A 50,472-nucleotide genomic window follows, 5' to 3' on the forward strand; every position below is an offset into this window, starting at 1 on the left:
CAGCGTCAGGTCATCGGCGAAGTGCCGGTCGCCGGTGGCGTCGGGCACGTACTTCACACAGACAACGATCCTCAAGCTCACGCCGGCTCTCCTACCTGGGTGTGGTTCGTATCGACGACAATATGGCACTCAGTACCCTCTGTAAAGGAACCCAGTGCCAGAGAAGGCTCTCCGGTGCTACGTTCCCCGCATGACTGACGCACGCAGACCAGCGAAGAGGGCCCCCATGCGGGAGGTGCTCGCCGAGGCGGCCTTCCAGCTCTTCCTGGAGCGGGGCTTCGAGCAGACCACGGTGGACGACATCGTGGCGCGGGCCGGGGTCGGGCGCCGGTCGTTCTTCCGGTACTTCCCCTCCAAGGAGGACGCGGTCTTCCCGGATCACGAGCGCTGCCTCGCCGACATGACCGCGTTTCTTGCGGCGGTCGGTGACGCGGAGCCGGTGGACGCGGTGTGCGACGCGGCCCGGCTCGTGCTGCGCATGTACTCCGCCAACCCCGAATTCTCCGTCCAGCGCTACCGGCTCACCCGGGAGGTGCCCGGGCTGCGCACCTACGAACTGTCCGTCGTACGCCGTTACGAGCAGACGCTGGCCGGCTATCTCCGTGACCGGTACGGCGAGTCGGGGGACGGTGCGCTGCGGGCCGAGGTGATCGCTGCATCCGTGGTCGCCGCGCACAACAACGGGTTGCGGACCTGGCTGCGTTCGGGTGGTGAGGGGGACGCGGAGGCCGCGGTGGATCACGCCCTCGGGCTGGTGCGCCAGGTGTGGGGGAGTGCGGTGGCGGGGGGTGCGTCCCAGGCCTCGGCCGTCGGTGACGTGGTCGTGGTGGTTGCCGCGAAGGGGGCCCCGATGTGGCGCGTCGTGCAGCAGATCGAGTCGGCCATCGGCCAGGGCTGACACCTGAGCCGATCTCATGGTGGCACTGAGTGTCTTTACCTTTCGGCACTCAGTGCCCTATGGTGCGGACGCGCCGACGCGCAGGTGCGGCGCATCCGAGCCGAGCGCAGGGGGTCGAAACGTGTCCCAGTCATCAAGTGGCACCGTGCAGACGGTGCATGAGGAATCCGGCCTGTACTACCACCGGTGCCGCTGGTGCGGCACGGCCTCCTTCCGGAGGCTGCTGTGTCCGGTGTGCGCATCAAGTGATCTGAAGCCCGAATGCAGCGCCGGTCTGGGCGTCGTGGTGAGGTCCGGCGTCGTGCATCGCTATACGGACGCGGCGCGCAACGAGTCCCTCGTCCGGCTCCCCGAGGGCTTTGTGTTCCGTTGCCGTGTCGTGGGTGCCGCACCGCACCAGGTGACGGTCGGTGCGCGGGTGCGCCCGGTTGCCGGTGATGATCCGGATGCGGGCGAGGTGGTTTTCGAGCTCTGCGATCCGCCCAGGCGCGACGACTGGTTCTGAACATCCGCACCGAAGGCATTGATTCAGGCTGGATGTCCTGAATCAACGCCTTTCGGTCGGCCGTTATCCGATCGTCAATAAAAATCGTCCGCTATGTGGGAACCCCTCTTGCCTTGCGGACTGTATGCGAAATACGGTCTGCGATATTCCTTGATCACCCCTGGCGGGAGGTAGGCCCTCGTGCGCCGAAAAGCGGTTGCCCTGGTGGCAGTTGCATTGGTGTCCCTCACCTCGGGCTGCGCATCGCTGCAGTCCTCGGCGACCGAGGTCGGCGGTGTGCGGAAAACCGATGAACGGTCCGTACGCGACGGCGGGACACTCACCGTTGCTCTCAACTCCGACCCGGACAAACTCGACCCCACGCTTGCCCAGACCCTCGTGGGCCGGACGGTCTTCGCGGGCATGTGCGAGAAGCTCTACGACATCGACGAGGACGGCGTCGTCGTGCCGCAGCTGGCCGCCGCGCTGCCCGTCACCTCGGCCGACGGCCGCACCGTCACCGTGCAGGTGCGTCACGACCTGAAGTTCAGCGACGGCACCCGGCTCGACGCCTCGGCCGTCGTCACCTCACTGCTGCGCCACCGCGATCTGCCCGGCTCCGCGCGCGGCACCGAGCTCGCCCCGGTCAAATCCATCGAGGCCACCGGCCCGTACACCGTACGGATGGAGCTCAAGCAGCCCTATGTTCCGCTCACCGGTGTGCTCGCCGACCGGGCCGGGATGGTGATGTCGCCGACCGCGCTCAAGAAGTACGGGAAGAACTTCACCAACCACCCGTCCTGCGTGGGGCCGTTCCGGTTCGTCGAGCGGGTCGGCGGCGACCGGATCGTGCTGAAGAAGGACCCCAACTACTACGACGCGGACAAGGTCCACCTCGACGGGGTCGTCTACAAGCCCATCCCCGACGGCAACGTCCGGCTCGCCAACCTGCGCTCCGGGGACCTCCAGGTCGGCGACCAGATGGGCCCCATCGACGTGCAGAGCGCGCTGACCGAGCCGGGGCTCCAGCTCTTCAACTCGCCTTCGCTCGGCTACCAGGGCATCGGCCTCAACGTCGGCAATGTGAAGGGGCTCGGTCAGAAGCCGGGGAAGCTCGACACCCCGATCGCCCGCGACGTACGGGTCCGCGAAGCCTTCGAGCTGGCCATCGACCGCGACACCCTCAACAAGGTCGTCTTCCAGGGCATGTACGAGCCGGCCTGCGGCCCGATATCCCCGCAGTCCGCCATCGCCCCCGGCGTCAAGCCGGAGGACTGCCCCAAGCGTGACGTGGCCAAGGCGAAGAAGCTGCTGAAGGAGGCCGGGGTGAAGACCCCGGTGAAGATCGAGCTGAAGACCTCCACCACCCCCGAGCAGGGGCGCGTCGGACAGGTCCTCCAGGCCATGGTCAAGGAGGCAGGCTTCGACCTCTCGCTGCGGCCGACCGAGTACGCCACGATGCTGTCGGAGACCGACGCGGGACATTACGACGTCTTCACCAGCGGCTGGTCCGGGCGGCTCGACCCCGACGGCAACGTCTCCAACTTCCTGAAGACCGCGGGCGCCATGAACGCCTACGGCCTCGGCGACCCGGAGATCGACCGGCTGATCGACGAGGGCCGCACCGTCGCCGACCCGGCCCGCCGCACCGAGATCTACAACGAGCTCACCCGGCGCGTCCAGGACGCCCACACCATGATCTACCTCTACCGGCAGAAGAACTATGTCGTCGCCACCAAGTCCGTCGCGGGCATCCGTGTCTACGGCGACGGACTGATCCGGGTCAAGACTGCGGGGTACACCCGATGACGAAGTACCTGCTGACGCGTCTGCGTCAGTCCCTCATCACGCTCTTCCTGGTCTCCATCGTGGTCTTCGCCGGTATCCGGGCCCTGCCCGGCGACCCGGCACTCGCCCTCGCCGGAGAGGAGCGCAGCCCCGAGGCGCTTGCCGCGATCCGTGAGGCGTACGGCCTCAATGACAACATCGTCGTGCAGTACGGACGGTTCATCGGCCATGCCCTCACCGGCGACCTCGGCACCTCCTCCCGTACCGGGCTCCCGGTCGCCGACGCCATCGGCCAGGCGCTGCCCGTGACGCTGGAACTGGCCGCGCTCTCCCTGCTGCTCGCCGTCGTACTCGGCATCGGCGCCGGAGTCGTCGCGGCCGTGCGGCGCGGCAAGCCCGAGGAGTGGCTCGCCAATGTCATCGCGCTGATCGGGCTCTCCATCCCGACGTTCTGGCTCGGCATCGTGCTGGTCCTCGGATTCGCCATCGCCATCCCGGTGTTCGCCGCCTCCGGTTACGTACCCTTCGGCACCGACCCGATCGACAATCTGCGCCGCATGGTGCTGCCCGCGATCGTCCTCGGCTCCGGACTCGCCGCCGTGGTGATGCGTCAGACCCGCGCCGCGATGCTCGACTCGCTCTCCGCCGACTACGTCCGTACCGCCCGCGCCAAGGGGCTGTCCAGGCGGGCCGTCGTCGGCGGGCACGCACTGCGCAACTCGCTCGTCACCGTCGTGACCGTGCTCGGTCTCCAGCTCGGCCATCTGATCTCCGGCGCCGTCGTCACCGAGCAGATCTTCGTCCTGCCCGGCTTCGGCAAGCTCACCATCGACGCCGTCTTCACCCGCGACTACGCGACGCTCCAGGCCGTGGTGCTCTGCACCTCCGCCGCCTACATCCTCATCAACCTGCTGGTCGACGTGGTCTATTCGGTCATCGACCCGCGCATCCGGCTCGGAGGTGCCCGGTGACCACAGCGACCCAGACGCTCCCCACCACACCGAAGGCACCCGCCAGGAAGCGGGCCGGCCACGGCAGGCTGCGCGCCCTGCGCAAGAACCGGCTCGCCCTCACCGGCGGCATCATCGCCGCCGTCTTCATCCTCACCGCTCTCCTCGCCCCGCTGATCGCCCCGTACGACCCCGCCCAGCCCGACTTCGGGAACGTACTGGCCGAACCCGGCTGGTCCCACTGGCTCGGCACCGACGACCTCGGCCGCGACCAGCTCTCCCGCATCGTGTACGGAGCACGGGCCTCCATGCAGGTCGGCCTGATCGCCGTCGTGCTGGCCTTCGTCATCGGCGTACCGCTGGGGCTGCTCGCCGGGTACTACGGCAGGTTCACCGACAGTGCCGTCTCCCGGCTCACCGACACCATGCTCGCGTTCCCGTTCCTGGTGCTCGCCGTCGGCCTGGCCGCGATCCTCGGCCCTTCGCTCACCAACGCCACCATCGCCATCGGCATCTCGCAGATTCCCGCCGTCATCCGCATCACCCGGGCCGAGACCCTGCGGCTCAAGCACGTCGACTACGTCGGCGCGGCCATCGCCAACGGCGGCGGCGACGGCACCGTGCTCTTCCGGCACATCCTGCCCAACGCCACCTCGGCACTCATCGTGCAGGCGACAGTCGGCATCCCCGCCGCGATCATCGGCGAGGCGCTGCTCAGCTTCCTCGGGCTCGGCGTCCAGCCGCCCGCCCCGTCGCTCGGTGTGATGCTCTCCGGCGCTCAGTCCTTCCTGGCGCCCGCCCCCTGGCTCGCCGTCTTCCCCGGCCTGGCGATCGTCGCGGCGACGCTGGCCTTCAACCTGCTCGGCAACGGACTGCGTGACGTCCTCGACCCCCGCGGAGGCACCCGATGACCCGAGCCGTACTCGAAACCGCGCCCGGGGCCGTACGCGAACCCGTGCTCAGCGTCCGCGATCTGTCGGTCTCCTTCCGCTCCGACACCCGGACCGTGCACGCCGTCGACGGTGTCTCCTACGACCTCTTCCCCGGCGAAGTCCTCGCCGTGGTGGGGGAGTCGGGGTGCGGCAAGTCCGTCACCTCGATGGCGGTGATGGGCCTGCTCCCGCCCACCGCGCAGATCGGCGGCTCCATCAGGCTCGGCGGCCGGGAACTGGCCGGCGCGTCCGAGAAGGAGCTGCAGAAGGTCCGCGGCAAGGACATCGCGATGATCTTCCAGGAGCCGATGACCTCGCTGAACCCGGTCCTCACCATCGGCCGGCAGATCGGCGAAGTGCTCCGCAGGCACCAGGGGCTGAACAAGAAGGAGGCCAGGGCGCGCGCCGTGGAACTCCTCGACCTGGTCGGCATCCCCGCCCCGCAGCGCCGCATCGACGAATACCCGCACCAGCTCTCCGGCGGTATGCGCCAGCGCGTGATGATCGCCATCGCCGTCGCCTGCGACCCCTCCGTACTCATCGCGGACGAGCCGACCACCGCACTCGACGTCACTGTGCAGGCCGGCATCCTGGAGGTTCTCCAGTCGCTGCGCGAACGCCTGGGTACGGCGATCGTCCTGGTCACCCACGACCTCGGCGTCGTGGCGGACGCCGCCGACCGGGTGCTGGTGATGTACGCCGGACGCCCGGTCGAACAGGCCCCGGTCCACGACCTGTTCGACTCCGCCCGGCACCCGTACACCCGGGGTCTGCTCGGCGCCGTGCTGCGGCCCGGCGGCGAGGGCAAGCGGCGGCTGCCGGAGATCCCCGGCCTGGTGCCGAGCCTCGACAGCCAGCCGGACGCCTGCACCTTCGCACCCCGGTGCAGCCGCGCCGACGACACCTGTACGGGCGGACGGCCCGGCTTCAGGCCCATCGACCCGAAGGCGGGCGCGGATGCCTCCCACCGGGCGGCCTGCTGGCACCCGTACGCCGCGGACGAGGCGTCCGACGCCGCCGGCCCGGCAACGACCGAGGCGCCTGCCGATGACACCGCGCGACCCGACCAGGAGGCCGGACAGTGACCGCACCGCAGACCGTCCCCGCACCGCGCGAGAGCGATGAAGGTGCCCCGCACCAGCAGCCACCGGTGCTCGAAATCACCGCCATGGAGCGGCACTTCGCCGCATCCGGCGGCGCCACCGTCCGCGCCGTCGACGGCGTCTCGATCACCATCGGACGCGGCGAGGTCGTCGGCCTCGTCGGCGAGTCCGGCAGTGGCAAGTCGACCGTCGGCCGCTGCGTCGTACGCCTCGACGAACCCACCGGCGGCACCGTTCACATCAACGGCACCGACGTCACCCACCTCTCCCGCCGCGCCCTGCGCCCCCTGCGCAAGGACTTCCACCTGGTCTTCCAGGACCCGTCGTCCTCGCTCGACCCCCGCATGACCATCGGCCAGATCATCGCCGAACCCATCAAGCTGCACCGCCAGGCCCGCGGCGAAGCCGTGCGCGCACGGGTCGAGCAGCTCCTCGCCCAGGTCGGGCTGCGCCCCGAGCATGCCGACCGGCACCCGCACGAGCTCTCCGGCGGACAGCGCCAGCGCATCTCCATCGCCCGGGCGCTCTCCTGCGACCCCGACCTCGTCGTCGCCGACGAACCGACGTCGGCGCTGGACGTCTCCGTGCAGGCATCCGTACTCAACCTGCTCGCCGACCTCCAGCGCGACCGAGGCTTCGGCTGCCTGTTCATCACCCACGACCTGGCCGCCGTCGAGTTCCTCGCCGACCGGATCGCCGTGATGTACCTCGGGCAGATCGTCGAACAGGCCCCGACCGCCGAACTGTTCGCCTCCCCGAAGCACCCCTACACCCAGGCCCTGCTCTCCGCCGCGCCGGTCCCCGACCCGGTCGAACAGCGCTCCCGCGAACGCATCGTGCTCCACGGCGAACTCCCCAGCCCGCTCGACCCCCCGGCCGGCTGCCGCTTCCACACCCGCTGCCCGCTCGCCACCGACCGGTGCCGCACCGAGGTCCCGGCCCTGCGCGAGCTGCCCGGCGGCCGGCAGGTCTCCTGTCACCTCGTCAAGGACGACGGCACCGCCCCGGACGCGGCCGCCTGACTCCCCGTACATTCGATCCGAACCGAACTCCAGAACCTCGCACGTCGCAGCAAGGAGCCGCATCCGTGTTCACCACCCGGCCGACCCTCCAGGGCACCTTCGGCATGGTGTCCTCCACCCACTGGCTCGCCTCGCAGTCCGCGATGGCCGTCCTGGAGGACGGCGGCAACGCCTACGATGCGGCCGTCGCGGCCGGATTCGTCCTGCATGTCGTCGAACCGCACCTCAACGGCCCGGCCGGTGAAGTACCGATGATCCTGGCGCCGAAGGACGGCGAGATAAAGGTGCTGTGCGGCCAGGGCCCGGCCCCCGCCGGTGCCACCGTCGCCCACTACCGCTCCCTCGGACTCGACCTGGTCCCCGGCACCGGACCGCTCGCCGCGGCCGTGCCGGGCGCCTTCGACGCCTGGATGCTGCTGCTGCGCGACCACGGCACCAAGACCGTCGCCGAGGTGCTGCGGTACGCGATCGGGTACGCCGAGGACGGGCACGCACCCGTCGAGCGGATCGGCCAGACCGTCGAGACCGTCCGCGAACTCTTCGAGACCGAGTGGCAGTCCTCCGCCGACGTCTACCTGCCCGGCGGCAGGTCGCCGAAGCCGGGCGAGCTCTTCTGCAACCCCGCACTCGCAGCCACCTGGCGCCGGCTGATCGCCGAGGCGCAGGAGACCGGCGGCGAGGACCGCACCGCCCAGATCGACGCCGCACGGAAGATCTGGAGCGAGGGCTTCATCGCCGAGGCCCTGGTCCGCCAGGCCGCCCGCCCCACCATGGACACCAGCGGCTCCCGCCACACCGGCACCCTCACCGCCGCCGACCTGGCCGGCTGGTCCGCGTCCTACGAGGCGCCCGCCACGTACGACTGGAACGGCTGGACGCTCGCCAAGGCGGCCGGCTGGAGCCAGGGCCCCGCCTTCCTCCAGCAGCTCGCCCTGCTCCCGGCCGAGCTGCCGCAGTACGGCTCCGCCGACTACGTCCACCTGCTCATCGAGGGCTGCAAGCTCGCCATGGCCGACCGCGAGGCCTGGTACGGCGACGCCGCCGACGTACCTCTGGACACCCTGCTCTCGGAGCCGTACAACGCCGAGCGCCGCGCCCTCATCACCGACGAGGCCTCGCGCGAGCTGCGCCCCGGCAGCCCGGACGGCCGCACCCCCGTCCTCAGCGAGCACGCCCACGCCGTCGCCTCCGGCGAGGCCGGCTTCGACGCCATGGGCATCCCGGCGGCGGGCGTCGGCGAGCCGACCGTGGCGAAGAACGGCGCCGGCGTCGGCGAGCCGGCCGTCGACAAGGACGGCACGACCCGCGGCGACACCTGCCATGTCGACGTGGTCGACCGCTGGGGCAACATGGTCTCCGCCACGCCCAGCGGCGGCTGGCTGCAGTCCAACCCGGTCGTGCCGGAGCTCGGCTTCCCGCTCGGCACCCGGCTCCAGATGGCCTGGCTCGACGAGGGCCTGCCGAACTCCCTCACGCCCGGCCGCCGCCCCCGCACCACCCTCACCCCGTCCCTCGCCCTGCGCGACGGCGTCCCGGTCATGGCGTTCGGTACGCCGGGCGGTGACCAGCAGGACCAGTGGCAGGTCCACTTCTTCCTGGCGGTCGCCCTGCGCGCCGAGGTCCGTGGCGGCCTCGACCTCCAGGGCGCCATCGACGCCCCGAACTGGCACAACGACAGCTTCCCCGGCTCCTTCTTCCCGCGCGGGATGCGCCCCGGCAGCGTCACCGTCGAGGAGGGCATGGACCCGGAGGTCGTCGAGGAGCTGCGCCGTCGCGGCCACGACGTCACCGTCGGCGACCCGTGGTCCGAGGGCCGGATGTGCGCCGTGGCCCGCGACCCGGAGACCGGAGTGCTGTCCGCGGCCGCGAACCCGCGCGGCATGCAGGGGTACGCCGTCGGACGCTGACCGGCCACCTCCCCGTCATGAACCGGTCGTCGGCTCCCCGGGGGACCGTGCTTAGCTGGGGTCATGATCGATGAATTCCTTGCCGGGGACCTGACCGAGGTCGAGGCGGCGGTCCGCGCAGCGGCCGCCGCCGAGATCATGCCGCGCTACCGGCAGCTCGCCGCGCACGAGATCGTCGAGAAGAGCGGCCCGCACGACCTCGTCACCACCGCCGACCGCCTCGCCGAGGAACACCTCACCGCGTCCCTGACCACGCTCCTGCCCGGCTCGGTGGTCGTCGGCGAGGAGGCGGTCCACGCCGAACCGAAGGTGTACGACGCGCTGGGCGGCGACGCACCGGTGTGGATCGTCGACCCGGTCGACGGCACCCGCCAGTTCGTCCGCGGCGAACCGGGCTTCTGCACCCTGGTCGCCCTCGCCCACCGCGGCGAACTCCTCGCCTCCTGGACGTACGCCGCGGCCCTGGACGAGATGGCGATCGCCGTCCGCGGCCGCGGTGCCATGCTCAACGGCAAGCCGGTACACGCCGGCTCGCCCGCGCCCGGCGCCGTTCTGCGGGTGGCGATGTCGCACCCCGACTACACGACCGACGCCCAGAAGCGCGCCCTCCTCGGCCTGCGCACCGAGGGCATCGAGGCCCGCCCCTGCGGTTCCGCGGGCCTCGAATACCTCGCCGTCGCCCGCGGCGACCAGGACGCGGTCGCCTTCAACTGGGAGTACGCCTGGGACCACGCGGCAGGTCTGCTCCTGGTCACCGAGGCGGGCGGCGCCCAGGCCACGCTCTCCGGCGCCCCGTTCCGCATCACCGGCGGCAACGCCCTGCCGTTCACGGCGGCCCGCGACGAGGCGACCGCCGAACGCATCCTTCAGGCGCTGCGCGGCGAAGCCTGATCGGGCGAGCGGTTCGCGGGTCAGGGCCGCCGGGCGGCGGCGGGCCTGTGGGCCGTACGCTCTCCGTCATGGGAATGACCGCCGACGAACGCCTGGGCGCGGACATCAAGCGCGCAGAGCAGGCCCTCATGACGGCCAAGAGCGCCGCGCTGAAGGGCACGGGGCTCACCGTCGCCCAGTACGCGGCGCTGTACGCCCTTGCCGACAACCCCGGTATCTCGGGCGCCGCGTTGGCGCGAGCCTGCCTGGTCACCCCACAGGCGATGGCGGCGGTGCTGAAGCACCTCGAAGAACGCGGTCTGGTGGCCCGGTCGGCACACCAATGGCATCAGAAGATGCTGGAGACCCGGCTCACCGAAGCCGGCCGGGAAACGCTCCGGCTCGCCGACGAGCAGGCGGTACGGATCGAGCGCCGCCTCGCCGACGAGTTCACCCCGCAGGAACGGGACGCCCTGCAGGCCCTGCTCGCGCGCTGCGTCACGGCCATTCAGCGGGACTGACGGGCCGGGGCGCGGTCACGCCGCGCCGTTGCCGTGCCTGACCAGGCAGAAGGGATGCCCCGCCGGGTCCGCGTAGATCCGCCATGAGCGCTCCGTCCCGGCTCCGTCGTCGAGGACCGTCGCTCCCGCCGCCACGGCCTGTGTCTGCGCCGCGTCCAGGTCCGGGACGCCGAAGTCCAGATGGAACTGCTGGGGGTGAGCCGGATCAGGCCAGAGCGGCGGCCGGTGATCCGCCACCCGCTGGAAGGCGAGGACCGGCCCGGCTTCCGTGTGGAGCGTCGCCCAGCCGTCGCCGAGCGCCCATCGCCCATCCGGCCGGTCGACCTCACCGCCGAGCAGGCAGTGGTAGAACCCGGCGAGGCGTGCGGGATCGGCACAGTCGAGTACCACGCACTGCAGTTCGGCGATCACGAGCGGCTCCCGGTTTCTCCGGCGCCCGTCGTAAGCACCGATCGGACGTCCCGCACCAACTCCGCAGCCCTCTTCACCGCCGCCGCGTCCAGCCCCCGCAGCGCCTCGCCGACCCGTTCGGCGAAGTCCGCGGGGGTGTCCGGCAGCGCGGCCGCAGCGGCCAGCGCACCCTTCTCGTTCAGACACCAGGTGCGGTGGTGGGCGTGGAGCGACTGGGTGAGGATGCCGAACGCTCGCGACAGGCACAGGGCAACATGGAGCGGATCCCCGGCAGGGGCCGACTTGCGGGCGGCCGCCACCGAGAATTCCGCCTCCCACGCGGCTTCGACGAGCGCGGTGCGCAGCGGCTCCGGATAGGTCCGGGTCTCCTGCTGAAGCGCTGTCAATTCGCCCTGGGGATCGGCGAGTACGTGCCCGAGTGCGACCTCCCCCGGATAGGCGGGGGACCAGAAACCGAGCGGATGCCCCGGCTGCACGCCCACTTCGAAGCGGCCTTCGAGGCAGTCGGACCAGACCGCTTCCACCCGGTCCAGATCGCGCAGGATCCAGTCCACCGGGGCGCCGTCCACCCGCAGCCACGCCCCGCCGTCGACCCAGGGCCCCCAGCCGCCGGGACCCGCGACCTCCGCCGGGGAGCCCTGTACCTCGGACGCCAACGCGGTCAGTGCGGCCAGGTCGGGAGTGCCGCGGTAGTACACGCCCAGATCCCAGTCGGAGTCCGGGCGATGCGTGCCGCGGGCACGGCTGCCGCCCAGGGCGACGGCGCGGATGCCGGGCAGCGCGGCGAGCCGGGAGGCCATGTCCGTGATACGGACGGGCGTGACAGAGCAGGGATGAGGCACGGGCGCGGCGTGAGAGTTCGATGTGTTCATCGAGCGGCGACCCTACCCGCGACCGAGTTGTCGGCGCCTCGGAATATCCTGGGTGTCCTGGCCGCCGGCTGACGAAGGAGTCCGAAGGTGCCGTCGATGCTTGATGCTGTCGTCGTGGGGGCGGGCCCCAACGGACTGACCGCCGCAGCCGAACTGGCCCGCCGCGGCTTCGCCGTGGAGGTCTTCGAGGCGGCCGAGACCGTCGGGGGCGGTGCCCGTACCGAAGAGCTCACCCTCCCCGGCTTCCGCCACGACCCCTGTTCCGCCGTCCATCCGCTGGGCATCGGCTCGCCCGCGTTCGCCGCGATGCCGCTGGCCCGGCACGGCCTGGAGTGGCTCCAGCCCGAGCTGGCGCTCGCCCACCCGTTCCCGGACGGGTCGGCCGCCGTGCTCACCGGGTCGGTGGGGGAGAGCGCCATGTCGCTGGGCGCCCAGGACGCGGGGGCCTACCGCAGGCTCGTCGCCCCGTTCCTCGGACACTGGGACACCCTCGCCGAGGACTTTCTGCGCACCCCGTGGGACGGGCTGCCCCGTGACCCGTACCGCTGGGTGCGATTCGGTCTCGACGCGCTCCAGCCCGCGACGCTGCTCTCCCGCCGCTTCCACGGTGCGAAGGCACGTGGTCTGTTCGCCGGGCTCGGCGCCCATGCCATAGCGCCCGTCAGCGGCTTGGCCACCGGCGGGGTCGCCCTGCTCTTCGCCCTCGCCGCGCACGAGAAGGGCTGGCCGGTGCCGCGCGGCGGATCGCAGGCCATCTCCGACGCCCTTGCCTCGTATCTGCGTGAACAGGGCGGCACGATCCGTACCGGCACGGAGGTCAAGCGCCTCGACGAGCTCCCGCCCGCCCGCGCCTACATCTTCGACACCTCGCCGACCGCTCTCGCCCGCATCGCGGGGCTGGGCCACGCCTACAGCGGATATCGGTACGGGGCATCCTGCTTCAAGATCGATTACGCGCTGTCGGGCCCCGTCCCCTGGACCGCGAAGGAGGCCCGCCGCGCCGGAACGGTCCACGTCGGCCCCACGGCCGGCGAGATCGACGCCGCGCTGCGCGCCGCGGTGGCGGGCCGCGACCCGAGCGTGCCGTTCCTGATCACCGCGCAGCCCAGCCTGGTCGATCCGTCCCGAGCGCCCGAGGGCCGGCATGTCTTCTGGGTGTACGGACATGTCCCGGCGGGCTGGGAGGGCGACGCCACCGACGTCATCGAGCGGCAGCTTGAGCGCTTCGCTCCCGGCTTTCGAGACCTGGTGCTCGCCCGAGCGGTCGCGGGGCCGCCCCAACTCGCGGCGCGCAACGCCAATTACATCGGCGGCGACATCGCGTGCGGCGCGTTCTCCGGCCTCCAGACGGTGATACGGCCCAAGCTCGCACGGGTGCCGTATGCGACGGCGCATCCGGCGGTGTTCATGTGCTCCTCGGCCACTCCGCCCGGGCCGGGTGTGCACGGCATGTCCGGGCACCACGCGGCGAAGGCCGTCTGGCGGCGGCTGCGGGCGGCCTGAGCACATCAAGGCGGTCCGGGGCGCCGGGGAACGATTTCGATCCGGGCCGCCTCCGGAGCGCCAAGGGCCGTCCGGCCAACGGGGACACGGCATCATGGCCGCATGCGCACACCCGAGGCCGTCACCGTCACCCTGGTACTCGGTGACATCACCCAGCAGTCCGCCGATGTCATCGTCAACGCGGCGAACTCCTCCCTGCTCGGCGGCGGTGGAGTCGACGGAGCGATCCACCGGCGCGGCGGCCCGGAGATCCTCGCCGCGTGCCGGGAGCTGCGCGCCTCGCAGTACGGAAAGGGCCTGCGCACCGGCCAGGCCGTTGCCACGACTGCCGGAAAGCTCGACGCCCGATGGGTGGTTCACACCGTGGGCCCGGTCTGGAGCGTTGATCCATCCTGAGTCCCCAGGCCGTGGGCCCATGACTAGCCAAAACGGTGATCATGGGCCCTGTTGCCGTTCTATGGAAATGCCCTCAGGGGCGGGGTTCCGGGGAGAGCCCCGCGGCCTGGCCATGCGCACCGACAAGCTCGCCATCGCCGCTCTGATGCAAGGTGTCGATCGCCATGCAACGTTCAGGCATCACGGTGCGGTACTCGAACAGCACGAAGGAACGGAGGCTCCCCACTTGGCGCTGCTACGAAGGAATTAGGCAATCTTGTGGATGCTGTCTGATATCAGTAGGGCAGGCGCACCGCGTTTGCGCGGTGGATGCAGGGAGGGGAACAGCATGTCGCTGGGGTGGAAGATCACGACGGTGGCCGTCGCAGTGGCGATCATCTTGTCGACACCTTTGATCTGGCTGCTCGATGGCCCCGATGAGGGCCAGTTGGTTGGAGCTTCAGTGCAGGCCGCCACTGGCGTTGCTGGATTGGTGTGGGCGTTGTACCAGGGAGCAACTGGAGGTACGGGGCCCCAGGATGCTTCTGTCCATACAGGCTCGGCCGAGGGTACTGACGGCGGCAGCGCCCACACTGGTGTGCGGCGCCCGGGTGGGGTAGGAAGCGGCACAGCCTCGGCGGAACGGACTGGAAACGCGAAGGCACACGGTTCCGGCAGTACCGCAGGCAAGGGCATCGACTACAGCTGAAGTCGCTTGCAGGGAAGAGGGGAGCAGTCGTCGATGAAGTGGCCCCGCAGGCATCGCCTGGGCAAGTCCCGGGCCAGGGCCAGTGGTACGGACGACGGCTCGAGATCGGTGAACGTCACCGAGACCGGTGACGCGAGGGCTCAGAGCGGTGGAACGGCAACCACTGGCTTCCATGGGCTGATGCCGAAGGCCGTCGGTCTGCTGGCTACCGAGTTCGCAGAGATCCGGCACACCGGTGACGCCTCGGCTGCTGCTGGAAGCATCTCCAACACCGGGCACTTGGCGATCGGCACGCTGAACATCACGGGCTCGGGATCTCGTGGGCCGGTGACCTGGCCCGTGCGGGTTGGGGCGCCACCCGAATCTGCCTCTGCCTTTCAGCCCCGAACTGACGTGCGCGAGCGGATCGACTGCGCCCTGCAGAGCCACAGCACCGTGGTGCTGTCCGGGGGCGGTGGAGCGGGTAAGTCGCAGATGGGGGCTGCTTATGCTCGTGAGGCGCTGACCGAGGGCATCGACTTCGTGCTCTGGGCAGGTTCCGCGGACCCTGAGCAGGTCACGGCCGCGTATGCCAAGGCCGCGCACCGCATCCAGGTTCCCGGCGCCCAAGGTCAAGACGTCGAGTCCGATGCGCGAGCTCTCCTGGACTGGCTTGCCACCACAACTCGGTCCTGGTTCCTGGCACTTGACGATATCGGCGACCCTCATGCCGTGGCTCCGTGGTGGCCACCATCCTCATCTACGGGTACTGGACGGGCACTCGCCACGACGCGGCGCCGGGACGCTGTGCTGTCAGGCGGCAATCGATCTGTCGTCCATGTCGATACCTTCACCCAGGCTGAGGCGCTGGCCTATCTTCAGGACCGCCTTGCCGCTGAAGGTGCCGCTCCCTTGATAGATGACTATGTGGTCCCGGTTATGGAGGCGCTGGGGCGACTTCCTCTGGCGCTATCCCATGCTGCCGCCTATGTCATCAACGAGGCTATGTCTGTCCTGCACGGAATACCTGCGCCGACTGACCGACGAGGAATCTCGGCTGGACCTGTTGCTGCCACGTCAGGCGGACACCGAGGGATACGGCCGCCCAGTAGCCGCTGCCTTGTTGCTTTCACTCAACGCTGCCAACTCATCCAACCCCGTCGGTCTTGCCATCCCGGCAATCTGCCTGGCTGCCCTCCTCGACCCTGCTGGCCATCCCAGATCGCTATGGGGTACTACGGCCTTCGCTACGTACTTGACCGAACACCACGCAGAGTCTGCCGAACCCCGCCCGACGGTGACTGTGGATGACGTGCAGGCGGTGCTGAGACAACTCCATAGGTACGGACTGCTCACCGACGAGTCCTACGGTGACCCTCGCCTCGTGCGGATGCACGCACTGACCGCCCGAGCCGCGCGGGAGACCATTCCGGACCTAGAGCTGGCGGGGGTCGTGAAAGCTGCTGCATACGCAGTGCTTGAGGTCTGGCCGGAGGAAGATCACAACGACCCCGATCTGAGTGCTTCCCTGCGGGCCAACGTTGAAGCCATGTCTGCCTGTGTCGGCGGCCAGCGTTGGTCAACCATCGTCCACCCACTGCTTTTCAGGTACGGCGACAGCCTTCTCCAAGCTGGCCTGTATCCGGCAGCTCTCAGCTACTGGCGTCGACTTTCCGTCAACTATCAGCGGCTCTTGGGGAGGTGTGACCCCACAACCCTCGCGGTCCGCGACAAGGAAGCAACCTCCCATTGGCGCACAGGGGACATAAGTGAAGCGATCTCCATTCAGGAGAATGTCGCCAAGCAGTACAAGCGATCTACGGGAGCGAAGGATCGGAACAGCCTGAATGCGCTCGTAAACCTTGCTATCTACTACCGAAACGCTGGACGTGGCGGCGACGCAATAACTCTGTTGAACCGCGTAATTGGGTGGGACAAGAGTCTGGGGTCTGGTAATCCCGACATGCTCACGCTTGCCAACAATCTAGGGGCCGCTTACGGCAATGAAGGGTTCTTCGGCGAAGCCATCAATCTGCTGGAGGCAGTTGTTGCCCAGTCTGCGGAGGTCCTGGGTGGAAAGCACCCGGCTACGCTTCTTGCTCGCAGTAATCTCGGGGTCAACTACTGGCGTGCCTCGCGTATTGAGGATGCGATCCAGCTCTTGGAGCCGACCGTCGCTGATTTTGTGGCAGTTCTTGGGGCTGACCACCCGGAAGCTCTTATTGCCTGCAGCAACCTGGGAATGGCCTACCATTTCGTAGGAAACTTGGATCAATCCATCAGATGTGAAGAGAGGATCGCTGACAGTCGGGAGCGGATGCTTGGCGCCCACCACCCAGATACCCTTCAAGCCCAGGAACTTCTCGCCAGGTCGTATGGAGCCGCAGGCCGAATTGACGACGCGATCAGGCTGCAGAAGCACGTCGTTGGCGCACACGCTGGGTCACAGACGGCCGATCCGTCAAACCACCTACGTAGCAGCGGGAACCTGGCAGTCATCTATCGCCAGGTGGGCCGCACCAGTGAGGCAATAGAAATTCAAGAGATGATCGTCGCTGGCGCCGAAGAAACCTTCGGGCGAGGCCAGGCGCTGTCACTTGCTGCCCGCGGGAACCTCGCTACCTCCTACTGGCAGGCTGGCAGGGTAGACGAAGCGATCGAATTGGAAGAGCAAGTGGCGCATGAATGTGAGCAGTTCCTGGGTGCTGGTGATCCTCAAACGATAAATGCCTACGGGAACTTGGCTGTCTCCTATATGCAGGAAGATCGTGTCGTTGAAGCTGAAGAAACCGTCCGGCGCTTCACGAGGGTCGTTACGGGTTCCTCCACGAGCTGGACAAGGACCATGACCGCGTGCCCGCCGCGGGCCTCCGTCTCCTGGACCAGGTTCTGGGGCGGACCCGTCCGCCCCAGCCGGTACGGTCATCAACACCCCCAGCGTGCTCACCCCACACGACTAGGTTCACTGTCATGGAAGCCGAAACGGCTGGGTTCGCTGTCAAACGACTCGATTGGATGGCAAGGGACACCCAAGATCTGTGCCAGAACCGAGAAGGGACAGCAGATGTTCACCGCTTTGGGAGGCAGTTCCGAGGGCCGCGGCGTTCGAATTGTTCTCGGGATGCGGCAGCGCCGGTTGCCGGTGCTCAGTGGCGGTACGCGGATGTCGCGATCTCGACGAAGGATCGGATCAGCGGGTTGGTGTCACCTTCGTTCCACACCGCGACCACTCGGCTCGGCGCCATGTCGATCAGCGGTACCACGGCCAGCTCTGCGGGAAGGTCGTGTCCGAGCGGGGCCAGGCCGACCGTGCCGTTCCACAGCACGGCCTGCAGGCATTCCTGGACGGCGCGCACCACTGGGCCCTCGCGCGGCCTGCCGCCGTTCCAGTACGACTGCCAGATGGGGTCGGTGCCCTGCGGGAACTGGAACCAGCGGCGGTCGCTCAGCTCGGCCAGCCGCAGCCGGTCGCGGCGGGCCAGCGGATCGTCGGCGCGCAGGACCACGCCGACCGGATCGGTTCGCAGCGCACGCACCGTCAGGGCAGTCTCGTCGAACGGCGCCCGGGTCAGGGCGATGTCGACCAGCCCGGCGCGCAGCCCGCACGTCGGGTCGGTCAGGTCGGTGTCGCGGATGCGGATGTCGATGCCGGGGTGGCTTCGGCGGTAGGCGGCGGCCAGCCTGGACACTCCCGGGTCGGTGCCATCGCCCAGGATGCCGACAGTGATGGTCGCGACGCCGGCCGCCGCGCTCACGCGTACACGGACGCGGTCGGCGTGGTCGAGTAGGGCCCGCGCCTCGTCGAGCAGCACCGTGCCCACCGAAGTGAGCGTGACGCCGGTGGGCGAGCGGGCGAAGAGCAGGGCCCCGACATCGGCCTCCAACTGCTTGATCGCCCGGCTCAGCGGCGGCTGACTCATGTGCAGTCGGGTGGCGGCCCGGCCGAAGTGGAGTTCCTCGGCGACCGCCACGAAGTAGCGCAAGGTCCGTAGCTCCACGCTGCAACGATACCCACGGGGTATCGGCGCTGCGGGATGGGTCTTGGACACTGGCGGGGTCCCGGCGGTGCACTTGTGAGTATGACCGAAGAAGCGAAGACCAGCGAGCCGCAGGCCGACCCCGCCGTATCGGTGGTGGGTCCCGGCGACGGCGAGACGATCGTTCTGGGCACCACGCGCATGCGCGTTCTGGAGGACGGCAGCCACACTGGGCACCGCCTCGCGATCGCCGAGTCCGTCCTCGCCCCGCACACCCAGGGACCGCCGCAGCACCGCCACGCCCAACACGACGAGGGCTTCTACATCCTCTCCGGCACCGTGCGGTTCACCGTCGGGGACGAGGACTGCGACGCCACCACGGGCACGCTCGTGATGGTTCCGCCCGGTACCCCTCACACCTTCGCCAACCCGACCGACCAGCCCGCCGTCATGCTCAGCACATTCACCCCCGACCTGTACGTGCAGTACTTCCGAGACCTCCAGGAGGTGCTCGCCGGCGGCCGGCCGCTGACGCGACAGGCCAACATCGACGCGATGAGCCGCTACGCGACCGAGCCCGCCACCGACCTCGCCTGAAGTCGACGGATGGAACGGCCCGGCCGCGCTCCTTTCGACCGCGGGGCCGTGCCACTCCCGTCTTTCGGCGGGTCCGACCCCTCGGACGACGGACCAGGCCTTCTCCAGGGCTCTTCTGGCCATCGACGCAATCGAGGGCCCCGTGAACCGGTGGCCCATGAACGGGAACCATGAACATCGCCTATTGGATCGTCGCGGGACTGCTCGCCCTCTTCTACTTCTACGCAGGCACGCTGAAGGTGATCCGCAGCCGCGATCAACTCCGACCGATGATGGCCTGGGTCGACCGCATACCCTTGCCCGCCCTCAGGGCGCTGGGGACGGTCGAAATACTCGGCGCGACCGGCCTGGTCCTGCCACCGCTGACCGGCATCGCGCCCTCGCTGGCGCCGGCCGCAGCCATCGGCTTCGTCCTCCTGCAGACCGGTGCGACCGCCGTCCACCTGACCGGCGAAGACCGTCGGATCGCACTCAACGTCGGGCTCACCGCCACCGCGGCCATGACCATCTGGCTGGCCACCAGGCTGTGATCGAGTACAGTCCTCGACCGGAGGATGCGAATCCGGGGCCGGCCGCCCCACGGCCGCTGTCATTTCTCATGAAGCCCGACTCGCGGCGCCGCAGCGCGATGGCGAGCATGTCGCCGTCGACGGCGGGTGGCCGACCTCACCCGCCGCCTGAACCTCCACCCGGCAGACCTGCTCGCCGGTGCGGACGAACTCTTCGAGCTTCCCCGTCAGCGGGAAGTCCCGCCCCGCCGACGGCCCGGCGCCGCCCGCGACGCGCTGACCCTGATCACCGCACTCGCGCACGCCGAAAGCCCCCTGACGGCCGACGGCATCGCGCTCGCCCTGTCCTGGTCCGGCCCCCGCCTCGACATCGCACTCGACCACGCGCACACCCACCCCGACACCGGCGGCGCTCTCGTCCTGCGGCACGTTCCGCCCGACGGGTACACGGCCACCGCGCGCCTCGATGTCCTGCGCCCCGATCAGGCGGAAGCCATCGCCGGGAGGAAGAACCCCCGTCCGGACATCCGCGGCCCCATCCAGCCCGTGGAGGCCGAGGTCCTCCTCCGCGTCTGGGTCGACGGCGGCATTGACACCGCAGACGCCGCCCAGCGGCAGGCCCTCGACGATCTCACCACCGCCGAGATGGTCACCCGCGGCGACATCGTCGACCGCTCCACGACAACGTCGCGTACAGCCTGCGGATGCTCCCCGAGTCACCAGCGACCGACACGGACTCCGCGCTGCCGCGTCCCTAGTGACATCCCTCGTGACCAACCCAGTGACACCAGGTGTCCAAGCCCACTGACATCTCGATGTCCAACGGCAGACAGGTACTGGACAGTGGCTCCTGCCGCAGTTACCGTCGACCCCTTAAAGATCAAAGACGGATCAGCTGCGTGCCGTCGTCCAGCCGCACGGCGACGTCGGCCCGCCGGTCCTGGTCCGGCGTCCACTGCTCCAGCCGCACCGCGGTGACACCGGGATGTGTCCGCGCCCACCGCGCCAGAGCGTGCTTGGTCGTGATGGGCCACACGGGAGGCTGCCATCCGCTGTCGCTCGGCGGGCTGGACGTAGAGAGTCAGGCAGACTTCGGCGATGAGCAGGGCGACGTCCTCGATCTCCGCGGCGGAGAACTCGATGTTCTGGTGGATGCTCTCATTGCCGACAACCCTGCCTTCGTCCAGCACTTCAATGATGTCGGTAGGCACTCCCTTGGCCGCAAGCTCCTTGATCTTGTCCACGAGCTTGTACTTGGTGGCGCGCTGGTCCTTGCAGATCTCCTCGACCACAGCCCGGTAGCCGACTCCCGCCAGGCGGAAGGCTCGGGCGTTCTCTGCCCGGGACGCTTCGGCGTACAGCTCACGGACCAGCGCCGGGACGTCGTTCCCAAGGACACGCGGCGTCAGCTCCGGCCAGAACTGGCGTCGCCACACGGGCTCGGCGCCCTCCGCGAGCACTCCGCCCTCGGGCAGGTCGTAGCCGAGGGCCTCCACGATGCCCCGCCCGCACAGGTCGCAGTTCCAGACCTCCTCCATCGCCGTCAGCCCCGGAGCGGCGACCAGATTGCCGGTTGGCGCAGGGTGAATTACCCGCTGGCTGCGCCGGGTCATACCGACGCCGACGTTGCACTCGGGGTGCGGGCAGATACCAGTGCGGCGACCGAGGTCGCTTCTGGCCAGGATGTCCCACTGGTGTCAGTATCCGAAGTCGGCTGCACAGATGACCGGAGTCGGGTGCACTGAGCGCGGCCTCCGCTCGCGAGCCGCCGGCCCTGGCGGCTGCTCAGTCGGGTGGGACGGCTGGGTCGATGATCCGATACCCCACGCCGGGTGTGGTGGCGATGACCAGGGGGTCGCCGAGTTTGCGTCGCAGGCGGCTGATGGTCACCGTGACGGTGTTGGTGAACGGGTCGGCGTGTTCGTCCCAGACCTGTTCGAGGAGGTCCTCCGTGCTGAGGAAGGCGGGGCTCGCGTTCAGGAGGGCTTCGAGTACCGCGAATTCCTTGACAGAGAGGTCGAGTTGGTGGCCGTCGCGGTCGGCGGTGCGGCGCATCGGGTCGAGTTCGATGCCCGCCGCACTCAGGGTGCGGGACCGGGCGGCGGGGCGGCGGCGGGCCAGGGCGCGGATGCGCAGGACAAGTTCGGGAAAGTGGAAGGGCTTGGCGAGGTAGTCGTCGGCGCCCAGGGTCAGGCCGCTGACGCGGTCGCCGGGTGAAATGGCGGCGGTCAGCATCAGGACCATCACGCGGCCGTCCCGCTCGGTGATCATCTGGCAGAGGGTGTCGCCGTGGATGCCTGGCAGGTCGCGGTCGAGCACGACGACGTCGTACGCGTTGACGTCCAGCTTGGCCGCGGCGTCGAGCCCGTCGTGGGCCACGTCCACGGCCATGCCCTGGTCGCGCAGTCCCTCGGCGATGACTTCGGCGAGGGGGTGGGCGTCCTCGACCACCAGGACTCTCAACGCGCCACGCTCGTCTCTGTGTCGGGGGCTTCTGCCGTCGCCCTGCCGTCCGTACGGGGGAGGGTGATGGTGACGCGCAGGCCGCCGTCGGGGCGGGCGCGCAGGTCCAGGGTGCCGTGGTGGGCCTGGGTGATGGCCGCGACGATGGAGAGGCCGAGGCCGCTGCCCTGGCTGGTGCCGGTCCGGTCGACGCCAAGGCGGCGGAAGGGCTGCGCGAGGTCCGCCACCCGCCGCTGGTCGAGGACCGGTCCGCTGGACTCGATGACGAGGGACACTGCGCCTGCGTCGTTTCCTTCGGCCCGTACCGCGACACTGATCCAGCCCCCGGGGTCGTTGTGCGCGATCGCGTTGTCGACCACGTTGTCGGCCAAGCGGCGCAGCAGCGTCTGGCTGCCCCACACCCACGCGGAGCCGTCGATCCGGTTTTCACGCACGGTCAGGCCCTTGGCCGCGATGTCCTTTGCCCGTCCGGTGAGGGCGGTCAGCGCGAGTTGGCCGAGGGCGAGGCGCGCCGAGTCGGTGAATTCGCCGTGCTGGGTGCGAGCCAGGACGAGGAAACTCTCCAGCAGCCGGTCCACCTGGTCGAGTTCGGCGCGTATCCGGGCGGCCAGCGTGGCCGTGGTCTCGGGTACCGGGCCCGGCTTGGCGAGGGCCACATCCAGGGAGGCCCGCATCGTGGTGAGTGGGGTGCGCAGCTCGTGGGAGGCGTTGGCGACGAAGAGGCGCTGGGCGTCGAAGGAGCCCTCCAGGCGGCCGAGGAGGTCGTCGATGGTGTCGGCGAGGTCCTTCACCTCGTCGCCGGGGCCGCCGATGGCCAGGCGTTCGTGCAGGCTGTCGGCGGTGATCCGGCGGGTGGCCGCTGTCATCACGCGCAGCGGGCGCAGCACCCGGCCGGCGACGAACCAGCCGAGGCCGACCGAGATCACCGCCATGACGCCGAGGGCGCTGGCGGATCCGATCACGATCTGCCGGGACTGGGTGTTGTGCGCCTGGGCCAGTTGTTGCTCCAGCTCGTCGATGCGGCCCTGGGCCTGTGCCGCCGTGGCGGGCTGATCGGTGCCGCCATCGGGGGCGGTCTGGCTGGAGCGCGATCCGCCGGATGCCACCACGGCCGCGATGGCCAGCAGCGCCGTTCCCGACAGCAGGAACAGAGTCACGTACAAGGCGGTGAAGCGGGTGCGGGCAGTGCCACGGCGCAGGCCGAGCCGGGCGGCCAGGCCCGCGAGCCGTCGGGGCGGACCCCATTTCATCCGCATGCTCCCCTCTCGCCACCGCACCAGGACATGTACCAGGCCAGGCTAAGCCGAGGCGCCTAACAGCGAGATGACAGTGGCCGTTCGGCCCCTGTAACTCGCTCCGTCACAGGGTGGGGGCCATGAGCGATGAGAGTACGAAGGCGACGATCGAGGTCATCGGTCTGCGTAAACGCTTCGGGCCACAGCTGGCTCTGGACGGAATGACGTTCACCGTGCGGCCCGGACGGGTGACCGGCTTCGTCGGCCCGAACGGCGCGGGCAAGTCCACCACCATGCGCGTGATCCTGGGCCTTGACGCGGCTGAGGAGGGAAAGGCCCTGGTCGACGGGGTGCCGTACCGCACCCTGCGTCGCCCGCTTCGGCATCTGGGGGCACTGCTCGACGCCTCCGCGCTGCAGCCGAGCCGCACTGCTCGTAACCACCTGCTGTGGCTGGCCCACTCACAGGGCGTGCCGGCCCGGCGGGTGGACGAGGTCATCGATCAGGTTGGCCTGGGCACGGCGGCCCGGCGCAGGGCCGGTGGCTTCTCGCTGGGCATGCGCCAGCGCCTGGGGATCGCGGCGGCGCTGCTCGGTGACCCGCCGGTCGTCATGCTGGACGAGCCGTTCAACGGCCTCGACCCCGACGGCATCGTGTGGATGCGCGGCTTCCTGTCGTCGCTGGCCCGGCAGGGCCGCGCCGTCCTGGTCTCCAGTCACCTGATGAGCGAACTCGAAGACACCGCGGACCATCTCGTGGTGATCGGCCGCGGCCGGGTCGTCGCGGACGCCAGCGTGTCCGAGCTGCTCGCCGAGGCGTCCGGCGGCCGGGTCACCCTGCGTACCTCCGCGCCTCCGCGCGCCGCCCAGGTCCTGCACGGCACGGGCGCGACCGTTCTCGCCACCGGCCCCGACACCCTCGGCGTCACGGGCCTGCCCTCCGAGGAGATCGTGGCCCTGCTCGCCCGGAACGGGGTGCCGTTCTCCCAGGTGTCCGCGCACCGGGCGACGCTCGAAGAGGCGTACATGGAGCTCACCCGGGACGCGGTGGAGTACCGGGGCATCTCGGCGGGGGAGGCCACGCGATGACCGCCACCCTCACTCCTCGCCCCCCGGCCACGAGGCGCGCTGAGCGGGGCGGGTTCCTCAGGACGCTGCACGCCGAGTGGACGAAGTTCCGTACGGTACGCGGCTGGGTCCTCGCCATGGCCGGGGCGCTCCTGGTGACGATCGTGGTCGGCCTGCTCGGCACGGCCGCCCCCGCCCCCGGCGGTCGCGGCGCCGACTCCGCCTCGTACCCGAAGGGCCCCGGCGGTGAGGCCGTCAACGACAGCTTCTACTTCATCCACAAGACGCTCACCGGCGACGGCACCCTTACCGTTCCCCTGCGGTCGCTGACTGGTGTGGCCGATACCGGGACCGGCAAGACGGCCCAGGGCGCCCAGCCCTGGGCGAAGGCCGGGATCATCGTGAAGGAAAGCCTCACCCAGGGATCCCCGTACGCGGCGGTCATGGCCACCGGCGGCCACGGCGTGCGCATGCAGGACGACTACACGCACGACACGGCGGGCCCTTCCGGCAAGGTCTCCCAGGAGTCCCCGCGCTGGCTGCACCTGGTCCGCTCCGGTGACAGTCTCACCGGTTCCACCTCCACCGACGGCTCCCACTGGACCCAGGTCGGCCATGCGAAGCTGCCGGGGCTTGCGCGCACCGTGCAGGCCGGGCTCTTCGCGACGTCACCGGAGGCGAAGCAGGACACGGCGGCGGTCGCGGGCTTCAGTCCCGCCGTGGCCACCGGCACCTTCGGCCGCCCCGCCCTCACCGGCGACTGGTCCCAGGGGGCGTGGCGCGGCACACAGGTGGGCGGCGACGCGGGCACCTCCGGCAGCTACACGAACACCACCAAGGGCGGCTTCACCCAGACCGACGGCGGCGGGTTCACCGTGACCGGGGCCGGTGACATCGCACCGGTCGTCGGCGGCCCCGTCATGGGCGTCGGCTTCTCCGTCGAGAACTTCCTCGTCGGCACCTTCGCCGGACTGATCGTGGTGATCGCCGTAGGCACGGTGTTCATCACCGGCGAGTACCGGCGTGGTCTGCTGCGTACAACCATGGCGGCAACTCCCCTGCGGGGCCGGGTGCTTGGTGCCAAGGCGCTGGTGGCCGGGGGTATCGCGTTCGCCAGCGGCCTGGTCGCCGCCGCGATCACCATCCCTGTCGGGGAACGCAGCGCGCGCGGCAGGGGCTTCCATGTCTTCCCCGTCACGTCGGCGACCGAAGTGCGCGTCATGGTCGGCACCGGCCTGCTCTGCGCGGCCGCCGCCGTGCTCGCTCTCGGCGTCGGTGCCCTGCTGCGGCGCAGCGGCACGGCGGTCGCCCTGGTCATCGCGTCGATCGTGCTGCCCTTCCTGCTTGCCACCTCCGGCGTACTGCCCCCGGGCGTCTCGGAGTGGCTGCTGCGGGTGACCCCGGCTGCGGGCTTCGCCATCCAGCAGACCCTGCCGCGGTACGCGCAGGTGCTCAACGTGTACGAGCCGTCGACCGGCTACTACCCGCTGGCGCCATGGGCCGGCCTCGCCGTGCTGTGCGGATACGCCGCGCTCACCTTCGGTCTGGCCGTGGTGCGGCTGCGCGGGAGGGACGTATGAGTCTCCTGAGCGGTGCACGACTCACGAGCACGGCGGACGGCGCGTGGCGAGGGGACTTCGGCCGCGCCCTGCGCGCGGAGTGGACGAAGCTGCGCACGGCAGGGGAAATGGGCAGGTTGCTCCTGCTCACCATCGCGGTGACCGTGGCCGTCGGCTGCGGCACCGCCAAGGCCGTGAAATGCCCGGACGCGGGGTGCGGCCAGGACGCCGTCAAGCTCGCCCTGACCGGCGTCACCGTCGGGCAGGCGGTCATCGCCGTCTTCGCGGTGCTGGCCGTCAGCGGCGAGTACGGCACCGGGATGATCCGAACCACGCTCACGGCGGTGCCAAACCGGATCACCGTTCTCACCGCCAAGGCGACGGTCCTCACCACGGTCGTCCTGGCCTCCGGGACGGCCGCCGTCCTGGCCTCCCTCCTTGCCTGCCGCTACATCCTGCCCGGTAACGGATTCACCGAGGCGCACGGCTACACCCCGCTGTCCCTGGCCGACGGCCCGACCCTGCGCGCGGCCGTGGGCTCGGTCCTCTACCTCGCCCTGATCGCCCTGCTCGGCCTCGGCGTGGCGACGGCGGTACGGGAGGCGGCGACCGCCATCGGGATCGTGCTCGGGCTGCTCTACCTCTTCCCGGTCGTCACCCAGGTGGTCAACGACCCGGAGTGGCAGCGCCACCTCCAGCAGATCTCGCCCATGACCGCCGGACTCGCGGTCCAAGCCACCGTCCATCTGCACGAGCTGCCCATCGGCCCATGGGCCGGCCTGGGCGTGCTCGCGGCGTGGGCCGCGGCCGCACTGCTGGTCGGCAGCCTGCTGCTGCACAGGCGCGACGCGTAGCGGAATGGAGTCGACCGCGAGCGCGGTGGCTTCGGGCCCCAACGACTTGGGCACGGACCGATAACAGGTATGCGACGGCCACCCCGGCTCCCTGCACCGCTACCCCTTCAGGTAGCGGTGCAGGGAGGTCTTGAGGATGCCGGTCTTGACGCTGATCTCCCCGTAGCTGGCGCCTTGGCCTTGGAGCAGACGCGCGTACTCGATCCTGTCGGCTGGGTGGGCCACGGGCCGGCCGATGCGGCGGCCTGCCGCTTCGGCCACGGCGCGGGCGTGGGCGGCCCGCTCCGCGGTGAAGGTCCGCTCCATCTCGGCTAACAGGGCCAGTAGTAGGAAAGCGATACGACCCATGCCCTCGTTGGCGGTGTTGATCGGCAGCGGGTCGGCCAGTGAACGCACCCCGATCTGCTTCTCGTTCAGATCGTGGACGAGGTTGAGGACTTCGCGCAGCTTGCGGCCGAGCCGGTCCAGGGTGTGCACCACGATGGTGTCCCCGGGACGGGCGTAGGCGAGCAGGTCGGCCAGGCCGGGGCGCTCGACGGTAGCGCCGCTCTTCTTGTCCACGTAGATCTGCTTCTCGGGGATGCCCACCTTGTCGAGGGTCGTCGACTACTTGCAACTCGCCGAGGTTGAGCAGAACCGCAACATCACCCGCGAGCAGGCCGTTGCGGCAGTGTCCCGCGGTGCGGCCGCGCTCGCCCTGTCCTTCGGCACGCACTACATCGCGGATCGGTGCGGGGCGCGGGCACGACGGTGAGCGCGGATGTTCCTGAACCCTCTGCGGACCCGAGCCGGGGTGAGCCGGTCGGAGGTGGTGGGTTTCTCCCAGGGCCGGCGGAGGTCCGCGGCCAGCGGCCGGGCGAGTCGGAGCTGGGTGTGAGCGACGATCAGGATCCAGGTCCAGCGGTCCGCGGCCTCGGGCGTGCGGAGCTTCGGGGTGGTCCAGCCGAGGGTTTGTTTCGCGAAGCGGAAGGTGTGCTCCAGATCGAAGCGGCGGAGAAATGCCTGCCAGAAGCGGTCCACATCGTCCAGGGTGGCGCCGGTCTTGGAGGACCACAACCACACCGGCGGGGCATCCCGACCCTTCGACAGGTGCTCCACCTTCAGCCGCAGCAATGTCCCCTCGACCAAGGGTAGTTCACCGTCGTGGTCCAACCAGGAGGAGCGGTGGGTGAGCCGGGGGTGGACCCGGTCCCACGCCTGGGTTTCGGCCTTGCCGTAGTTGGTGGTGTCCGTGACCGTGGTGATCGCGGGCTCGGGCCAGGTCTCCGGCTTGGTGAAGCGGAATTCCGGACCGTGCTTGGGCGGCCGGCCGTTGACTCCAGGCATCCTTGGTGGCTTCGGCAGACGCATCACACGGTCGGAGCGGACGCGGCAGCATGAGGGCCGGCCCGGCGTCCTGTTGGCCGACGGCACTGAGCCGGGCCCGGTGTATTTCGATACCGGAAGCGGGCCGACGGTGCACCGGAGTATTGAGTGGTGGGTCTACGACGGCACGCTTAGCGCCCCGCTCGCCACCGAACTGCGCGGTGCGTGCTCGTGCAGCTGGCGCGGCAGCACCCGGAACAATTGTCAAGAGTTGTGGGTCAGGTGATGCGTGAGGGTGGCGGTGTCTCACTGAGGCTTGATGAAAGCCTTGTGCTCGAGCCTGGCATGCCGGCTCGGAAGGGCTTGCCTACGGGACGCGAGGCTTCAGGGGTCCGACGGCGGTGTCTCGTATGCTCAGCCCATGAGAGAGCCTCATCCGGTCGAGCTGTCCGGGACGTTTGTCACCAGGCGCGATGATCGTTGGTACGGGCGGTTCCGGTTGCGTTTTCCGCAGGTGTCGCCGTGGCCTGACCAGCATCTGACGTTCGCTCGAGTGCGCCCCGGGTGGCGGTCCCTGGTTGAGGAGACACTCTCGGTGGTGACCGCCGAGGTGCCTGGGCAGGTCTGGCCCGTCCATCTGCTCAACCAGGGGGTCCACGGGAGAGGATGGGAGTTCGATCTGGGCCCGCCGGAGGCGGACTACCTCTGCTGGGAGCAGCTGTCGGACGTCTGCTACATCGATATTCGCAACCTCCACCGGCTCATCGACCTGCTGGCCCCAGCTGTGGAGGACGCCCATTTCTTCGTCTACTCGATGGGCGATGGGCTCGACCGGTGGGTCGACGAAGTGCGCATCTGCGGCGGGCGTAGCAGCCTTGTCAGGTGGACCGTCGTGGGCGAGGCCTGGGCTGATTTTCCTACGCTGTGCGCGGAGCTCGCCGGCAATCGCGCTGGGGACGAGGCCTTCGGTCGCTTCCTCACCTTCCTGAGCGATCGGTGAGCCCAGCCACGAATCCGATCACACTGCAGTGCTCTCCACGCGTTCGATGAGGACGCCGTTCTCGAACCTGGCGCCGTAGCGGACGAGCGCGACGAGATGGGCTCCGGTGATCGCGCGCCAGCGGGTTTGGGCGGACTCGACGAGCTTGAACACCATGGCGAGCGCGGCGGCGGGGCTGCCGGCGCCGCGAGTGACCTTGGTGCGGAGCTTGACCGTGGAGAAGGTGGACTCGATGGGATTGGTGGTCCGCCGATGGATCCAGTGCTCGGCCGGGAAGTCGTAGAACGCCAGCAGTTCCTCGGCGTCGTCGGTGATCTTAGAACTGGCCACCCATCAGCACAAACACCGTTGCAGTACTAGCTCCGTACTTCGCGGGTGGCTGAATCGGTTGGTTCGGGTCTGTGGGGGTGTCCGTTGGAGCCGTGGCCGCTGCCGAGGTCGAGATCCTTCGCAACGGCCCGAAGATCACCGAGCGCCTGCTTCGCGAAACCGCCCGCTCACTCGGCTGCCTATGACCGGTGGCAGGCCCGCACTCGCCATCGGGATGCAGTGGGCGTAGCAGCGTACGGACGAATAGTGGGGCCGGGCAGAGTGATCCTGTCCGGCCCCGCTGTCGTCGGTCAGCCGAAGTCGAGCGTCTCCTGTGCGGGGGCGGCCGGGGTCGGTCGGGGCAGTGGTGCGCCGTACTGCTGTGCGGCCTTCCAGCGCTCGGTCAGCTTGTCCTTCCAGCCCTTCGGCGGGGGCCACGGAACGCCCCAGGCGGCAAGCTGGTCACGCTTCCAGCCGCCAGCGGGCGTGCGGGCGGCTTCGATCTCTTCGAGCGATGACGTTCACCGGCTCACCCGCCGATCGGCCCGGCCGGTGTGCAGGAACTGCGCCCGCCCGTTCCCGTCGTCACCGACGAACGCGTGCACCATGTGCATGCCGTGCTGCGGCTCGGCCGGGATCAGCTTGTCGCCGTCGTACGCGACCAGTTCGATCCTTTCCGACGGACCGCCGTCGAGCTCGACAAACACCCCCTTCGGGTTCCGCTGGACCCACAGCCGGCCGTCGGCGTCCTCGCTGACCACGGTGTCACTGACGGACGACGAGTACTCGCCCACGAACCTCGCCGTCTCGACGCGTGGGGCGTTGGCGTCCGGCACCGGGAGCGCCGGCATTTCCACTCCGGCCAGCTCGCGCAACACTCGGCCGACGAGTTCGACGTACAGCGGGTGCGAGTTGCCGCCGTTGGTCAGCAGTGCCACCGCGATGTCGCGGTCGGGAACCACTCGCAGGAAGGCGGACTGGCCGAGCGTGCCGCCGTCGTGGCCGACCACCGCGCCGCCCGGCCAGTCGAAGAGCGACCAGCCGAGTCCCCAGGCGTCGCCCATCAGACCGAGATCCAGCAGGTCCACCTCGCGGTGCCGCATGGCGAGCGCGCTCTCCGGCGTGAGCACCGCCGTCCCATCGGGCCCCCTGCCCCCGTCGAGATGCATCCGCGCGAACGTCAGCAGATCCCGCGCTCGCATCGCCAGCATCGATCCTGCGGGCGCGTTCGACCGGGGCAGTGCCCAGGCCTGCGCGGGCTGCGGCTCGGCATCCTGCTCCGGCGAGAGGTGCCCCGACGCGGCACGGAACCTGACAGCCTCGTATGGGCTGGGGGCGGCGTGGGTCAGCCCCAGTGGCGTGAACAGGTGGTCGCGCAGGCTGTCGTCGTAGGACTTGCCGCGCAGCACCTCGACGATGCGTCCGAGCACACAGAAGGCGGCGTTGTTGTACGAGAACATCTCGCCCGGCGCGAACAACTGGGGCACGCCGGCGAGGAGGGTGACGAGCTTGTGCACCGCGTCGTCGCCGCGTCCGGTGTCGAGGAAGATGTCGCCCTCGAAACCGGAGGTGTGGCACATCAGCTGGCGGACGGTGATCTTCGCGGATGCTGTCTCGTCACCGACGGCGAATTCGGGCAGGTACGCCCGGACCGGGGCGTCGATGTCGAGCGCGCCCTCGTCGACGAGCTGCATCGCCAGCGTGGTCGTCCAGACCTTGGTGATCGAACCGATCTGGAAGACGGAGTCCGCAGTGGCCTCGACGCCGGTGTCCTTGTTCAGTACCCCGGCCGCGCGGTCGATGACCTCGCCGTGTGCGTATACGGCGATCGATGCAGCCGGCACCTTGTACTCGGCCAGCAACTCGGGAAGGCGACTTTCCAACCAGCTACAGAGTTCATTGAGTTCGGACATGTGCACCTCTTGTCTCTGCGAGGGAGAACGGGTGATTCCGGGAGGGTACGACCTACGCGCTCGTGGCCGATTCGTGAGAAACGACGAGAACTGGCGATTCCTTCATCGCGGCCGACGAAACACCCGGCCGCCGGAATGGGTTACCGCCGAAGCCAGTCCACCGCGCGGGCGGCGGCGAACCCGATGAAGGCGTCACGCTCGGGAACTCTCGATCGGGCGTCGACGGCCCTGGTGAAGACGCCGACTGCGTACCGGCCGCCGTCCGGGTACTCCACCACCCCGATCTCGTTGCGCAGCGAGGGCAGCGTTCCGGTCTTGCCGCTGATCCTGACGTCGTCGTCCGCGAAGCCGGAGCGCAGCCGGTGCGGCCACAGCTGCAGTTCCAGCCAGCGCCGGACGTCGGCGCACGCCGCCGCGGGCGCTGCTTCGTCTCGCCAGATCAGGCCCAGCAAACGGGTGCTTTCCGCGGCGGTGGTCCGGCAGGTCTCTTCGGGTGTCAACGCACGTAGCCTGGCGAGTTGTTCGGCCGGCAACGCGGCCAGGATGCGTTCGTCGTCCTGGTAGTCGATCCCGAGGTCCTCGCCGATCGTGCGCAACAGCTCCCCGCAGTCGTGGGGGACGGCCGTGTGCGGGAGGTCGAGCCGCCGCAGCGTCTTGGCGACCGCGGCCTTTCCCACCTTCCCGAGGATCAGGTCCGTGGCGACGTTGTCGCTGATGCCGATCATCAGGACGGCCAGGTCGTACCAGGACATCGTGACGTCGTGGCGGAACGTCGCAAGGCCGTACGGGCTGGCGGTCGGATGTCCCGGTGCCACCGCGATCCGCTCGGCGAGGTCGAATTCACCGTCGGCCGCCTGCCGGGCAAGTTCCACTGCCACGGGAACCTTGAACACGGACGCGGTGACCACCGGTTCCTCGGCGTCGATGCCCATCTGTCGCGGGCCGTCCAGATCGGCCGCGTGCAGCCAGACGCGGACGCCGACTTCCGCCGCTCGGGCGGTGATTGTCGCGACCAGTTCCGATTCGGTGACCATGGGGTGATCCCTTCTTTCTGTCCGGTGCGGACTTTCTGTCCGGACCGGATCTTTTTGCTGGTGCGCCGGCCGGCTACTTGGTGCCGGTCGGCGGGAAGTTGAACTGTTCGGCGCGCTGCGGGACCCAGAACGCGATCAACGCGGTGAGCAGCGTGGTGCCGATCAGGAAGCCGAACGCCGCGGTGTAGGAGAACGCGTCCGCCAGCCAGCCCATCGCCAGCGGCGCGATGACTCCGGCGACCTGGCCGCCGAAGTTCGTCATCCCGGCACCGAGTCCGGCCACCGCCGTGGGAAGCACCCGCAGCGGAAGGCCGAAGACGCACATCGTCGCCATCCCGAACACTCCGACGGCCAATGTCTCGTAGACCGTGAATGTCGCCGCGCTGCCCGCCGACACCATCAGGGCGAGCAGGACCGAGGTCACCGTCGCGATGGACACCAGGTACCACCTGGCCTTGTCATGGAAGTACCGGTCGAACAGCCAGCCGCCGAAGATGGTCGTCGTGAAGCCCACCAGACTCGGGATCGCCGACAGCACGCCGGTCGCGTTCAGCGACAGGTGTCTGGCCTCGAGCAGATAGCTGGGCACCCAGGTGACCAGGCCGTAGCTGAGCATGTTCATCGCGCAGAACAGCACCGCGAACTTCCACACGGCCGGGGACTTCAGCACTTGCGCACGCGAGACTTCGGGCGTCGTCACCGCCGTTTGCGGGAGCCGGCTGAGCCGGTCCGGCAACGCCTTGGGCAGGAGCGCCCACAGCCCGATGCCGATGGCCGCGCCACAACCCGCCATCCAGAGGAAGGTGTGCCTCCAGCCGATGGCTGTCAACAGTGGGGCGACGAGCAGGGGTGCAAGGCCGGCGATCCCACTGGCGGACAACATCACGCTGGTGGCGGTTCCGCGTCTCTGCGGTGTCGTCCGTTCCGCGATGGCTTTGAACGACGCCGCCGGGAAGGCGCCCTGACAAGCACCGAACAGGCCACGGAACAGCAGGAGCAGACCGAAGGTGCCGGCCATTCCGGTCAAAGCGGTGAACAGCGACCACAGCACGAGCGTGATCAGCATTGGTTTGCGGGAGCCATACCGATCGGCCAGGTAGCCAGCCGGTATCTGGCAGATCATGTAGACCAGCGCGAAGACGGTGACCAGCGAGCCCTGCGCGGTCTTGCCGAGATGGAACTCCTCTCCGATCGACGGCAGAGCCATGCTGATGGAGAACCGGTCGATGTAGTCGATCGACCAGGCGCACAGCATGACCACCATCGTGATCGTTGCTGTCCGGTTGACCCGCTCAGGTGTCCAGGTGTCCTCGGTGACCACCGCGGTCATGGTTGCCTCCGTACCGCTGCGTCGGGGGTGATGGCCCATCCTGGACATCAGGTGACGCAGCGGATTCGTGGAGTTCCACAAACCTTCAGGTGGTGTTCGGGCGGTGCGGACGAATGTTGACTCGTTGCGGCGACCGGCCTCTGCTCATGGTGCCGGGCGTGTGGAGCCGGAGTTGCAGCATCGCCGCGAACCGCTCGCCAGGGTCGTCGAGGTTGATCTCACCGACCTCTGCGACCCGTCGCAGTCGGTACCGGAAGGTGTTGGGGTGCACGTACGCCGCGGCGGACGCGGCGGCCACGTCGCCGAAGGCGTCCAGCCAGCACGACAGCGTGTGGACGAGTTGCGACTGGTGCCGGGCGTCGTAGTCGAGCAGGCGGGCGACGGGCCCGGTCGCCACGTCCCCGCGCGCGGCGGCCAGATCGGCGAGGTCCAGCATGAGCGCGTCGACGTGGACGTCCTCCGCCGTGGCCACCCGCCGGGCGCCCTCGTTGGCGAGCAGCACCCGCAGCGCCCGGTCCGCGCCGTCGCGCGAGCGGCTGAGTCCGGAGCCGTCGAGTGCGGGCGGGCCGATGCCGATCGCCGCGTCCACGCGCTGCCCGGTGCGCTCCAGGAAGGTCGACGCGACGCGGATCGACCGCTCCTGGCAGTCCGCCCGGCCTCCCGGCATCGGCACGATGCCGTAGGCCACGTCGCCCACCAGTGCCACGGCCGAGCGCGCCTGGACCGCACTCAGGTGCATGGCCAGCGCGTCCGCGACCCGCTGGCGATCTGCGACCCGGCGCAGACCGTCCTCCGTCGACGGATCGGCGTCCGAACCACCGAACAGACCCAGTGCCAGCACGACCGCGGGCTGCCCCACCAGCCCGAGCCGCGCAATCGCCTCCGGTGCCCCCGCGCCGCCTTCGAGGGCGGTGCTCACCAGGTCGGCGCGCAGGCGGCGTTCGACATCGGCGCCCGCACGCAGACGCAACATGTGGAGCGCGACGAGCTTGCCGGCGTCGATCAGCGCCTGCGTCCGCTCTTCGGACAAGGGCCCGGGCACCGCCGCCCAGATCGAGCCGAGGATCTCGTCGCCGGCCCGCACCGCCAGCGCCACCCGGGGAACGGTCATCGTCTCGTCGTGGAGCGGATCGACGTACACAGGTGTATGGCCGCGATGGAGACGCTCGAAGACGCCGTTGCGCGCCAGGCCAAGCGTGAACCGTTCCGGTACCTGGCGGCCCAGGATCGTCTCCACTCGGGACTGGTCGGCCTCGTCCTGGCGGCCGGAGAAGGCAAGCACCCGTGAGCTGCGGTCCTCGATGGTGACCGGCGCGTCCAACAGCGCGGCCACGGCGTTGGCCAACGCGAACAGGTCGCCCGACGGCATGCCGCCCAGCGTCTGCGGCGAGATGTCGCCGATGTCTCCCTCGACGAGCAGGGTGCGGAGCATGGCGGCGACCTGCGCCCACGAGGCGCCTCGGGTGAGTCCGAGCAGTGCGACGCCGGACTCGTCAGCGGCCCGCCGGATTTCCACGGTCGCGGTGAAGGGTGACCGGACGACGAGCGCCGCAGCGCCCTTGCGGCCGAGTTCGTACAGGAAACGGACCACGTCGTCCGGTTCGTGGAAGCCCACCCCCAGGACGACGGCCTGGGCGGGGAACTGCGCCTCGTCGAGCGGGTCGTGGATGACTACGCCGCTCAGCTGCCGGCGCGTGCCCCCGCCGCCGGCTATCGACTCCAGCAACACGTCCCCCAGGTTCTCGAGAACGCGCGCCAGGCTTGTGTGTGGCTTGCCAGACGTCGGTGTCAGCACCGCCCAAAGGTAACTCCGGCCGCACCGGAACCTGTTGGTCCGATCCGACCGGATTTCACGGCGAGTTCGTCGCGTGCTACGAACCGAGCCACACCGTCGAGGTCGTGACCTCCGCCAGCAGGTCGGGAATCGGGGTGACGCCGAGGCCCGGCCCCTGGGGCACGCTCAGGTATCCGTCCTTCAGGACGAACGGTTCCGTGATGTCGGTCCGGTAGAACCGGTCCGACGCCGAGGTGTCGCCGGGCAGGGTGAACCCGGGCAGCGAGGCGAGCGCGACGTTGGCCGCCCGCCCAAGCCCGGTCTCGATCATGCCACCGCACCACACGGGGATCCCGTGGGCGGCGCAGACGTCGTGCACCCGCCGTGCCTCAAGGTAACCACCGACCCGGCCGGGCTTGATGTTCACGATGCGACAGGCACCCAGCGTGATCGCGTCGGCAGCGGAACGGGCGGACACGATCGACTCGTCGAGGCAGATCGGCGTGCGGATACGACGGGCCAGCTCGGCGTGGCCCAGGAGGTCCTCCTCGTCCAGGGGCTGCTCGATGAGGAGGAGCTCGAAGGGATCCAGTCGGGCGAGCTGGGACACGTCGGACAGCGTGTACGCCGTGTTGGCGTCGACCTGCAGCAGCACATCGTCGCCGAAGCGCTCCCTCACCGCTCGCACCGGCTCGACGTCCCAACCGGGTTCGATCTTCAGCTTGATCCGCACGTAGCCGGCGTCGAGATAGCCGCCTACGGCGTCCAGGAGCTGTGGGACGGAGTCCATGATGCCGACCGAGACCCCGCAGGGCACGGAGTCCCGGGTGGACCCGAGCGCGGTGGCGAAGGACAGGTCGTGTGATCGGAGTTCAGCGTCGAGCACGGCCATTTCGAGTGCGGCCTTCGCCATCCGGTGACCCTTGAACCTGGCCAGGCGGGGCGCGACTCGGCTCGCGGTGACCTCGCCCTCCATCAGGGCCGGGACCAGGAAGTTCCGCAGCACGTGCTCGGCCCCGTCGACGTACTCCGAGGAGTAGAGCGGCTCTTCCATCGTGACGCACTCGCCCCAACCCTCGCCGTTCGGTGTCACGACTCGTATGAGCAGCAGTTCCCGTACGTTCTGCGTACCGAACGACGTCCGGAACGGTGCCACCAAAGGCATCTGGACACGCAGAAGTTCCACACCATTGGGCTTCATGACGACTTCTCCCTTGAGACCACGTACCAGCCGGCACGATCGAATCCGATGACCCTGGCTTCCTCCGCCATCAGGCCTCCCAACACCTCCCGCAGCGCGACGCGCCACGCCTGGCCCTGATCCGGGTCCGTGCGCCGGAGTGTCTCGATGTCGGGCGGCACGGCGACCAGCACGACCGGCCCGTCGGCCACTGCGGTCAGCGGTCCCCCGTCAGGTGCGACCGACAGGGCAGGGGCCGCACCGCGCTCTCGCAGCGCGGCTACTTCGACTCGGGCAGCCTCACCGAGCGAAGCGGTGGACGCCGCCGGGGCGGAAAGCTCCCAACGGACCATCAGCCGGTCGGTGTCGCCGGCGCCGTTGATGCCGTCGCGCATCGGCCCGTAGAAGTCGGGCAGGTAGCGCGCCGGGCCGGCGCCGAGTTTGGCCAGGTTGAAATACGCGTTCCGCCGCACCAGGGGATCGAACGTCCAGGTGACCAGCGAGACGTCCTGGCGCAACGCCCAGGCGCGCTGGTGGAGTTTGAGGGCGAATCCGATCCCCCTCCCGAGCCCTCGCGGCGCCACGCCGGCGATGTGGCTGTGCAGGCTCGCCTTGGCCGGGCTGCCGAAGAAGCCGAGGCAGGCTCCCAGCAGCTCCTCCCCTTCGTACGCGCCCGCGACATAGTTCCCCGCCGCGGCCATCGCCCGCAACAGCTCTGTCGTCACCGGTTGGGCACCGGTGCCCGGCTGCCAGATCGATGCGAAGAGCCGGCGGACATCGGTCAGGTCGGACACCTCGGTCAGGTCCCGGATTTCCACACGTGAGGCGGCGGCAGCAGCGGTCGCGGCGGCCAGCGCGGCTGTGCTCACGGCCGGGGAAACCAGACCTGGCTCATATGTCGCAAGATCTCTCACGGGACTTTCCTTTCCGGGCTTACCCGGGCGGGTCACCGTGGTGCCGCACCAGGGTTGTCCGCCGCGTTCGTCGTAGCGCACAGAGTTCACTTCGCCAGCACGGCGTCGATCGGGGCGGTGCGCCGTGGCAGTTCGGCTACGACGACGTGTTCGTCGTCCGCGTGCGTACCGCCGCCCACGCCGCCGAGGCCGTCGAGGGTGGGGATCCCGAGGCCGGCGGTGAAGTTCCCGTCCGAGGCGCCACTGACAGCGGCGGCGGTAAGAGCTCCGAGGCCGAGTTCGGCAGCGATCGTTGCAGCGAGGTCGAACAGCCTCGACGACGCGTCCGCCTGCAGCGGCGGGCGGTTGATGCCACCCGAGATGCGGATCCGCGAGCCCTCGAGTACGGGGCGGAGGTCCCGCACGGCCCGGTCGACCCGCCGCTGCTCCGCCTCGTCCCACACACGTACGTCGACCGCCACGCTGGCGCCTGCGGGAACCGTGTTGGTCGTGGTGCCGGCGGAGAGGGCCGTCGGCACGACGGTCGTGCCCCGCTCGGCGTCGGCCAGTGCCGCGACTGCGAGGATCTGGTGCGCCGCCTCCACCCCGGCGTTCACCCCCTTCTCCGGTTCGAGCCCGGCGTGCGCGGCCCGGCCGTCCACTTCGATCCGGTACAGGGAGGCGCCTTTGCGGCGGCACTTCAACGCTCCGCCGCCAGCCGACGCCTCCAACACGAACACCGCGTCGCAGCCGCGAGCCTCTTCCTCGATCAGCCGCCGCGACGACGGCGAGCCGATCTCCTCGTCACCGGTGACCAGGATCGAAAGACCCGACCGGTTCCCGGCGGCAGCAGCGGCGTGCAGCGCCATCACGACACCTGCCTTCATGTCGAAGCAGCCCGGCCCGCGCAGCACTCCGTCCCGGACGGAATACGGGTGTGTCTCCAGCGATCCGGTGGGCCACACCGTGTCGTGGTGTCCGAGCAGCAGCACACGCGGCGCCTCGCCGAACCGCCACCTCAGGTGCGTGCACCCGTCGATCACCACGCGATCCGGTTCCGTGTCCAGCAGCCTGCGCCCCAGTGCCGCCACGACGCCTGCGCTGCGGGCGACGGCTTCGTGATCGGACGACGGCGACTCGCACCGCACCAGGGTCTCGATGTCCGCGACGAGAACCTCCACCGCCACCTCCGCGCGCGTCGCCGTCATCGCGGCTCACCTCGCAGCGGCTGTCCGGGAAGCGCGTCGACCTGCAGCTCCCCCGCGCTGACCACTGGGACACCACCGACAAACAAGTGCCGCACGCCCACAGACGGCCGCGTGGGCGCGAAGTAGGTCGCGCAATCGGTGATCGCTACGGGGTCGATTACTACGATGTCGGCGTCCGCGCCGACCCCGAGGTGTCCCTTCGCCCGAGCGCCCGGCGCCACCTCGTCGAGGACCCGCGCCGGCAGGTGGGCACACCGCCGGAACGCCTCCGGCCAGTCCCAGGCACCGCTCTCCCGCACCATCACGCGCAGCGTCTTGGTGAACGTTCCCGCGGTGCGCGGGTGCGTCGTTCCCCCGGGTGGCAGTGGCCACTCGGTGCTGTCGTTGCTGCCGTCGGGCCAGAAGACGGGCATCGCGTCACTGGCGACAATCGCGTCCGGGAAGGCCAGCGCCTGGTGCAGCATCGCGAGCTCGCGCGGGTTGCCCTCGTCGAGGAACTCCAGAATGCAGGGCGCCCCGGGGTCGCTGTTCCGCAACTGCCGCAGGCGCCCCTCGTCGGCGATGCGCTCCCCCGATTCGAGCATCACGACACTCGACGGGGACAGGCCCTTCATACGCAGGCGTTCGGCGTCGAGGAAGGCCGCTCCGATCGCCGTGCTGCCGGCCCCGTACGGGTAGGCCTCGACCGTCACCCGAGATCCCGACCGCCGTGAACCGTCCAACGCACCGAGTACCCGGTCGATGTGGTGGCCCGAAGTGCTGTTGACGTGGCAATGGTGCATCGCTGCTCCGGTCTCGGCCGCGGCGATGACGATCTCCTCGGAGCCGTCTGCGGGAGTTCCGGGATCCACCTCGACCAGCTCGCGGACGTGGGTGTACGTCGGCACGCCGGCCTTCGCGGCAAGCCGGGCGACAGCAAGGAACTCGGCAGGCTCACTGTGGGGCGCGTACCCGAGGAGGACTCCGATGCCGAGCGCTCCGGCGCTCAGCTCACCCTCGATCAGGGCCAGCCACTCGGCGAGTTCACGATCGGTGGAGGAGCGCTGCCATGCGCGGTTTCCCAGCACCGCGAGGCCGCTCCCGATCTGTGCGTCGGGCTGGATGCCAGCGAGCACCTGGGCCCGAGCACCACCCCACGAGGCGGAGAAGCCGTAGTGCAGCGGGCGTCCGTCCGCGGCGGCCTCGGCGTACGCACGTCCGATGGGCATGAGGCCCGCTTCCAGGTCGAGGGCCGTCGTCACGCCGTCCATGGCCTGCAGCCGCTGCCCCGCGATGGAGTGCACATGGCTGTGCAGGTCGACGAACCCCGGACCGACGACCAAACCCGTGACGTCGACGACCGCGCATCCCGGTGGCGCGTCGAGCCCTGCGGCGACGGCGCTGACCACGCCGTCGGACACGAGGACGTCGGCGATGCCGTCGAACCCTGTTCCCGGATCAATGACACGGCCACCACGCAAAAGTGTCTGCATGCTTTCGTCTCCTCGTCGAGGACGCACTGGAGCACCTGCTGGCCCACGACCCTAGGAGGGAGATCAGGCACCGCTGTTGGTCCAGGCCGACGAATCCGTGACGGCCTATTCATGCACCTCGACGAACCCGGTACGAAGTACTGCTTCTTCTCCGGGCTGGACGTACCCGGGACGACCGAGCGGCGCAAGATACCGGGAAAGAACGCCGCGACGTTCCTTCGTGCTGCCCGCCTTCAGCCGGGATATCGCGAGGCCGATCGTCTTGCCGCCGGGGTCGCTGTAGTCCAGCGGCACCTTGAGCGTCGCGCGCTGAAAGGTGTCGGGGCCCTTCGCGTCGCAGCGTTTCCACTGGAGCTTCTGCTGCGTGTACTGCCGCAGGGGGTCCTTGGCGGTGGAGGCGTCGGATGCCTTGAACGCGGCCAGCGGTCTGCGCACGCTGCTCGGGATGCAGCCGGGATCGCAGTGGTCGGGGAGGCTGCCGACGGCATCGAGTCCACCCGGCAGCTCCTCGCGGAGTCGGCCGAACCGCCGAAAGTCGTGGCGATCACTACCTTCGAGAACGACGGCTACGTCACCGCCGCACTCAGCGCCGGGGCCAGCGGCTTCGTGCTCAAGCGGCTCCCGGTCCCGCAGATCGCGGAAGCAGTGCGGGTGGTCGCGGCGGGCGAGGCGATTCTCTTCCCGGCGGCCCTGCGCCAGATGGTCACCGCCCGCCCGCTGGGCTCCGTCGAGGCGCTGCCGCAGGCGGCGCTGGCGGGCCGGGAGGAGGAGGTGCTGCGGTTGATGGCCACCGGCCTGTCCAACCCGGAGATCGCGGAGTCGCTCACGGTGAGCCTGGAGACGGTGAAGACACACGTCGGGAACGTGCTGACCAAGCTCGGCGCGCAGAACCGGACCCACGCGGTGGTGATCGCGTACGAAACCGGCCTGGTCGTGCCCGGGGTCGCGGGCTGACGCGACATCAGGTGGCCTGCCCCGGCCTGCCTGTGCCGCTGAACCAGCGTCCGGGGCTCCACGCTCTGGACGCCTCCCCACCCCGGGGCAGGCCCGGCTGTGGGAGCTTGGGGAGTTACCCGCCCTCGCGGCGGGAGAAGTCGGCCGCGTAGGAGTTTCGGGAGGCCCTGCCGATGGCCCGGCCCTCCTCGACACCACCCTGTGCAAGCAGTGAGCGCACGGGTCGGCCCGGCTATGCGGTGTTTCCGTTGCCGCGCGGGTTGCCGGTTGTCGCGCGGGCGGTGACCAGCCCCGATTCGTAGGCCGCGATGACCGCCTGGGCGCGGTCACGGACGTCGAGCTTGCCGAAGATGCTGGTGATGTAGTTCTTGACCGTGGAGACGCTGATGTGCAGGTCGTGGGCGATCTCGGCGTTGTCGAGACCGGTGGCCATCAGACGCCACACCTCGACCTCCCGGGGTGTGAGTTCGCCCAGGTCGGTGGGGAGTGGTTGCGACGCGCCGTGAGGGGCCCGTACGTAGGTGGAGATCAGCCGGGTGAGCAGACGCGGCGCGACGACGGCCTCGCCTGCGTGGACGGTGCGGATCGCCGCGCTCAGGTCCTCCGGCGAGCTGTCCTTGGGCAGGAACCCGCAGGCTCCGGCGCGCAGGGCACCCACGACGTACTCGTCCATGTCGAAGGTGCTGAGGGCCAGGACCCGGCAGCCGGGCAGGGTGGCGGCGAGTTGCCCGGTCGCGCCGACACCGTCGAGGACGGGCATCCGGATGTCCATCACCACGACGTCGGGGCGCAGCCGGCGGGCGAGGGCGACAGCCTGCGCGCCGTCCTCGGCCTCTCCCACGACCTCGAAGGACGGGTCGGGGGAGAGGATCAGCGACAGGCCGCGCCGGACCAGCGGCTGGTCGTCCGCGATCAGCACTCTGATCCTCGGTGTGTTCGGCCGGGTCCTGGTCATCGGTGTGCCCCCTCGTGCTGGACGGCTGCTTCGGCCGCCTCGTCCGTGGTCAGCGGCAGGTCGGCCACCACTGCGAACCCACCGTCGGCCTGCGGGCCGACGGCGAGGGTGCCGCCGTGCAGGGCGACGCGCTCGCGCATGCCGATCAGGCCGTAACCGCCCGAGCCCACCGATGACGCCCCGTCCTGCGGCGGTGTGCTCCCACCATCGTCCCGCACTTCGACGGTGACCCGATCCTGGCGATACGTCAGCCGCAAGTACGCGCGGGCGGGCCCCGCGTACTTGCGGGCGTTGGTGAGGGCTTCCTGGGTGATCCTGAACACCGTGAGGCCGACGGTCGGCGGCAGCGGGCGCTGCGGCCCGTGGACGCTGAACTCGGTCGGTAGTCCGGCAAGGCGGGATTCGGCCACCAGACGGTCGAGGTCGTCGACGCCCGGCTGGGGCTGCGACGGCGCGGACTCCGGTTCGTCGCCGGCCCGCAGCACATCGAGGAGTTGGCGCATCTCGCGCAGGGCGAGCCGCCCGGAGGATTCCAGGGTGACCAGGGCGTCCCGGACCACCTCCGGTCGGGCGAGGTTGGCCCGGGCTCCGCCGGCCATCAGCTGCATGGTGGTGATGTGGTGGGCCACGATGTCGTGCAGCTCCCGTGCGATGCGGCGGCGTTCGTCGGCCACCGCACGGTCGGCGAGAAGTCTGCGGTTCGCCGCCACTTCCCGCTGCCAGCGGTTGACCGCCATGGCGGTGCCGACGACGATCAGGGCGGAGAGGGGCGTGACAGCGGCGTCCTGCCAGGGCGGAATCCGGCCGTGGCTTTGGCTCAGCAACGTCAGCGACACCGTCGCGACGGCCGCGACCGCTGTCACCCGGCCAGTGCAGGCCCTGGCGACTGAGTACAGGGCGACCAGCAGGACGGCACCGAAGTGTCTGGGCAGCGGCGCGGTCAGGGTGGCTGTCGTATCGAGTGCCAGTACGGCAGCGAGCGCCACCACCGGGTGGCTGCGCCGGACGAGCAGCGGCAGGGCTGCCAGCGCGACGAGGAGGAACCCGGCCACGCTCACGGCGTATCGGCCGTCGGGGTCGTCGAAGAACACGTAGCTGAGCAGGTTCATCGCGCAGGCCCCGCCGGTCACGAGTGCGTCGTTGCGGGACCACGGCGGCCCGGCGCTGTCGATGTGCAGCGGCTCCCGGGCATCGCCGGGCCCGATGTGTCGGCGCCTGCGCATGTCTGTTCTCCCTGTGTCCGGCCTTACGGCCTCCGGTACAGAGTTGCACAACAGCTGCAGCGGCAGCACTGGTGGCAGCACCGTCGGCGGCAGCTCGCGGCCCGCGACCAGGCCAGGGACCAGGACCTGGGTCCTGGTCCCTGGCCGGGGCAGGACCCAGGGCCCCGGCCCGGATCATCCGCTGCCAGGACGCTTCCCGGCCCCTCGGGGTGATGGTCTGGATACCGGCCGGGAGCCCCCGGCAGACGTCCGCATGCAAGTCCGTCCGCCGGAGGACATCGTGATCCGCGCCCTGACCGGTTACTCCACCAGACACCCGTGGAAAGTCATCGCCCTCTGGGCGGTGCTGGGTGTTGTGCTGAGCGCCCTGGCCCCGACACTGATCGGCCGCGTCACCCAGAACCAGACCGGGGATTTCCTGCCCAAGAGCTACGACTCGGCCGCCGCCCTGGAGATCGCCGAGGAACAGTTCGGGGTGAACCCCGACGCCACCACCGTGACGATGCTGGTCGCCCGGTCCGACGGCAAGGCTCTCGGCGCCGCCGACCAGAAGCGGGTCGAGGCCGAGGCGGCGAAGCTGGCGCAGCGCCGGGTGATCATGCCCAGGGAGGACGACAGACCGAAATTCCTGGTCCCGGACCGCTCCCAGACACCCCGGATCGCCCCGGCGATGGTGGCACCCGACCGGAGTTTCGAACTGCTCTCCGTCGAGCTGATCGGGAACCGTACGGACAAGGGGGTCCAGGGCGTCTACCGGGCCTTCCGGGACGCCGCCCGGACGCAGTTCTCCGAGGCGGGGATGCGCACCGGCTTCACCGGAAGTCTCGCCGACACCGTCGACACCACCGATTCCCACGAGACCGCCGCGAAGGTCGGGGGCGCCCTCCTCATGGGGCTCATCCTGCTGATCAACGTGCTGGTGTTCCGCAGCGTGCTGGCGGCCCTGCTGCCGCTGGTCGCGGTCGCCATGATCATCGGCGTGGCGGGGGGAGCCGTCGCGGGTGCCGCGATACTCACCGGGCGCAAGCTCGACGCGGGCACCCCTGATCTGATCAGCGTGGTCCTGCTCGGCATCGGCATCGACTACCTGCTGTTCCTGCTGTTCCGCTTCCGCGAGCAACTGCGCGCCCGGCCGGAGCAGTCCGCCCGCGAGGCGGCCGGGCAGGTCTCGGGACGGGTGGGCACCGCGATCACCTCGGCGGCGCTGACCATCGTGGCCGGGTTCGCCACGCTGGGCGTGGCGACCTTCGGCCAGTTCCGCTCGCTGGGCCCCGCCATCGCCGTCGCGGTCCTGGTGATGCTGCTCGGCAGCCTCACCCTGCTGCCGGCGCTGCTCGCGGCCGCCGGGCGCAAGATGTTCTGGCCCTCCAAGGCCCTTGGCCACGAGCCCGACGAGGGCCGTGCCGCCCGCTTCGGGGCGCGGGTTGCACGACGACCGATGACGATGGCGTTCGCCTCCGTCGCCCTGCTTGCCGCGCTGGCCGCCGGGCTGATCGGGATCCGCATGGACTACGGCCAGGGCAACGCCGCTGCCAAGACCCCTGCGGCGGCCACCGCGACCGAGATATCCCGTGCGCTGCCGGCCGGAGTGTCGGACCCGACGAGCGTCTTCGTCACCGCCACTGACGGCGGCACCCTCACCGCAGGCCGGCTCGACGGCCTCTCCCGTGCTCTCACCCAGGTCAAGGGCGTGGGCCAGGTCGCACGGACCGCCCTGAACAAGGATCACCGCGCCGCCCGGATAGACCTCTACCCGACCGCGGACCCGCAGAGCCAGCAGGTCCGCGACCTGGCCTCCGGACCCGTGCGGGCAGCGGTCGCCCAGCACACACCCGCCGGAACGACGGCACACGTGGGCGGAACGGCGGCGATCTACGCCGACATCTCCACCGCCGTCGACCACGACCTGAAGATCGTGTTCCCGGTCGCGGCCGCACTGATCGCGCTGATCCTCCTGCTGCTCCTGCGCAGCCTGCTCGCACCGGTGATCCTGATGCTCTCCGTCGGGCTCGGCTTCGCCGCCACCCTCGGCGCCGCCACCCTGCTCTTCCAGCACGTCCTCGGCAAGCCGGGCGTCAACTTCTCCCTCCCGCTCGTGCTGTTTCTGTTCGTCGTGGCACTGGGCACCGACTACAACATCCTGATCAGCGACCGGATCCGGGAGGAAATGCAGCGACCGGGCCCGGCCCGCTCCGCCGTGGCCCGCGCGGTGCAGCACACGACACCGGCCATCGCGACCGCAGGCCTGGTCCTTGCCGGCTCCTTCGCCACCCTCGCCACGACCCCGGGCAACGAGCAGATCGCCTTCGCGATGACGCTCGGAATCCTGCTCTCCGCGCTCGTCCTCTCGCTGGTGCTGGTCCCCGCCCTTGCCGCACTCCTCGGACGGAGCATCTGGTGGCCGGTCCGCCCACGGCCCACCAAGGGCAGCCACCCGCAGCGCCGTGCGAACGCACCTGCCCCGGAACCCGACCGGGTCATGATGGCGGACTGACCGAACGGCTCAGGTGACCCGTGAGCACCTCACCTGTCCGGCGTGGCCTCGCATGGTTGAGCGTGCGCACCCGTGACAGCCACCAGATGTTTCAAGAGCCGTCAGAAACACCCTAGAAGCCCACTGGAAATCTTGGCATCGCGCCCGGCCCAGGCAGGTTTGCCCCGATCGATATTTAGGGGCGAAGCGGTTGAGTCAGGCAGTCAAAACAAGATCTTCATCGGACTTCTAGGTCCACAGCAACGAGGTGCCTGGTACCGAGCCGAAGCCGACTTCCCCGCCGCCCTGGACACCGCGTTCCGCGCCACCGACCGTACCCACCAACCCAAGGAGACCTGTGACCGTCCTCAGCCCCACCGCGCGGCGCGCCTCCGCCGCGAGCCTCACCCTCGCCGCCTGCTTCATCACTTCCCCCGCCCTGGCCTCAGCTTCAGAGGCCCCCGCCAAGAACGGCACCGGAGCCGGGCTCGATCAGTACTACCGGCAACACCTCGGCTGGGGCAGCTGCGTCACGGGCCCCGTCGACACGACGGGCCGCGATCTGGACAAGGCCGGTGTGCAGTGCGCGGACGTCACCGTGCCGCTCGACTACGCCCACCCCGCAGGGCGCACGATCACCCTCGCGATATCCCGGCTCAAGGCCACTGACACCCACCACCGCATCGGATCGATCCTGCTGAACAACGGCGGGCCAGGCGGACCTTCAGTCCAGTCGCCGCCGGACGTCCGCAAGGCGATGAAGGACGTCGGCGCGCGCTACGACATCGTCGGCTTCGACCCACGCTTCGTCGGCCGCAGCACCCCACTGGACTGCGGCTGGCCCGTCGGCACGTCCTGGTTCTCGGCCGGCACCAGCCGGGCAGGTTTCGACGGCCAGGTCGCCCTGCAGAAGAGCCTTGCCAAGAAGTGCCGCAGCCATGACGCCTCAGTGCTGCCATACATCAGTACCCGCAACACGGCCCGTGACATGGATGTCGTCCGCGGCGCGCTCGGCGAGCGGAAGATCTCCTACCTCGGCTACTCGTACGGCACCTACTTGGGCACGGTTTACACCCAGATGTTCCCCAGCCGCTACGACCGCGTCGTGCTCGACGGCGCGGTCGCCCCCGCCGACTACGGCCCCCGCCTGACGAAGGGCACCGAGCGCGCGAGCGAGAAGGCGCTGTCCGCCTGGGCCGCGTGGGCGGCGGACCGCGACGCCGAATACGGCCTCGGCCGCACCCGCGCCCAAGTGCTCACCACCGTCGACCGCGTCCTCAAGGCGTCCGCCAGCGGCCCGCTGACCGTCGGCACCGGCTCGGACACCTTCCGGATCGACGACACTCAGGTGCCGGTCCTCCTCTACTCCAGCATCGGGGACGACACGGACCCGACCCGGGCGTTCCTCGCCGAGCAGCTGGCCGTGCTGAGCAGGGCCGCACGGGGCACGGCGCCGATGCCGCTCTCGCCGGAGTTCGCCGCGACGCTCCGGTACCTACTGCACGGCGCGGCCGAACCGTCGGGAGTCCAGGCCGCGGTCCTCTGCGGGGACGTGGCCGCCCCGCGCGACCCCGAGGTCTACTGGCGCGACATCGAACGCAGCCGGGCCGCGCACCCGGTGTTCGGACCAATGACCAACAACATCGGCCCCTGCGCCTTCTGGGACCGCCCCCGCGAGGAACCCACCCAGGTCCGCCGCGACGCCCCGGTACTGATCGTGGCAGCCACCGGCGACCCCCGCACCACCTACAAGAGCAGCGTGGCCTTGCACGAGCAACTGCCCGGCTCCAAGCTGCTCACCCTCAAGGGCGCCAACCGGCACGCCCTCTTCGGCCGCTACGGCAACGCCTGCGTGGACGACGAGGTCAACAGGTACCTGGCTACCGGCAAACTGCCGACGAAGAATCAGACTTGCGTCAAGCGCGCCGGTGAGGCGTCTTCGTCGGATCTGATGACGACGAAGGCGTTGTCCGCGCCGATGGGGGCGTCGATCAGCATCAACACCGCGGCGATCACTGGTGTAGCCGCCGCGCTGATCGTCGGTGGTGGCGGCACCGCCGTCGCAGTACGCCGCCGCAAGACCCCCCGCGCCGCCTGAGCGGAACCGGCGCAACCCAAGGGCGGCATCCCCTCGGCGGGGTGCCGCCCTTCGCCAGCGTCTGGCCCACCGTCATCCGCCCCCAACCCCCGAACCGCTCCCGCAGCATCCGGACCTCGGTATCGGCCAGCACTCCCGAACCAGCAAGGGAGCACTGCGACCACTGAACCGTTCCGGGTTTGATCGAGGCTCGGTGTCCTGCGACGCGCCGGCGGCGACTGGACGACCGCCGGCATCACGCACCCAGGTCCGCAGCGTCTCGGGTTGACGTTCGGATCAGCCGCGACGTCCTTGAACGTCCGCCTGTCGGCCGAAGCCCGCCACAACGCGATCGCGTCGGACCGGAACTCCGCACTGTACTGCCGCGGGGCCCCCGAACCCGGACACTGGGTCAGAACGTCACTCGCGGGCCCGCCCCGCGCGTACAGCCAGTGTGCGGGGCGGGCCGTTCCTGTCGAACTCCTCCTCAAGATGGGTGTGGCTCCTCTTGAGGGAAGTTCCTGATCAAGGAATGTGCGCTCACCTGGGCTGAAGCCCGGCTTGCTTGGAGCAGGTCCGGTCGTTGGCGGGTAGTCGGCCGGTGGCCAGGTACTGGTTGACCTTGTTGTCAACGCAGGCGTTCTCGTACAGTCCGTAGATCGCGTGCCGGTTCGCACCCTTGAGGGTGATCAGCTTGGAGCTCGGCAGCAGGCCGTGCAGGGCAACGGCACCCTTGTGGGCGGTGCGCGTGTCGCCGGTGGCGGACACGATCAGCGCCTTGGTGTCGTGCTTCACCTGGGTGGGCTTCTCGCGGGGCCGGTCCCAAAAGGCGCACGGGCCGATGTTGTTGGCCAGCGCGCCGAAGCGCGGGTACGCGGCGCGGCTGCGCTCGATGGCCCGCCAGTAGACCTCGGGGTCGCGCGGGGCCGCCACGTCCCCGCAGATGACCGCGGACTGCACACTGCCGTGGTGTGACTGCTCGCCGGTCAGCGCGAACCGCAGCAGCCCGGCGAACTGCGGTGACAGCCGGGTCGGCTGCCCGGCCGCGGCCTCGTTCAGCACGGACACCTGCTCGCCGAGGGCCGCGCGGGACGCGTCGGTGTCGCTGTCGAGGCCGGCGAGCAGGAGGAACGGGGTCTGGGTGTCGTCAAGTTGGAAGGCATCCGGGGCGCTGCCGACGGTCAGCGGTGCGCGCGCGGATGCCCTGATGACGCGGTCGATGGTGGCGAGAACCTGGGCGCGGGTGCGGCCGAGGCCGTAGATGTCATTGCGGGCGGCAGCCCAAGAGGCCCAGTCGGCGAGCGCCTGCTCGTTCTCACCGACGGCCTCCCGGAGCAGCCGGGGGCCGAACTTGCGTGGGTCGATGGCGCCGTCCAGGACCATGCGGTCGGTGCGGCCGGGGAACATCTGGGTGTAGACGGTGCCCAGGTAGGTGCCGTACGAGTAGCCGAAGTAGGAGATCTTCTTCTCGTCGAGCGCGCCGCGGATGACGTCCATGTCGCGGGCCGTGTTGCGGGTGGTGACGTGCGGCAGCACGGAGGCGTTGGTGGCCCGGCACTTGTCGGCCAGGTCCTTCTGGAGGGCGACCTGGCGCTCGAAGCTCGCCCGGCTGTGACCGGCCGAGAAGAGATTGGTGCCGACGGGCAAACCGCAGTCCAGCGGGGTGCTGCGGCCGACGAAGCGCGGGTCGAAGCCGACGATGTCGTAACGCGGGCCAACCTTCTTCATCCACGCGTGGAATTCCGGCGGGGATTCGAGGGCGGTGCCGCCGGGGCCGCCGTTGTTGAGCAGGATCGAGCCGATGCGGTGGCGGGTGTCAGTGGCCTTGAGCCGGGATATCGCGACGGTGATCGTACGGCCCCGGGGGTCGGCGTAGTCGAGCGGCACAGTGACGTCCGCGCACTGCACGCCGGCCTTATCCAGATCACGGCCCATGGTGTCGCCCGAGCTCTTGGCGCAGCTGCCCCAGCTCAGGCGCTGATCGTAATAACGGTCGAGCCGGGCTTCGGACTTCGACATGGTGGGGGCCGGCGCGGCCGTGGCGGTGGGGGCCGCGCCGAGGCAGGCCACGAGGGCGAGGCCCACCGCAGAGGTGCGGCGCACGGCGGGGCTGGAGGTGATCACGAAGCCTCCTTGAGGTGCTGGGTGTTGTGGTCGGAAGTGCCAGTCGTATGTGCCGCGTCCGCCGTGGGTACGGCAACCGCCACCACGCCCGACGGGACAGCCGACACCGCTGCAGACCGGGCCGGTCGGTGCCTGTCGAAGGGGGATCTCTTCGCCCCGTTCCGTATATGTCTCACACCGTAGACGCTATGCGCAGCAGTAGCCCCCACTCACTACGGCTGTCCCCCCAATCCCGGTGCGGCCATCCCCAGCAACGGATCGTCCACGGCCCTGCATTGAGACCATGACAACAGCTCAACACCCCGGACGGCACTGTCACGTTGACTGACCGGGTGGGATGATCTTCTGAATGGTCATGCTGGGAGGGGTCGTCCGTGGACAGCGCGCCGCCGTTGTACAAGTGACGCTCGGAGGCACGCTTGTTGGTGTGCAGGGTGGTCGCTGGCCTGGTGTGTTGCTGGTTCGCTGAGGGAGGGAATTGGTGGTTCGAGTGGGTGGGTCGGGGTGTGTGAGCTGGGGTTGTGTGTTCTGTGTTGAGGGCAGTTGGGTTCGTTGAAGGTAGTTCTAGTACTGCAACGGTGTTTGTGCTGATGGGTGGCCAGTTCTATGGGCTGTGTCCGCGTCGTTTGTAGTGACTGATGCGGGCTTGGTGTTGTCGTCGGC

Annotated in this window: 41 protein-coding genes and 6 pseudogenes; 23 read left to right on the forward strand and 24 right to left on the reverse strand. The window is 69.7% G+C overall.

Annotation, left to right across the window (positions count from 1 at the left end; translation table 11 throughout):
- Positions 1 to 81, reverse strand: a pseudogene (locus ACGFU7_RS39420) (electron transfer flavoprotein subunit beta); the annotation flags it as partial.
- Positions 82 to 226: 145 nt separating this feature from the next.
- Here ACGFU7_RS39420 and ACGFU7_RS39425 point away from each other — a divergent pair.
- The 10 genes from ACGFU7_RS39425 (at position 227) to ACGFU7_RS39470 (ending at position 10,475) form a co-directional block, all read left to right on the forward strand.
- A complete protein-coding gene (locus tag ACGFU7_RS39425) occupies positions 227 to 898 on the forward strand; it encodes a TetR family transcriptional regulator (protein ID WP_393702757.1) in 672 nt (223 codons plus the stop codon).
- 154 nt (positions 899 to 1,052) lie between these two features.
- Positions 1,053 to 1,403 (forward strand): Zn-ribbon domain-containing OB-fold protein, encoded by a 351-nt coding sequence (locus tag ACGFU7_RS39430; protein ID WP_393702692.1) that lies wholly within the window; start codon positions 1,053 to 1,055, stop codon positions 1,401 to 1,403.
- Positions 1,404 to 1,607: 204 nt separating this feature from the next.
- On the forward strand, positions 1,608 to 3,191 hold the full coding sequence (locus ACGFU7_RS39435; RefSeq protein ID WP_393702694.1) for an ABC transporter substrate-binding protein: 1,584 nt from the start codon (positions 1,608 to 1,610) through the stop codon (positions 3,189 to 3,191).
- The gene (locus tag ACGFU7_RS39440; RefSeq protein WP_383977944.1) at positions 3,188 to 4,141 is read left to right on the forward strand and encodes an ABC transporter permease; all 954 of its coding nucleotides are present in this window, start codon (positions 3,188 to 3,190) and stop codon (positions 4,139 to 4,141) included. Before ACGFU7_RS39435 ends, ACGFU7_RS39440 begins: the two co-directional genes overlap by 4 nt.
- Positions 4,138 to 5,031 carry an ABC transporter permease gene (locus ACGFU7_RS39445; RefSeq protein ID WP_393702696.1) on the forward strand — a complete coding sequence of 298 codons (894 nt, stop codon included), beginning with the start codon at positions 4,138 to 4,140 and terminating at the stop codon, positions 5,029 to 5,031. Before ACGFU7_RS39440 ends, ACGFU7_RS39445 begins: the two co-directional genes overlap by 4 nt.
- Positions 5,028 to 6,137: an ABC transporter ATP-binding protein gene (locus tag ACGFU7_RS39450; RefSeq protein ID WP_393702697.1), complete on the forward strand. Its 1,110-nt coding sequence runs from the start codon at positions 5,028 to 5,030 to the stop codon at positions 6,135 to 6,137. The genes ACGFU7_RS39445 and ACGFU7_RS39450 overlap by 4 nt, the downstream gene beginning before the upstream one ends.
- 83 nt (positions 6,138 to 6,220) lie before the next feature.
- The gene (locus ACGFU7_RS39455; protein ID WP_393702759.1) at positions 6,221 to 7,177 is read left to right on the forward strand and encodes an ABC transporter ATP-binding protein; all 957 of its coding nucleotides are present in this window, start codon (positions 6,221 to 6,223) and stop codon (positions 7,175 to 7,177) included.
- A gap of 65 nt (positions 7,178 to 7,242) precedes the next feature.
- Complete coding sequence (locus ACGFU7_RS39460) at positions 7,243 to 9,084, forward strand: gamma-glutamyltransferase family protein (RefSeq protein WP_393702699.1); 1,842 nt, start codon at positions 7,243 to 7,245, stop codon at positions 9,082 to 9,084.
- A 63-nt stretch (positions 9,085 to 9,147) separates the two neighbouring features.
- Entirely contained in the window at positions 9,148 to 9,975 is an 828-nt protein-coding gene (locus ACGFU7_RS39465) for an inositol monophosphatase family protein (protein WP_393702701.1), read from the forward strand.
- A gap of 68 nt (positions 9,976 to 10,043) precedes the next feature.
- Positions 10,044 to 10,475: a MarR family winged helix-turn-helix transcriptional regulator gene (locus ACGFU7_RS39470; RefSeq protein ID WP_393702703.1), complete on the forward strand. Its 432-nt coding sequence runs from the start codon at positions 10,044 to 10,046 to the stop codon at positions 10,473 to 10,475.
- A gap of 15 nt (positions 10,476 to 10,490) precedes the next feature.
- Here the strand turns inward: ACGFU7_RS39470 and ACGFU7_RS39475 are convergent, their stop codons facing one another.
- Together ACGFU7_RS39475 and ACGFU7_RS39480 are read right to left on the reverse strand one after the other, a co-directional pair.
- On the reverse strand, positions 10,491 to 10,886 hold the full coding sequence (locus ACGFU7_RS39475; protein WP_393702705.1) for a VOC family protein: 396 nt from the start codon (positions 10,884 to 10,886) through the stop codon (positions 10,491 to 10,493).
- Positions 10,883 to 11,686 (reverse strand): nucleotidyltransferase domain-containing protein, encoded by an 804-nt coding sequence (locus tag ACGFU7_RS39480; protein ID WP_393702707.1) that lies wholly within the window; start codon positions 11,684 to 11,686, stop codon positions 10,883 to 10,885. The genes ACGFU7_RS39475 and ACGFU7_RS39480 overlap by 4 nt, the downstream gene beginning before the upstream one ends.
- A gap of 159 nt (positions 11,687 to 11,845) precedes the next feature.
- Between ACGFU7_RS39480 and ACGFU7_RS39485 the strand changes: the two genes are divergently transcribed.
- Positions 11,846 to 13,261 (forward strand): phytoene desaturase family protein, encoded by a 1,416-nt coding sequence (locus tag ACGFU7_RS39485; RefSeq protein ID WP_393702709.1) that lies wholly within the window; start codon positions 11,846 to 11,848, stop codon positions 13,259 to 13,261.
- A gap of 102 nt (positions 13,262 to 13,363) precedes the next feature.
- Positions 13,364 to 13,642 (forward strand): annotated as a pseudogene (locus tag ACGFU7_RS39490) (macro domain-containing protein); the annotation flags it as partial.
- An 88-nt stretch (positions 13,643 to 13,730) separates the two neighbouring features.
- Here ACGFU7_RS39490 and ACGFU7_RS39495 read toward each other — a convergent pair.
- Positions 13,731 to 13,862, reverse strand: a complete 132-nt coding sequence (locus ACGFU7_RS39495) for a hypothetical protein (RefSeq protein ID WP_393702711.1) — start codon at positions 13,860 to 13,862, stop codon at positions 13,731 to 13,733.
- A gap of 2,011 nt (positions 13,863 to 15,873) precedes the next feature.
- Between ACGFU7_RS39495 and ACGFU7_RS39500 the strand changes: the two are divergent.
- A pseudogene (locus tag ACGFU7_RS39500) lies at positions 15,874 to 17,028 on the forward strand (tetratricopeptide repeat protein); the annotation flags it as partial.
- A 442-nt stretch (positions 17,029 to 17,470) separates the two neighbouring features.
- Here the strand turns inward: ACGFU7_RS39500 and ACGFU7_RS39505 are convergent.
- On the reverse strand, positions 17,471 to 18,322 hold the full coding sequence (locus ACGFU7_RS39505; RefSeq protein WP_393702713.1) for a LysR family transcriptional regulator: 852 nt from the start codon (positions 18,320 to 18,322) through the stop codon (positions 17,471 to 17,473).
- Positions 18,323 to 18,403: 81 nt separating this feature from the next.
- Between ACGFU7_RS39505 and ACGFU7_RS39510 the strand changes: the two genes are divergently transcribed.
- Together ACGFU7_RS39510 and ACGFU7_RS39515 are read left to right on the forward strand one after the other, a co-directional pair.
- Positions 18,404 to 18,898, forward strand: a complete 495-nt coding sequence (locus tag ACGFU7_RS39510; RefSeq protein ID WP_327270881.1) for a cupin domain-containing protein — start codon at positions 18,404 to 18,406, stop codon at positions 18,896 to 18,898.
- Between the two features lie 170 nt (positions 18,899 to 19,068).
- Positions 19,069 to 19,428: a DoxX family protein gene (locus tag ACGFU7_RS39515; RefSeq protein WP_393702715.1), complete on the forward strand. Its 360-nt coding sequence runs from the start codon at positions 19,069 to 19,071 to the stop codon at positions 19,426 to 19,428.
- Positions 19,429 to 19,494: 66 nt separating this feature from the next.
- On the opposite strand, the gene ACGFU7_RS39520 is transcribed toward ACGFU7_RS39515, so the two are convergent.
- The 4 genes from ACGFU7_RS39520 to ACGFU7_RS39535 all read right to left on the reverse strand — a co-directional run bounded on the left by ACGFU7_RS39520 (position 19,495) and on the right by ACGFU7_RS39535 (position 23,120).
- Complete coding sequence (locus ACGFU7_RS39520; protein WP_393702717.1) at positions 19,495 to 20,127, reverse strand: hypothetical protein; 633 nt, start codon at positions 20,125 to 20,127, stop codon at positions 19,495 to 19,497.
- Positions 20,124 to 20,945 (reverse strand): DUF4145 domain-containing protein, encoded by an 822-nt coding sequence (locus ACGFU7_RS39525; RefSeq protein WP_393702719.1) that lies wholly within the window; start codon positions 20,943 to 20,945, stop codon positions 20,124 to 20,126. The genes ACGFU7_RS39520 and ACGFU7_RS39525 overlap by 4 nt, the downstream gene beginning before the upstream one ends.
- A 247-nt stretch (positions 20,946 to 21,192) precedes the next feature.
- Positions 21,193 to 21,870, reverse strand: a complete 678-nt coding sequence (locus tag ACGFU7_RS39530) for a response regulator transcription factor (protein WP_393702721.1) — start codon at positions 21,868 to 21,870, stop codon at positions 21,193 to 21,195.
- Positions 21,867 to 23,120, reverse strand: a complete 1,254-nt coding sequence (locus ACGFU7_RS39535; RefSeq protein ID WP_393702723.1) for a sensor histidine kinase — start codon at positions 23,118 to 23,120, stop codon at positions 21,867 to 21,869. The genes ACGFU7_RS39530 and ACGFU7_RS39535 overlap by 4 nt, the downstream gene beginning before the upstream one ends.
- Before the next feature lie 125 nt (positions 23,121 to 23,245).
- Here ACGFU7_RS39535 and ACGFU7_RS39540 point away from each other — a divergent pair, with 125 nt between their 5' ends.
- Genes ACGFU7_RS39540 through ACGFU7_RS39550 form a run of 3 tightly spaced genes read left to right on the forward strand, consistent with a single transcriptional unit; the run spans position 23,246 to position 26,585 of the window.
- Entirely contained in the window at positions 23,246 to 24,193 is a 948-nt protein-coding gene (locus tag ACGFU7_RS39540; protein WP_393702725.1) for an ABC transporter ATP-binding protein, read from the forward strand.
- Positions 24,190 to 25,752 (forward strand): ABC transporter permease subunit, encoded by a 1,563-nt coding sequence (locus ACGFU7_RS39545; RefSeq protein ID WP_393702727.1) that lies wholly within the window; start codon positions 24,190 to 24,192, stop codon positions 25,750 to 25,752. Before ACGFU7_RS39540 ends, ACGFU7_RS39545 begins: the two co-directional genes overlap by 4 nt.
- The gene (locus tag ACGFU7_RS39550; RefSeq protein ID WP_393702729.1) at positions 25,749 to 26,585 is read left to right on the forward strand and encodes an ABC transporter permease subunit; all 837 of its coding nucleotides are present in this window, start codon (positions 25,749 to 25,751) and stop codon (positions 26,583 to 26,585) included. Before ACGFU7_RS39545 ends, ACGFU7_RS39550 begins: the two co-directional genes overlap by 4 nt.
- Before the next feature lie 99 nt (positions 26,586 to 26,684).
- Here the strand turns inward: ACGFU7_RS39550 and ACGFU7_RS39555 are convergent, their stop codons facing one another.
- Positions 26,685 to 27,173, reverse strand: a complete 489-nt coding sequence (locus ACGFU7_RS39555) for a recombinase family protein (RefSeq protein WP_393702731.1) — start codon at positions 27,171 to 27,173, stop codon at positions 26,685 to 26,687.
- On the opposite strand from ACGFU7_RS39555, the gene ACGFU7_RS39560 reads away from it, so the two are divergent.
- A complete protein-coding gene (locus tag ACGFU7_RS39560; RefSeq protein WP_393702732.1) occupies positions 27,166 to 27,339 on the forward strand; it encodes a hypothetical protein in 174 nt (57 codons plus the stop codon). The genes ACGFU7_RS39555 and ACGFU7_RS39560 overlap by 8 nt on opposite strands.
- On the opposite strand, the pseudogene ACGFU7_RS39565 reads toward ACGFU7_RS39560, so the two are convergent.
- Positions 27,309 to 27,956 (reverse strand): annotated as a pseudogene (locus ACGFU7_RS39565) (transposase); the annotation flags it as partial. The gene ACGFU7_RS39560 and the pseudogene ACGFU7_RS39565 overlap by 31 nt on opposite strands.
- Positions 27,957 to 28,485: 529 nt before the next feature.
- Between ACGFU7_RS39565 and ACGFU7_RS39570 the strand changes: the two are divergent.
- Positions 28,486 to 28,890 (forward strand): hypothetical protein, encoded by a 405-nt coding sequence (locus tag ACGFU7_RS39570; protein ID WP_393702734.1) that lies wholly within the window; start codon positions 28,486 to 28,488, stop codon positions 28,888 to 28,890.
- Between the two features lie 18 nt (positions 28,891 to 28,908).
- Here ACGFU7_RS39570 and ACGFU7_RS39575 read toward each other — a convergent pair.
- The 10 genes and pseudogenes from ACGFU7_RS39575 to ACGFU7_RS39620 all read right to left on the reverse strand — a co-directional run.
- Positions 28,909 to 29,217, reverse strand: a pseudogene (locus tag ACGFU7_RS39575) (transposase); the annotation flags it as partial.
- Positions 29,218 to 29,720: 503 nt separating this feature from the next.
- Positions 29,721 to 31,112, reverse strand: a complete 1,392-nt coding sequence (locus ACGFU7_RS39580; protein WP_393702735.1) for a serine hydrolase domain-containing protein — start codon at positions 31,110 to 31,112, stop codon at positions 29,721 to 29,723.
- Positions 31,113 to 31,252: 140 nt separating this feature from the next.
- The gene (locus ACGFU7_RS39585; RefSeq protein ID WP_393702737.1) at positions 31,253 to 32,146 is read right to left on the reverse strand and encodes a serine hydrolase; all 894 of its coding nucleotides are present in this window, start codon (positions 32,144 to 32,146) and stop codon (positions 31,253 to 31,255) included.
- 73 nt (positions 32,147 to 32,219) lie between these two features.
- Positions 32,220 to 33,476 carry an MFS transporter gene (locus tag ACGFU7_RS39590; protein WP_393702738.1) on the reverse strand — a complete coding sequence of 419 codons (1,257 nt, stop codon included), beginning with the start codon at positions 33,474 to 33,476 and terminating at the stop codon, positions 32,220 to 32,222.
- 85 nt (positions 33,477 to 33,561) lie between these two features.
- Entirely contained in the window at positions 33,562 to 35,205 is a 1,644-nt protein-coding gene (locus ACGFU7_RS39595) for a helix-turn-helix domain-containing protein (RefSeq protein ID WP_393702739.1), read from the reverse strand.
- Between the two features lie 142 nt (positions 35,206 to 35,347).
- Positions 35,348 to 36,451 carry an o-succinylbenzoate synthase gene (menC, locus tag ACGFU7_RS39600; protein WP_393702740.1) on the reverse strand — a complete coding sequence of 368 codons (1,104 nt, stop codon included), beginning with the start codon at positions 36,449 to 36,451 and terminating at the stop codon, positions 35,348 to 35,350.
- Entirely contained in the window at positions 36,448 to 37,344 is an 897-nt protein-coding gene (locus tag ACGFU7_RS39605; protein WP_393702742.1) for a GNAT family N-acetyltransferase, read from the reverse strand. The genes menC and ACGFU7_RS39605 overlap by 4 nt, the downstream gene beginning before the upstream one ends.
- 86 nt (positions 37,345 to 37,430) lie before the next feature.
- A complete protein-coding gene (locus ACGFU7_RS39610) occupies positions 37,431 to 38,531 on the reverse strand; it encodes a M20 family metallopeptidase (protein ID WP_393702743.1) in 1,101 nt (366 codons plus the stop codon).
- The gene (locus ACGFU7_RS39615; protein ID WP_322108585.1) at positions 38,528 to 40,003 is read right to left on the reverse strand and encodes an amidohydrolase family protein; all 1,476 of its coding nucleotides are present in this window, start codon (positions 40,001 to 40,003) and stop codon (positions 38,528 to 38,530) included. Before ACGFU7_RS39615 ends, ACGFU7_RS39610 begins: the two co-directional genes overlap by 4 nt.
- A 105-nt stretch (positions 40,004 to 40,108) precedes the next feature.
- Positions 40,109 to 40,438, reverse strand: a complete 330-nt coding sequence (locus ACGFU7_RS39620; protein ID WP_393702745.1) for a hypothetical protein — start codon at positions 40,436 to 40,438, stop codon at positions 40,109 to 40,111.
- A gap of 10 nt (positions 40,439 to 40,448) precedes the next feature.
- Between ACGFU7_RS39620 and ACGFU7_RS39625 the strand changes: the two are divergent.
- Positions 40,449 to 40,957 (forward strand): annotated as a pseudogene (locus ACGFU7_RS39625) (DNA-binding response regulator).
- A 232-nt stretch (positions 40,958 to 41,189) separates the two neighbouring features.
- Here the strand turns inward: ACGFU7_RS39625 and ACGFU7_RS39630 are convergent.
- On the reverse strand, positions 41,190 to 41,912 hold the full coding sequence (locus tag ACGFU7_RS39630; RefSeq protein WP_393702747.1) for a response regulator: 723 nt from the start codon (positions 41,910 to 41,912) through the stop codon (positions 41,190 to 41,192).
- The gene (locus ACGFU7_RS39635) at positions 41,909 to 43,135 is read right to left on the reverse strand and encodes a sensor histidine kinase (RefSeq protein WP_393702749.1); all 1,227 of its coding nucleotides are present in this window, start codon (positions 43,133 to 43,135) and stop codon (positions 41,909 to 41,911) included. The genes ACGFU7_RS39630 and ACGFU7_RS39635 overlap by 4 nt, the downstream gene beginning before the upstream one ends.
- Before the next feature lie 253 nt (positions 43,136 to 43,388).
- Between ACGFU7_RS39635 and ACGFU7_RS39640 the strand changes: the two genes are divergently transcribed.
- Positions 43,389 to 45,629, forward strand: coding sequence for an MMPL family transporter (locus ACGFU7_RS39640; protein ID WP_393702751.1), 2,241 nt, complete (start codon positions 43,389 to 43,391; stop codon positions 45,627 to 45,629).
- Positions 45,630 to 45,966: 337 nt separating this feature from the next.
- Positions 45,967 to 47,706, forward strand: coding sequence for an alpha/beta hydrolase (locus ACGFU7_RS39645; RefSeq protein WP_393702753.1), 1,740 nt, complete (start codon positions 45,967 to 45,969; stop codon positions 47,704 to 47,706).
- 519 nt (positions 47,707 to 48,225) lie between these two features.
- Here the strand turns inward: ACGFU7_RS39645 and ACGFU7_RS39650 are convergent.
- Complete coding sequence (locus ACGFU7_RS39650; RefSeq protein ID WP_393702755.1) at positions 48,226 to 49,809, reverse strand: alpha/beta fold hydrolase; 1,584 nt, start codon at positions 49,807 to 49,809, stop codon at positions 48,226 to 48,228.
- Between the last annotated feature and the right edge of the window lie 663 nt (positions 49,810 to 50,472).

It is taken from the genome of Streptomyces sp. NPDC048473, from assembly GCF_043200155.1.
Lineage (GTDB): Bacteria > Actinomycetota > Actinomycetes > Streptomycetales > Streptomycetaceae > Streptomyces.

What these genes read in the sequence shown, in the direction of transcription:
- ACGFU7_RS39425 (WP_393702757.1), top strand. Translation starts at nt 227, where the DNA reads ATGCGGGAGGTGCTCGCCGAGGCGGCCTTCCAGCTCTTCCTGGAGCGG.
- ACGFU7_RS39440 (WP_383977944.1), top strand. Translation starts at nt 3,188, where the DNA reads ATGACGAAGTACCTGCTGACGCGTCTGCGTCAGTCCCTCATCACGCTC.
- ACGFU7_RS39450 (WP_393702697.1), top strand. Translation starts at nt 5,028, where the DNA reads ATGACCCGAGCCGTACTCGAAACCGCGCCCGGGGCCGTACGCGAACCC.
- ACGFU7_RS39455 (WP_393702759.1), top strand. Translation starts at nt 6,221, where the DNA reads ATGGAGCGGCACTTCGCCGCATCCGGCGGCGCCACCGTCCGCGCCGTC.
- ACGFU7_RS39465 (WP_393702701.1), top strand. Translation starts at nt 9,148, where the DNA reads ATGATCGATGAATTCCTTGCCGGGGACCTGACCGAGGTCGAGGCGGCG.
- ACGFU7_RS39470 (WP_393702703.1), top strand. Translation starts at nt 10,044, where the DNA reads ATGGGAATGACCGCCGACGAACGCCTGGGCGCGGACATCAAGCGCGCA.
- ACGFU7_RS39480 (WP_393702707.1), bottom strand. Translation starts at nt 11,686, where the DNA reads ATGGCCTCCCGGCTCGCCGCGCTGCCCGGCATCCGCGCCGTCGCCCTG.
- ACGFU7_RS39510 (WP_327270881.1), top strand. Translation starts at nt 18,404, where the DNA reads ATGACCGAAGAAGCGAAGACCAGCGAGCCGCAGGCCGACCCCGCCGTA.
- ACGFU7_RS39515 (WP_393702715.1), top strand. Translation starts at nt 19,069, where the DNA reads ATGAACATCGCCTATTGGATCGTCGCGGGACTGCTCGCCCTCTTCTAC.
- ACGFU7_RS39525 (WP_393702719.1), bottom strand. Translation starts at nt 20,945, where the DNA reads ATGGAGGAGGTCTGGAACTGCGACCTGTGCGGGCGGGGCATCGTGGAG.
- ACGFU7_RS39535 (WP_393702723.1), bottom strand. Translation starts at nt 23,120, where the DNA reads ATGAAATGGGGTCCGCCCCGACGGCTCGCGGGCCTGGCCGCCCGGCTC.
- ACGFU7_RS39540 (WP_393702725.1), top strand. Translation starts at nt 23,246, where the DNA reads ATGAGCGATGAGAGTACGAAGGCGACGATCGAGGTCATCGGTCTGCGT.
- ACGFU7_RS39545 (WP_393702727.1), top strand. Translation starts at nt 24,190, where the DNA reads ATGACCGCCACCCTCACTCCTCGCCCCCCGGCCACGAGGCGCGCTGAG.
- ACGFU7_RS39550 (WP_393702729.1), top strand. Translation starts at nt 25,749, where the DNA reads ATGAGTCTCCTGAGCGGTGCACGACTCACGAGCACGGCGGACGGCGCG.
- ACGFU7_RS39560 (WP_393702732.1), top strand. Translation starts at nt 27,166, where the DNA reads ATGCCCACCTTGTCGAGGGTCGTCGACTACTTGCAACTCGCCGAGGTT.
- ACGFU7_RS39580 (WP_393702735.1), bottom strand. Translation starts at nt 31,112, where the DNA reads ATGTCCGAACTCAATGAACTCTGTAGCTGGTTGGAAAGTCGCCTTCCC.
- ACGFU7_RS39585 (WP_393702737.1), bottom strand. Translation starts at nt 32,146, where the DNA reads ATGGTCACCGAATCGGAACTGGTCGCGACAATCACCGCCCGAGCGGCG.
- ACGFU7_RS39590 (WP_393702738.1), bottom strand. Translation starts at nt 33,476, where the DNA reads ATGACCGCGGTGGTCACCGAGGACACCTGGACACCTGAGCGGGTCAAC.
- menC (WP_393702740.1), bottom strand. Translation starts at nt 36,451, where the DNA reads ATGAAGCCCAATGGTGTGGAACTTCTGCGTGTCCAGATGCCTTTGGTG.
- ACGFU7_RS39610 (WP_393702743.1), bottom strand. Translation starts at nt 38,531, where the DNA reads ATGACGGCGACGCGCGCGGAGGTGGCGGTGGAGGTTCTCGTCGCGGAC.
- ACGFU7_RS39615 (WP_322108585.1), bottom strand. Translation starts at nt 40,003, where the DNA reads ATGCAGACACTTTTGCGTGGTGGCCGTGTCATTGATCCGGGAACAGGG.
- ACGFU7_RS39630 (WP_393702747.1), bottom strand. Translation starts at nt 41,912, where the DNA reads ATGACCAGGACCCGGCCGAACACACCGAGGATCAGAGTGCTGATCGCG.
- ACGFU7_RS39635 (WP_393702749.1), bottom strand. Translation starts at nt 43,135, where the DNA reads ATGCGCAGGCGCCGACACATCGGGCCCGGCGATGCCCGGGAGCCGCTG.
- ACGFU7_RS39640 (WP_393702751.1), top strand. Translation starts at nt 43,389, where the DNA reads ATGCAAGTCCGTCCGCCGGAGGACATCGTGATCCGCGCCCTGACCGGT.